The following is a 50,841-nucleotide window of genomic DNA, read 5'->3' as shown; positions in this document are numbered from 1 at the left end:
GTTCGCGCGCGCGCTGGCGCACTGCGGGGGAGGCGAGCGGTGGGCGCACGTCACCGCTCGTGTCGAGCGCAGTCGAGACACGTGTCGCAGGCAGGTCGCTTGCGGCCGGTCCCTCGACTTCGCTCGGGACGAACGGAGCGGGTGTCGTGGCCTCCTCGACCCCCGGATTCTCCGCCTCGAGTTGCGCTTGCGGCAGGTCCGCCGCGGCTTCCGGCGTCGGCGCGGAGGGCTGCTCGCCCTCGACGGCGTCGGTCTCGATCACCACCAGCGTCGAGCCGATCGGAATCTGGTCGCCGACCTCACCTGCAAGCTCGACCACGATACCGGCGACGGGCGACTCCATCTCCACGGTCGCCTTGTCGGTCATCATGTCGGCGAGCCGGCCGTCCTCCTCGACGCGCTCGCCCACCGCCACGTGCCACGCGACGATCTCGGCCTCCGAGATGCCCTCGCCGATGTCGGGCAGGCGGAAACTGTAGCGGGCCATCGCGGTCAGTCCTTCATCACTTTGCGGATCGCCTCGCCGATGCGGACGGGTCCGGGGAAATAGGCCCATTCGAGGCTGTGCGGATAGGGCGTGTCGAAGCCGGTGACGCGCTCGATCGGCGCTTCGAGGTGGTAGAAGCACCGCTCCTGCACCAGCGCCGACAGCTCCGCGCCGAAGCCGCCGGTGCGCGTCGCCTCGTGGACGATCATGCAGCGGCCGGTCTTCCTGACCGACGCCTCGATCGTCTCGATATCGAGCGGCACCAGCGTGCGCAGGTCGACGATTTCCGCGTCCACGCCCATCTCCGCCACCGTCGCGACGACGACATGGACCATCGTGCCATAGCACAGGATCGTCACCGCCTCGCCCGCTCGCACCACGTTCGCGGTGCCGAGGTCGATCCGGTAATAGCCGGTCGGCACCTCGCCTGCCGAGTGCTTCGACCAGTTCTCCGACGGCCGGTCCCAATAGCCGTTGAACGGGCCGTTGTAGATGCGCTTGGGCTCGAAGAAGAGGACCGGGTCGTTGTCCTCGATCGCGGCGATCAGCAGGCCCTTGGCATCATAGGGCGTGGACGGGATCACCGTCTTGATGCCGCTGACATGGGTGAAGATGCCCTCGGGGCTTTGACTGTGCGTCTGGCCGCCGAAGATGCCGCCGCCAAACGGCGAGCGGACGGTGATCGGGGAGGTGAACTCGCCAGCGGAGCGATAACGCAGCCGCGACGCTTCCGACACGATCTGGTCGAGCGCCGGGTAGATATAGTCGGCGAACTGAATCTCGGGCACCGGGCGCAGGCCATAGGCGCCCATGCCGATCGCGACGCCGATGATGCCGATCTCGGTGATCGGAGTATCGAACACGCGGGTCTTGCCGTGCTTTGCCTGCAACCCCGCGGTGGCGCGGAAGACGCCGCCGAAATAGCCGACATCCTCGCCCATGACGATCACGTCCGGGTCGCGCGCCAGCATCACGTCCATGGCGGAGTTGATCGCCTGGATCATGTTCATGCGGGTGGTGGCGGGCGCGTCTGCTCCGCCGACGTTCCCGGCTTCCGACCTCACCGGGCTTGCGTTTTCTCTCATCGTCATTTCCGCGCCCATGGCCGTCCGCTCGCCTGCTCTTCCGCCAGCATCTGCGCGCGCTGCTCCTGCAGGTGCCACGGCATTTCCTCGAAGACGCCGTCGAACAGGGTGTCGAGCGGCTGGTGGAGGCCGTGGCCGAGGATGCCGTTTTTCTCCGCCTCCTTCTGATCGGCGCGGACCTGCTCGGCGAGCTCCTTGTCCTGCGCGGCATGGCGCTCCTCATCCCACTCGCCAAGCTGGATGAGATGGTCCTTGAGCCGGCGGATCGGATCGCCCAGCGGCCAGGCATTGGGCTCACCGGCGGAGCGGTATTGGCCCGGATCGTCGGAGGTCGAGTGACCCTCGGCGCGATAGGTGAAATGCTCGATCAGCGTCGGCCCCTGGTTGGTGCGCGCGCGCTCGGCCGCCCACTGCGTCGCCGCATACACCGCCAGCGCGTCGTTGCCGTCGACCCGCAGGCCGGCGATGCCATAGCCGACCGCGCGCGCGGCGAAGGTCGTCGCCTCCGCGCCCGCGAAGCCGGAGAAACTGGAGATCGCCCACTGGTTGTTGACGACGTTGAGGATCACCGGCGCGCGATAGACGCTGGCGAATGTGCAGGCGGAGTGGAAGTCGCCCTCTGCGGTCGAGCCCTCGCCGCACCAGACCGCCGCAATCCGCGTGTCGCCCTTCGCCGCCGATGCCATCGCCCAGCCGACCGCCTGCGGGAACTGCGTCGCCAGATTGCCGGAGATCGAGAAGAAGCCGTGATCCTTCGCCGAATACATGATCGGCAGCTGCTTGCCTTGCAGCTTGTCGCCCTTGTTCGAGTAGATCTGGTTCATCATCTCGACCAGCGGATAGCCGCGCGCGATCAGCAGTCCCTGCTGGCGGTACGACGGAAAGCACATGTCGTCGAAGTCGAGTGCGAAGGCCTGGGGCACCGCCACCGCCTCCTCGCCGGTCGCCTTCATGTAGAAGCTGGTCTTGCCCTGGCGCTGGGCGCGGAACATGCGCTCGTCGAAGGCGCGCAGCAGCGCCATCGCGCGCAGCATGCGGCGGAGCTGATCGGGCGACAGCTTCGGATCCCACGGCCCGACCGCGCGCGCATCCTCGTCGAGGACGCGCACCAGCGTGTAGGCGAGATCGGTGAACTCGCGCGCCGGCGCGGCGGTGTCGGGCCGCCGCGCGGCGCCGGCGGGGGGCACGTCGACCTCGGCGAAATCGACCTCGTCGCCCGGCCGGAACTTCGGTTCGGGCACGTGCAGCGACAAGGGGGGAAGGTTGGCGCGCAGGCGCTCGCCGGTCATGATCGTCCTCTCACCGGGCAGAAACGCCCGTTCCGCCCTGTCGGGCTCACGCAATAATATTTCAAGCCCGGTCGAGACTTGCCTCGAAGGCCTCGAGCGCGGCTCGCGCGATCGGCTCACCCCATTCCTGCACGAAATGACCACCGCCGACGACGATCATCGGCTCCGGGCAGCCCTTGATGACCCGGCGCAACGCCTGCATCGCGGGGGGCCCGAGCACCGGATCGGCATCGCCTATGGCCATGAAGCTGGGGCCGTTCCAATGGTTCGACCACCATTCGCGCGCCTGCCGGGAGATCGCCGCGCCGGGCATGTCCGGGGCGACGGGCACCAGCGCCGGGAAGACGCGCGCGCCGGCCTTGTACCGTGCATCCGGGTAGGGCGCGTCATACCCTGCCTTCTCCGCCGCGGTGAGGTGCGGCGTCCCGCCCGCGATGATGTCGCCCACCGGCAGGTCGTGGGTGGCGAGTGCGTAAGCCTTCCACGCTTCGAACCCCGGGCCGGGCGGGTCGCCGACCGCGAGCGCGGTGTTCATCACGATCAGCCGCTCCAGCCGACCCGCGAACTCTGGATCAACCGGCAACGTCAGGCCGAGCAGTCCGCCCCAGTCCTGCACCACCAGCGTGACGCGTCGTAGTTCCAGCCGCTCGACCAACGCAAGCAACCAGTCGCGGTGGAAGTCGAACGAATAGGCGCCCTCCTCGACCGGCTTGTCCGAGCGGCCGAAGCCGATCAGGTCGGGCGCGATCACCCGCGCGCCGGTTTCGAGGAAGACCGGGATCATCTTGCGATAGAGGAAGCTCCAGCTCGGCTCGCCGTGCAGGCAGAGGAAGGTGCGTTCCGCAGCGGCCGGCCCGGCGTCGATATAGGCGCCGCGCAAGCCTTCATACCCCGGCACGCCCTCCAGGTAGCGGACCGGGAAGTCGAAATCGGATAGGTGCGCGAACCGCTCCTCCGGGGTGCGCAGCGCCGCAATCATCCGACGGTCTGCTCGCCCACCACCTGCTCGATGGCGCCGAAGATCGAATGGTGACGGTCGTCCTCGGCCCAGATGCGGACCGTGTCGCCGCGCTTCAGGAACGGCGTCACCGGCTTGCCGCCGGCGATCGTCTCGACCGTGCGCACCTCGGCGAGGCAGGAATAGCCCACCCCGCCCGCGCTGATCGGCTTGCCGGGGCCGCCGCCTTCGTCGCGATTGGAGACGGTGCCCGAACCGACGATGGTGCCCGCGCCGAGCTTCCGCGTCTTCGCTGCGTGGGCGACCAGCGTGCCGAAGTCGAAGGTCATGTCCTGTCCCGCATCGGCGCGGCCGAAGGGGCGGCCGTTGAGGTCCACCATCAGCTTGCGGTGCAGCTTGCCGTCCCGCCACCAGTCGCTCAGTGCGTCGGGGGTGACGAACACGGGGCTGAAGGCGCTCGCGGGCTTGGACTGGAAAAAGCCGAAGCCCTTGCCGAGCTCGCCGGGGATGAGATTGCGCAGGCTGACGTCGTTGGTCAGCCCGACCAGCAGGATGCTCGCCAGCGCCTCCTCACGGCTGGCACCGAGCGGCACGTCGCCGGTGACGACGACCACTTCGGCCTCCAGGTCGCAGCCCCAGCTCTCGTCGGCGAGCGGGATCGGATCGCGCGGGCCGAGAAAGCCGTCGGAGCCGCCCTGATACATCAGCGGATCGTGCCAGAAGCTGTCGGGCATCTCCGCCGCCCGCGCCTGCCGCACCAGCGCGACATGATTCACATAGGCCGAGCCGTCCGCCCATTGATAGGCGCGCGGCAGCGGCGAGGCGGCATCGTGCTCGTGGAAACGTTCCAGCGGGATCGCCTGGTTGCGGACGTCGGTCGCGAGCACCTGCAAGTCGGGTGCGAGCCGGTTCCAGTCGTCCAGTGCCGCCTGCAGCGTCGGCGCGACATGAGCGGCGTCGGCATACCAGGCGAGATCGTCGGACACGATCACGAGCTTGCCGTCGCGCCCGCTCTTGAGGCTGGCCAGTTTCATGCGCTCTCCTGTCCACATCGTCGCCCCGGCCTTGAGCCGGGGTCCCGCTTCTTCTTGACGGGGTAGAGGCAGCGGGACCCCGGCTCAAGGCCGGGGCGACGGATTGCCCCGTAACTTTCGTTATGCCACCTTAAGCGGCAAAGGAGTCCCCATGTCCCTCGACACCATCCCCGGCCGCCTCGCCTACACCGCGGACCACGAGGCGTTTCGCCAGACGGTCCGCTCGTTCCTGCAAAAAGAGGGCGTCCCGCACGTCAACGATTGGGAGAAGAACCGGCTCGTCCCCAAGGATTTCTGGCGCAAGGCGGGCGAGATCGGGATGCTGTGTCCGACGGTCCCGGAGGCTTATGGAGGCCTCGGCCTCGATTTCGGCTACAACTGCATCGTCGATGAGGAGATGAGCTATAATGGCGTCCCCGCCGGCTTCTCGCTCCAGTCCGATATCGTGGTCGGCTATCTCGAACATTACGGGTCCGAGGAACAGAAGCGCGAATGGCTGCCCAAGCTCGTCTCGGGCGAGGTGGTGACCGCGATCGCCATGACCGAGCCGGGCACCGGCAGCGACCTGCAGTCGATCCGCACCACCGCCAAGAAGGACGGCAACCATTACGTCATCAACGGATCGAAGACCTATATCACCAACGGCCAGAACACCGATCTGACGCTGGTCGTCGCCAAGACCGACCCCGACGCCAAGCCTGCCTGGAAGGGCATGTCGATCATCCTGGTCGAGAGCGACCGCGAGGGGTTCTCCAAGGGCCGCAAGCTCGACAAGATCGGCCAGGACGCGGCCGACACCAGCGAGCTGTTCTTCGAAGACGTGCGCGTACCGATGACCAACTGCCTGGGCGAGGAGGGACAGGGCTTCATCTATCTGATGAGCCAGTTGCCGCAGGAGCGCCTCTCGATCGCGGTCGGCACCCATGCCTCGGCACAGCGCGCGTTCGACGACACCGTCGCCTTTACCAAGGAGCGCAAGGCGTTCGCAGGGATGGTGTTCGACTTCCAGAACACGCGTTTCGTGCTCGCCGACCTGAAGAGCAAGCTGCAGGTCGGCTGGGCGCATCTCGACTGGGCGATCGCCCGTCACCTGAAAGGTGAACTCACCAACGAGGAGGGCGCGGCGGCGAAGCTGTGGCACACCGAGCTGCAATGGGAGGTGATGGACAAGTGCCTCCAGCTCCACGGCGGCGCCGGCTACATGAACGAATACCCGATCGCGCGGCAGTGGCGCGCGGCGCGGGTGTCGCGGATTTACGGCGGGACCAACGAGATCATGAAGGAGGTGATCGGGCGGAAGCTGTAGGGCCGTTCGCCCCGAATTTCCCCGCCTCCCCGGCGGCAGCCGGGGCCCAGATTGCCGGGATCGGACGAGCTTCGTGTTCTATCCCGGCGCGGCCGACTGGGCTCCGGCGTCCACCGGCGAGGCGCTAGGCCGCGGAGCGCGCTCCCTCCCAGGCCGCCGCCTCATCGGCGAACCGCCGGTCCACCTGCACATCCGATACCGCGCCCGTGGCCGGATCGATGTCGACGCTGCCCTCCCACTCCCAGGTCGCGTTGCCCGACAGCGTCACCTCGCCGCCGATCTCCGCGTCGGCGCGGACCAGACCACCCTTGTTCCACACCGTGATTTCGGTGTCGAAGGCGATGCGCCCGGTCAGGCAGGCGGCGTAGGTAGAGGCGGCCATCGCGCTGCCGCAACTGTCGGTCAGCCCGACGCCGCGCTCATAGGTGCGGACGAACAGGCCGCCCTCGCGCAGCTCGACGAACGACACATTGGCACGATTGGGCATCCAGGCGGGCTGGTCCTGCGCCGCCTCGCCGACCGCGACCAGCTCGTCCTCGTCGATCTCTTCCACGAAGGCGACGAGATGCGGGTTGGGCATCGCCACGGCCGTAAACGCCCGGGCAGAACCGAGGCGCGACAGGGGCGCATCGACATGCTCCACCTCACCGATGTTCATCGGCCAGCCGGTGACATCGAGGCTCGCCGGGCCGGCGACCTCGCGGACCGTGTAGACGCCGGGCGCAAGGTCGGGGGCGCGCGCGGCCTGCACGGTCGAGGCCTTGCAGCGGATCGCCGCTTCCTCGAGCCCCTCGCGGTCGAAGCCGAGGCGGGCGACGCAGCGAAGGCCGTTGAGGCACAGCTCCGCCTCCGACCCGTCGCTGTTGAACATCCGCATCCCGAACGCGTGGTTGCGATCCCCCGCGATCAGCAGCAGCAGTCCGTCGCCGCCGACCGGCCCGGCACGATCGGCGAGGGCTTCCGCAACCGCCGCCCAGACCTCGTCATCGAGACGGACGGCGCGCGCGTCGAGCAGGGGAAAGTCGTTACCGGAACCGTGGCACTTGATGAGACCGAGCCGCATGAGTCGTTCCGCGAAGTTGTCGAAGTTGCCGGCATCGACACCTATTCGATCGTGGGGTTCGCGTCACGGCAGCTTGTAGTGGCTGGCGAGCCGATCAAGTGCCAGGCCGAGCACGACGCGGCCCGCGCGCGTCGGCCAGCCGAACGCCCGCTCCGCCGCCGGCAGCCCCTCGCCGGCGCAGACGACGCGCCACAGCAGCTCCGCCAGCCCCGGCCCGGCGGCGGTGATCGCGCCATCAAACCGCTGCTTGGCGGCGAGTTGCGCGGTGGTCGGGTCCGGCTCAGCGGCGCCGCCATCCACCCGCGCCGCCCAGCGCATCGTCACGCTGGGCGCCAGCTGTGCGCGTTCGTAGTCGGCGCGGAGCCGCTCGCCCGCCTCGATCTGCCGTGCCGACAGTAGACCGCGTGACGCCAGCCAGCTCAGCGGCGATTCGCGCAGGTTGACCGTGACGCTGCGCCGGGTCGCGCCTTTGGCGCGGATCACGCCATGTTCGTCCAACCCACGTTCCACCAGTTCCCGCATGCGCCACTCCCGCCGATTCGCAGGCTCGCTTGCCATGCCGGGAAGTTTGTAGGACAGAGAAGAAACCAGATCGGTTGGAGAGACCCGATGATCACCGCCATAAGGGAAGTGCGCCGCGCCAAGGGCATGACGCTGGACGACGTCGCGCGCGCCTGCGTGCCGCCGACCACCGCCCAGACCATCGGCCGGCTGGAAACGGGAACGCGCACCGTTTCGGTCGGCTGGCTCAACCGCATCGCGGCCGCCTTGGGGGTGACCGCCGGCGATCTCGTCAAGCTGCCCGATCGCGCCGAGCTGCCGGTCGCGGCACAGCTGGACGCGACGGGCGCCACCGCGCCCAGGCGACCCGCCACGGTGATGCCGCCGACGCCCGCGCCCGAGCTGGTCGCGGTGACGGTGACCGGCGGCGTCGGCGACTATCGCGCCGGCGACGAGATCTGGTGCGAGCGGCTGGCGCCCGACGACTTTGCCAGGGCCCTCAACCGGGACGTGCTGGTGCCGCGACCCGGTGGGCGCTTCCTGTTCGGGCGGCTGTTGAACCGCGAGGGCGGCAAGCTGCACCTGCTGCCGCTGGGGCCGGGCGCGCGGCAGCAGGTGGTGGCAGATGCGCCCTGGGTGGCGCGCGCGGTGCGGCTGGTGCGGGAGTTGTAGACGCGGCCGCTCAGGCCAGGTCGGCGACACGCGTTTGCTGGAGCCAGTCCAGCGTCGAGCGGCGGATCCCGCGCCGCGCGGCCCTCGCCGGAAAGGAGTCGGCGCCGGCGGTGCCGCACAGCGCCTGCAGGTGGTGCAGCTCGACCGCGACGCGCTCGACATGGCTGACGTCGGCCTGCGCTGCGCCGGCTGCACGGAGCTGATCGAGGGTGGAGAACGCGCCCTTGATCGCCCCCTGCGGCAGGCCGGCAGTGCCGCTATAGACCTCGTCGACGAGGTGCAGCAGGCGACTTCGCCACGGCAGTTCGTCGGTCGGATAATTGGGCTGGTTCGACATAGCCCGGCCGGTGTGACCGCGAATGGCTAACGGCCCGTTAACGATAGGGCGCCCCTCAATCGGCCCCCTTCGAGCCACGTGGCGTCAGTTGGCCCGGCGAAATGAAGCCCAGCGGCTGGATGGCGTTGGCGTCCTGTTTCAGCCGCGACGCCATCTGCTCATATTCGCGCTCGACCTCGGGCGTGACGCTGGCGCGCGAGTCGGCGAGCGCGGCTTCGAAGTCGGCCATGGTGACCTCCGCCGATTGCAGCGAGCGGCGCAATGCCACGAGCCCCGCGCGCCGGACGACGTCCTCCAGGTCGGCCCCGGTGAAGCGATCGGTGCGCGCCGCGACCTCATCCAGGTCGACATCCGCGCCGAGCGGCATCTTGCCGGTCTGGATGCCCAGGATGCGGCGACGCCCCGGCTTGTCGGGCAAGCCGACATAAATCAGCTCGTCGAACCGCCCCGGACGCAGCAGCGCGGGGTCGACCAGATTGGGCCGATTGGTGGCGCCGATCACGACCACCGCTTGCAGCTCCTCCAATCCGTCCATCTCGGCGAGGATGGTGTTGACCACGCGTTCGGTTACCTGCGGCTCGCCGCCCCCGCTGCCGCGCGCGGGAACGAGGCTGTCGAGCTCGTCGATGAAGATCACGCACGGCGCCACCTGGCGCGCGCGCTGGAACAACCGCGCGATCTGCTGCTCGCTCTCGCCGTACCATTTGCTCAGCAGGTCCGACGATTTGGTGGCGATGAAGTTCGCCTCCGCCTCGCGCGCCACCGCCTTGGCGAGCAGGGTCTTGCCGGTACCCGGCGGGCCATAGAGCAGGAAGCCCTTGGCCGGGCGGATGCCGAGGCGGCGGAAGGCGTCGGGATCCTTGAGCGGCAGTTCGACGCCTTCCTTGAGCCGCATCTGCGCGTCGTCGAGGCCGCCGACATCCTCCCAGCGGACCCGCGGCGCCTCCACCATCACCTCGCGCATCGCCGACGGCTGGACGCGCTTCAACGCACCCAGAAAATCGTCGCGGGTGACCGACAGCCGGTCGAGCACCTCGGGCGGGATCGTGCGTTCCTCGAGGTTGAGCTCGGGCATGATGCGGCGCACCGCCTCGATCGCGGCCTCGCGCGCCAGGGCGGCAAGGTCGGCGCCGACGAAGCCATAGGTGGTGCGCGCCAGCTCGCCGAGATCGACGCCGTCCGCCAGCGGCATGCCGCGGGTATGGATGCCGAGGATCTCGCGCCGCCCGCGCTCGTCGGGGACGCCGACCACGATCTCGCGGTCGAAGCGGCCCGGCCGGCGCAACGCCTCGTCGATCGCCTCCGGCCGGTTGGTGGCGGCGATCACCACCAGATTGGCGCGCGCCTCCAGCCCGTCCATCAGCGTCAGCAGCTGTGCCACGAGGCGCTTTTCGGCCTCGCCGGACACCTGCCCGCGCTTGGGCGCGATCGAGTCGATCTCGTCGATGAAGACGATCGAGGGCGAGTTCTTGCTCGCCTCCTCGAACACCGACCGCAGCCGCCCTTCGGACTCGCCATAGGCGGAGCCCATGATCTCCGGGCCGTTGATGAGGAAAAACTGCGCGTCCGATTCGTTGGCGACGGCGCGCGCGAGCCGGGTCTTGCCGGTACCGGGCGGGCCATAGAGCAGCAGCCCCTTGGGCGGATCGACGCCCAGCCGCTGGAACAGCTCCGGATAACGCAGCGGCAGCTCGACCATCTCGCGCAGCTGGTCGATCGTCGCGCCCATGCCGCCGAGATCGTCATAGGTGACATCGGCGCGGCGCGCGGCGTCCGGCTCCGCATATTCGGGGCGCAGCTCGATTTCGGTGTTCTCGTCGATATGGACGATGCCCTTGGGCGCGGCCGAGACGACGAGCAGGCGGATTTCCTGCAGCGCATAGGCGGGCGCGTTCATGAACTGCTGGACGCCCGGCGGCATGTTGGCGACGCGCTGGTGCCCGGCGGTCGCGACGACGTTGCCCGCGCATAACGGCCGGCCGTAGAAAGTGCGACGTAGCGCGTTGGTCGAGCCTTGCAGCCGCAGGTTCTGCTGGGCGGGGGCGAAGACGACGCGCGTCGCGGGCTTCGAGTCCGCCTTGCGCACCTCGACGAAATCGCCCGAGCCGACGCCGGCATTGGCGCGCTGAAGCCCGTCGATGCGGAGCAGGTCGAGGCCCTCGTCCTCGGTATAGGGCTGCACCGCGCGCGCCGGCGTGGAGTTCTTGCCGACGATCTCGATCACGTCGCCCTCGGCGATGCCCAGCGCCGCCATCAGCGCGCGCGGCACGTGCGCGAGGCCGCGGCCGGAGTCCTCCGGCCGGCTGTTGGCCACCTGGATCTTGCGGGTCGTCGGGTCGGCGTCGGCCATCGGGTACTCCTCACGCAGGCAAGCGCGGGAGGTGGGCCGGGGGTTCCGTGATAAAAAGGTCAGGAGCCACGTCGTCGTCGGACCGGTTCGCTGCGCAACCTGCCGGCCGTGCTTGCGCGTCTTGGGCGCTGCGCAAAAAAAACGCCGGCTGCCCGTTGGGGCGGCCGGCGTATGAAAGTTTATAGGAGAGGATGCCTGAAAGGCCTCATCTAAATGCGCCGCAGCATTTTATGTTGCAAGTGCGAACGGATTTTCTACGGTTGCAAAGAACGCAATCGCAACCGAGGATTGGCGAGAGAGGGGAACGGGATGCGTCGGTTGCCACCGTTGGGCGCGATCGAGGCGTTCGTGCAAGTCGCGAGGCTCGGTTCGGTCAAGGCCGCGGCGGAGGAGCTGTCGCTGTCCGCACCCGCGCTCAGCCGCCGGGTGCAGGCGCTGGAGCGATTCATGGGCAAGCCGGTGTTCGACCGGCGGCATCAGGCGGTGGTGCTCAACGCCGATGGCGAGCGGCTGTTGAGCCACCTCGCACCCGTCCTCGACCAGCTGTCGGACGCGGTCGAGGCGCTGACCAGCGGCACCGAGCTGTTGCGGCTGCGGCTGGGGGTGCTGCCGTTGTATGCCTCCCAGCGGCTGTTCCCGCGGCTGGGCGAGCTACGCCGGGACCATCCCGAGCTGCACCTCGACATCGACACCGCCGGGCATGGCGTGACCCGGCTGGGCGATGGCCTCGACGCCGCGATCGTGCTCGCGCGCGACGTCGATCCGGCGCTGCATGCCGACCGGCTCGACCGCAACAGCGTCTACCCGATCGGCGCGCGCGCGCTGCTCGACGGATCCGAGCCGGTCACCGACCCCCGGCAGCTGGCGCAGCTGACGGTGCTGGTGCATCGCGACATGCCCGACACCTTCGAAGCCTGGCGAGGTGCTGCCGGGGTCGGCGATGTCGAGCCGCTGGCGATCGACTATTTCGATTCGGGCCAGCTGATGCTTGAGGCTGCCGCGCAAGGGTTGGGCATCGCCTTCATGCATGAAAGCCACTTCGTCGACGCCGCCGATCCGCGACTGGCGCGGTTGTTCGGGATCCGGGTCGAGAGCCCCTATTCCTACTGGTTCGTGTGCCGCCCCAAGGCCCTGCAAACCAAGCCGGTCAGGATGTTCCGGGACTGGCTGATCTGGATGCTCGGCAGCGAGGATCAGCCGGCTCCCCCACCGCGTTGACGGCGGGGGAGCACAGAATCACTCCGCGCGTGCCTTGACGATCTTGCCGGGATTGCGCGGCGGCTCGCCGGTCGGCAGCGCGTCGACCAGCTCCATGCCGGACGTGACCTGGCCCCAGACGGTGTACTGCTTGTCGAGGAAGCGCGCGTCGTCGAAGCAGATGAAGAACTGTGCGTTGGCGGTGTCGGGCTGATTGGTGCGCGCCATCGAGCAGGTGCCGCGCACATGCGGCTCGGCGTTGAACTCCGCCTTCAGATTGGGCTTGGCGGAGCCGCCGGTGCCGTCGCCGTTACCGCCGTCGCCGCCCTGCGCCATGAAGCCGGGGATGACGCGGTGAAAGGGAACGCCGTCGTAGAAGCCCTCGTTCGCCAGCTCCGCGATGCGGGCGACGTGCCCGGGTGCCAGGTCGGGACGTAGCTTGATCGTGACGTCGCCCCCCTGTCCATTAGCGTCGAGGGTCAGCGTAAGCGTCTGAAAATCGGCCATCGGTATTTCCTCCGTTGCGGGTTGCGCAGGCCCGTAGGCCGCGCGCGCGCCGCTGGCAAATCACGCTGCAGCGCGGTAGGAGGCCCGCCTCAAGCCGGCATGGGAGGCGACGATGAGCGAGGTCGAGCTTCCTGAAACCGTCGCCGGCGATCAGCTCGACCGCGACGACCGGCTGCGCCCCGGGTTCGTCGATGCGGTGCTCGACGCGGTCCGCGCCGGCGACGCCGAGGACGCGCGCGCGCTGGTCGCGCCGCTGCACCCCGCCGACATCGCCGACCTGTTCGAGCTTGCCCCGGCCGACGACCGCGACGCGCTCGCCGCCGCGCTTGCCGACCTGCTCGATGCCGACGTGTTCGCGGAGATGAACGACTGGGTCCGCGAGGACCTGATGGACGAGCTGTCCGCGCGCCAGGTCGCCGACATCGCCGCCGAGCTCGACACCGACGACGCGGTCGCGATCATCGAGGATCTCGACGCCGACGAGCAGCGCGAGGTGCTGCGCGCGATGGAGCCGGACGATCGTGCCGCGATCGAGGAGGCGCTGAGCTTCCCGGAAGAATCCGCCGGCCGATTGATGCAGCGCGAGCTGATCGCGGTGCCGGAACATTGGACGGTCGGCGACACGATCGACTATCTGCGCGGCCATGACGACCTGACCACCGACTTCTGGGAAGTGTTCGTGGTCGATCGCGGCCACCATCCGGTCGGCACCTGCGCGCTGTCCTGGATCCTGCGTACGCCCCGCGCCGTGCCGATGGCCGACGTGATGAAGCGCGAGCAGACGCTGATCCCGGTCGACATGGACCAGGAGGAGGTGGCACTCCGTTTCCAGAAATACGCGCTGATCTCGGCCGCGGTTATCGACGATGCCGGCCGGCTGGTCGGCATGATCACCGTCGACGACATCGTCCACATCATCCAGCAGGAAGCCGGCGAGGACGCGCTGCTGCTGTCGGGTGCCGGCGAAGGCGACATCAACGAGCCGGTGTTCGACAGCTATGTCGCACGCGTCCGCTGGCTGATCTCCAACCTGTTCACCGCCGCGATCGCGTCGTCGATCATCGCGGCGTTCGGCGGCGCGATCGAGCAGATGGTGGCACTCGCCATCCTGATGCCGATTGTCGCGTCGATCGGTGGCAATGCGGGAACGCAGACGATGGCGGTGGCCGTGCGCGCGCTCGCCACCAACCAGCTCACCCAGTCGAACACGATCCGCACCATCCGCCGCGAGCTGATGGTAGCATTGATGAACGGCGTGACGGTGGCGCTGCTGCTCGGGCTGGGCGCGGGGGCGTGGTTCGGCAACGTCCAGCTCGGCATGGTGATCGCCGGCGCGATCGTCATCAATGTCGCCGTCGCGGGGTTGGCGGGGGTGATCGTGCCGGTGACGCTGGAGCGGCTGAACCAGGACCCGGCGGTCGCCTCGTCGGTGTTCGTGACGATGGTGACCGATTCGATGGGGTTCTTCGCCTTTCTCGGGCTGGCGGTCGCGACCGGCCTCGTCTCAATGGGTTGACCGGGCGGCGGGCCAGCCCACATCGACCACTATGCTCCACCTCACCAAAGTGGCTTTCGGCGCGAGCAGCACTGAGCACCTCGCCGAACGTCTGCGCTCGCGTGCCGAGGCGGGGCCGCTGTTCCTGACGACGCGCTACCTGCCCAAACGGCACGAGGAGGTCGCGGGGGCGGGGTCGCTGTTCTGGATCATCAAGCATCAGCTGGTCGCGCGTTCGGCCATCCTCCACTTTGGCGAGGCGGACGGCGGGCGGGTGGCGATCCACCTCGCCGCCGAACTGGTGCTGGTGCGGGCGCGACCCAAGCGCGCGCATCAGGGCTGGCGCTATCTGGAGCAGGCCGATGCCCCGGGTGACCTGCACGGCGACGAGACCGGGCTGGCGGAGCTGCCGCCGGGTCTGATGGGAAAGCTGGCGGAGCTGGCGTTGATCTGAGCGGCTGTTTCTGTGCGGCCTCTTCCCCGGCGGAGGCCGGGGCCCAGTTGCTACGGTTTCAGTCGGAGAGGTCGGCCCTGTCCAACTCGGCAGCCCGAAACTGGACCCCTACCTTCGCTGGGAGGAGCTTGGGGCGGGCAGGAACTCGCCGGGGAAGACGCGCAGCTACCTGGGTGTGAGCCCGCACGTCACCGGCCCGCCGGCGTCGCTTCTGACCATGCATTTCGGCGTTCCCGCGACCGCGATGCGGCCGAGCCCGGTGTTGGTCACGTTGGCGGTGTAGCGCGCCCGGGCGGTCGCCTCGCCGGCACCGTCGACGCGCACCGTCACATCGCCCGCGACCAGCTTGTCGGCGTCGAGCTTGCCCGCCCCGTTGAGCATCAGCCGTGCCCGTGCCGCGCGGCCGGCGAGGGCGATCTGGCCGTTGCCGATCACCGTCGCGTTGGCCTGCTCCACCTCCGCCCCGGTCACCGCGATGCTGCCCGCGCCAGCGACCGACAGGTCGAGCCGTTGCGTCTTCGCGCCGGTCACGGTCAGCGCGCCGCCGCCCAGCACATGCGCGCCGACCAGCACCGGTGTGGCGAGCGTGACCGTTAACGGTGTCTGCGATCGGCGCTGCGCCGTCCACTTCTCGGTTCGGTTGCGCACCACCAGCGTCGTGCCGTCCACCCGGACTTCGACCTGCTCGAGCGCGCCGGCGTCACCCGACACCATTGCCGAGGGCGAACGGCCGGTGACGATGGCGACCTGGAAGGCGCCTTCGACCCGCACCCGCTCGAAGCTGTTGATCGACAGCCTGCGCTCGGCGGCGGACGCGACGCCGGCGAGCGTCAGAAGGAGGAGCGGGAGGAAGCGCAACATGGCCGTCAGCGTCGCACCGGCGCTCCCCCAAGGCAAGCTACCGCCGTAGGCTCAGCCGCCGCAGCGGATCGTGCCCGAACCCATCTTGCTGGTCTGGCACCGCGCCTTGCCGCCGAGATCGACGTCGCCCGAGCCCATGACGTTGACCTTTGCAGGCCCCTCGACCTCGGCGCGGACGCTGCCGGACCCGGCGATCGAGACCTCGGCCTGGCTCGCCCTGAGCCCGCCCGCGTCGACATCGCCGGAGCCGGCGATGCTGACCTGCAACTGCTTGGCGGTGCCGGCGAGCTTGACGTCGCCGGATCCCGCCAGCGAGATGTCGGCGCGTTCGACCTGCAGAGCCGCGACCTCGATGCTACCGGAGCCTGCGGCCGCGCCCTTGAAGCTAGCGCCAGTGACGCGGTCGACGGTCATGTCGCCGGAGCCCGCGACGGACGCCACGCCCAGTTGCGGCAAGGTAACCGAGATCCTGGCCTCCGTGCCGCTCCAGTTCCAACCGTCCTTGCGGAGGCGCGCGATGCGCAGCGTGTTGCCGTCCTTGCTGATCTTGAGATGATCGAGCAGCTCCGCGTCGCCATCGGCGCGGACCGAGAAGCCCGGACCGACCCGGACATCGACATCGTCGGCGCCGCGCAGATCGACGGCGGTGAAGTCCGAAACGGCGAAGGTGCGGGTGTTGCCGGAGCCCTGCGCGGCGATGCCGGGGGTGCCGTCATCGGCATCGCCGGTACCGGCGCTGACGCTGCAGGCGGCGAGCGGCAGGATCGCGGCGATGAAGAGGACGGTGCGCATGGTCGAGACTCCCGTGGGTGTGTCGGGAGAGTAACACACAGCCGCGGCCGCGCAAACGAAAAAGGGCGGACCGCAAGACCGCCCTTTCACCCGTCATGCTGAATTCGTTTCAGCATCCATGCGCTACGGCCCGCCCCAATGAGCAACGGCCCGTTTGGCATGGCCATCGCGCATGGACCCTGAAACAAGTTCAGGGTGACGGAAGCCTCAAGCCGGCACCTTGTCCTTGTTGTAGATCGCGGCGGCTGCGCGGAGGATGTCGAGGATCTTTACCTGCGCGGCGGGTTCGTCGATCTGCTCCATCGCGGCGAGTTCGCGCGCCAGGCGGCTGCACGCGGCCTCGAAGATCTGGCGCTCGGAGTAAGACTGTTCGGGCTGATCCTCGGCCCGGAACAGGTCGCGCGTCACCTCGGCGATCGAGACGAGATCGCCCGAGTTGATCTTCGCCTCGTACTCCTGCGCGCGACGCGACCACATGGTGCGCTTGACCTTGGGCTTGCCCTTCAGCGTGTCCATCGCCTCCTGCATCGTCTTGTCCGACGACAGCTTGCGCATGCCCACGGACTCGGCCTTGTTGGTCGGTACGCGGAGCGTCATCCGCTCCTTTTCAAAACGGAGCACATACAGTTCGAGGCTGAGCCCCGCGATTTCCTGTTTCTGCAGCTCGATGACGCGACCGACGCCATGCTTGGGGTACACCACATAATCACCGACATCGAAGATCAGCGCCTTGGCAGCCATGAGGGTTCTTTCCCTGGGCCCAATCGTCACGCGGCAAGGGGCGCGAACACCCGTCGAGGCCGCGAGAGTGGGCGTTAAGTGACACAAGCGGGCGGAATCGCCCGTCGCGTGGAACTATAACACCGTTGAAAGAAAATTACCAGCTTTCCGTCAGCATAGCTGGCACAGTCGGGCCAGGATCAGTCCCCGGCCCCCGCCTCGGGCGTGAAGTATTTGTCGTACTTGCCCTCCTCGCCCTTGTGCTCGTCGGCGTCGGCGGGGGTCTGGTCGCCCTTGCGGGTCACGTTGGGCCAATTGGCGGAGAAGGTGGCGTTGAGCTCCAGCCACTGTTCCAGCCCGCTCTCGGTGTCGGGCAGGATCGCTTCGGCCGGGCATTCGGGCTCACACACACCGCAGTCGATGCATTCGGACGGGTTGATGACCAGCATCGTCTCGCCCTCGTAGAAGCAATCGACCGGGCACACCTCGACGCAGTCCATATACTTGCAGCGGATGCAGGCGTCGGTGACGACGTAGGTCATGGGAGGCTCCTTCGAACGCCGTGCTGCTAGGCCGCGTCGGGCGGTTGCGTCAATCGGCGGACGGTTGTTGCGAGACGTTTGCAGCGAGATCGGCATAACAGGCCTGTGCCTCCGGCGCCGGACCGCGCCGCGTCGGCAGCGCCTCCACGCGGAGCACGCGCACCTGCGACCCGGCGGCATAGGTGAGGACGTTGCCGACGCGCACCGCGACATGGGCCCGGCCGACGGCCCGGCCATCGATGCGCAAACGGCCATCGGCAGCGATCGCCTGCGCGGCGGATCGCGTCTTGGCGAGGCGCGCCCACCACAGGAAGCGGTCGAGCCGCATCGTGTCAGGCAAGCCGCGCCCACTCCGCCAGTGCGGCGAACGCGCCATCGGGGCGCGCCACGGGTGCGGCTGTGGCGACCGGCGGGCGGCCGCGCCACACCCAGCGGCTCTCCGTGACCGGAGCCTCCGGCGCGACATGGCGGAAGCCCAGCTCCGCCATCAGCCGCGCAAGCGTGGCGGCCTCCAGCCCCATCGACGTGGCGAGCGCGGGGTCGGGCGCGAAGGGCTTGCGGCCCGCCCGCGCGTCGAAGGCGCCACGCGCGATCCGCTCGACCAGATCAACGCGCACCGCCTGGCTGCCGAGCGGACGAAAGCCCGAGGCGAGCACCGCCCCAGGCGCGCCGCGCGGCAGCACGGTCGCGCCGATCGCCGGCAACGGCGGCGGTGCGCCCTTGAGGCCCAGCAGCAGCCGTCGCCAGCGCGCCGCCTCCGGCTTGAGCAGCGCGGGCACGAACAGATCGAGCGCGCCGATGGTGACGCCCGCCTGGCGCAGGGCCTTGCGCTCGGCCGCCGGCAACGCGTCGAGCGAAACGCCGAGCGGGCGGCGCGGCGCGATCCCGCCTGCGGTTTCCAGCGCGCCGGCGATCACCCGCAATCCCGGGCTCACCGTCCGATCGCGCGCGAGATCGGCGAGTTGGCCGAGTGCGGGGACGCGCCGCGCGAGCTGATCGGCGAGCCACCGCTCCAGCCGCGCCTTCACCCCCGTGCGCGCCGGCGGTTCCAGCGCGTCGAGAGCGCGGTCGAGCTTGACGAGGGGGCGGGCGGGCGAGGGGCCGGGAACGAGGGTGGCGACGGGGTGGCTTTGCCAGATGATGACCGGATCACGCCCCAAGTTTCTTCCCCGGCGAAGGCCGGGGCCCAGTATCGAGCTGTCTGGTGGCTGAGGCCCGTCCTTCACCTCCGAGTGCGTGGCCACCGGGCCCCGGCCTTCCCCGGGGAGGTGCTCTGGGACGGGTTCGCCGCTTTCATCAAACCCCAGCGCGAACGCCTCGTCCCCCCCTCCGACCAACTCCCCCGCCCGCTTCGCGCGCTCGCCCCCGAGCCGCTTCTCCGCCGCCGCCAGCAGCAGGCGCTTGTCGCCCGCGCGCGCATCGCTGGCGACGGTGAAACGGAAGCCGTCGAGCCGCCCGATCGGATGGTCCTCGACCAGCACCTCGCCCTCGGCGCCGATCACCACCGGCATTGCGCTGGCGCCGGCGCCCAGCTGGCGCATCAGCGCGGTGGTACGCTTGTCGACGAAGCGCTGCGTCAGGCTGGCGTGGAGCGCGTCCGACAGTCGCTCCTCGATCGCACGGGTCCGCTCCGCCCAATGCGCGGGGTCGGCGAGCCAGTTCGGCCGGTGGGCGATGTAGGCATAGGTGCGCACCGCCGCGACACGCCCCGCCAGCGTCTCGACATCGCCCGCCACCGTGTCGAGCCGCGCGATCTCATCGGCGAACCACTGGTGCGGGATGTGGCCCTCCGCCAGCCAGCCGAAGATCCGCGACACATAGCGCGTGTGCGGATCGAGCCCGACCTTGCGGAAGTCGGGAATGCCGCACGCCGCCCATAGTCGCGCCACCGCGGACGGCGAGCGCACCCGGTCGCGCAGGCCCGGTTCGTCGGCCAGGCGCTTCAGCACGCCGAGGTCGAGCGCCTGCGGTGCCGGGCGCAGCACCAGGCTGTCGGGCTTGCGTTCCAGGCTCGCGATCAGTGCGTCGATGCTCGACAGGTCGGGCTCGCCGTCGCGCCAGTAGAGGTGGTCGAGACGCGGGAAGCGGTGCTCCTCGATCGCCAGTACCTCCTCCGGCCCGAACGCGCCGGGCCCTTCCTCGGTCACCGCGCCGAAGGTGCCGTCGCGCTGGTGTCGCCCCGCCCGCCCCGCGATCTGCGCCATCTCCGCGACAGTCAGGCGGCGCTGCCGGCGCCCGTCGAACTTGTGCAGCGACGCAAAGGCGACATGCGCCACGTCCATGTTCAGCCCCATGCCGATGGCATCGGTGGCGACGAGGTAATCGACCTCACCCGCCTGGAACATCGCCACCTGGGCGTTGCGGGTGCGTGGGGACAGTGCCCCCATCACCACCGCAGCGCCCCCGCGCAGGCGGCGCAGCATCTCCGCGACGGCATAGACCTCCTCGGCGCTGAACGCGACGACGACCGACCGCTTGGGCAGCCGGCTGATCTTCTTGGCGCCGGCATAGGTCAGCGTCGAGAAACGCGGTCGGGCGACGATTTCCGCGTCGGGAATCAGCGCGCGGATCATCGGCCGCAGCGCCTCCGATCCCAGGATCATCGTCTCCTCGCGGCCGCGATAGCGCAGCAGCCGGTCGGTGAAGACATGGCCCCGCTCCGGGTCGGCGCCGAGCTGCGCCTCGTCCAGCGCCAGGAACGCGGTCTCGTGCTGCGGCATCGACTCGGCGGTACACAGGAACCAGCGCGCGTCCTTGGGGACGATCTTCTCCTCGCCGGTCACCAGCGCGACCTGGTTCGCACCCTTGATCGCCACCACCCGGTCATAGACCTCGCGCGCCAGCAGCCGCAGCGGGAAGCCGATGATCCCGGACGAATGCGCGCACATCCGCTCGATCGCGAGGTGCGTCTTGCCGGTATTGGTCGGCCCGAGCACGGCGGTGACGGATCCGGGACGCACGGTCATGGGTGCAACATCGTGGCTTTGCCGTGCGGGCGCAATGACTTGGTATCACATCCTCTCGCCGCGCACCGCTCACGCCTCGTCGCGCCGACGCTGCCAGTTGGTTTGACATTAACCTTTCTGCCCCACACCCGCTCGACCCGCGCCGGGGGGAACGGCGAATGGAGCCGGCGCGAGCGTGTTTCTGCGGAACGATCATGGGCTGGAGTTCGCCGGCGCGGGCGTCGCCCGCTCGTTCGGCCGCGCGCCCGCCGCTCCCACTGCCCCGCTTACCGGATGGGAGCGGCTGCGAGAACAAGTCGCCGCCGTCGACTGGGTGCCCGATCTGGGCGCCGCGATCGGCGGCCGCGCCTGGTGGCGCGGGCTCGCGACCTGCACGGCGCTGTGCGCGGGTACCTGGTATTTCCTCAGCCCCGACCTGGGGCCGCTGACCGGCACCGTCCCCGCGCCGCTCGCTGGCGAGCAGTGGGAAGAAGCGCGCGCGCAGGGCATCGCCCCGCTCGCCTGGGGCGGCTCCACCGGGCGGCGCATGGCCGCCAACGATCTCGTCACCACGCTGGCTGAGGCGCCCGAACGGCCGCTGATCGAGCTCGCCGCCACGCTCGGCGAGGGCGATGCCTTTGACCGGGTGCTGGAGCGCGCCGGTGTGGGGCGCAATGACGCCAGCCGCGCAGCGTCGCTGGTGCGCGAAACGGTGGCATTGGGCGACATCGCGCCGGGCACGCGCATCGCGCTGACGCTCGGCCGCCGCTCCAGCAAGATGGTCGCCCGGCCGCTCGAGAAGCTGGAGATGCGGGCGCGGTTCGACCTCGCCGTGTCGCTGACGCGCGCCGGGGATGGCCTCGCGCTCAACCGTCATCCGATCGCGATCGACAACACGCCGCTGCGCATCCAGGGGACGGTCGGCGGCTCGCTGTATCGCTCTGCCCGCGCCGCCGGCGCGCCGGCAAAGCTGGTCGAGACCTATATCCGCGCGCTCGCTGGCAAGCTGTCGATCGGCCGCGACATCGGCGCGGACGCGCGCTTCGACATGGTCATCGACCGCGAGCGCGCCGCCACCGGCGAGACACGACTGGGCAAGCTGCAGCTCGCGGCGATCGAGCGTGCCAATGTCGGGGGGGGCAAGCCGCTGCAGCTGGTCCGCTGGGCCGGCGACAACGGCGAGGAATGGTGGGACGCCAATGGCCAGAACGAGCGCCGTGGCTTCATGGGCATGCCCACCCACGGCCGCATCACCTCGAACTTCGGCTATCGCACCCACCCGGTGCTGTTCTTCCGGCGACTCCACAAGGGCATGGACATCGGCGCTCCGCACGGCGCGCCGATCTATGCCGTGCTCGACGGCGTCGTGCAGGCCGCGGGCCGGGCCGGCGGCTACGGCAATTTCGTCAAGCTCCAGCATGGCGGCGGACTGGGCAGCGGCTATGGCCATATGAGCCGGTTCGCGGTCCGCGCCGGCCAGCGCGTCCGCCAGGGCGAGGTGATCGGCTATGTCGGCTCGACCGGCATGTCGACCGGCCCGCATCTGCACTGGGAGGTGTGGAAGAACGGCCGCGCGATCAACCCGCGTTCGATCTCGTTCACGAGCGTGGCGAGCCTGTCGGGCGGCGAGCTGCGCAGGTTCAAGGCGCGGGTGCGGGAGCTGTTGGGGGTCGGCGTTGGCGATTAGCGTCACCTAAGCGACAGAAGATCGCCGACCCCGGCCGGCGGCGCTCCGCGCCGACCGACGACGCGGCTTTGCCGCGGCGGTTCTGATGTAAGTCAGGACGCCGGCAAAGCCGTCGTCGAACGGGTCAGGCCGAGCCTGCCCGCCGGCCGGGGGAGTCGCTGCGCGTGCCGCGCACGACGCCGTGCGGCTACGCCGCCACGCGCCTGCTACTTCCCCTGCGCGCGCCATTTGCGGATGGTGCGCGAGATGATCTGGTCCTCGCCGCCGGTGTCGCGCCACAGTTGCGAGAACAGCGGGTCGCCGGAGGCGGGGCGCTTGGCCTCGTCGAGACCGTCGAAGCAGACGCGGATCGGGATGGTGACGCCCTCGCCGCAGATGATGCATTCGCGGTTACGCAAGGCCGGGATCGAGTCGAGAAAGCCGCGCGCACCCTCCGGCATCGCCGCGCGGACGAAGGCCTGGTCGCGATCGTTGTTGAGGCGCATCGCGATGATCGTGCCGCACTGCGACAGCACGCCTTCGGCGAGGTCGGACGGGCGCTGCGTGATCAGCCCCAGCGAGACGCCGTATTTACGGCCCTCCTTGGCGATCCGGCCCAGGATGCGCCCGACCGAGCTGTTGCTTTCGTTGCCGGCCGGAATGTAGCGGTGCGCCTCCTCGCAGACGAGCAGGATCGGGCGCTGTGGCTCGTTGCGGCTCCAGATCGCGAAGTCGAACGTCATCCGCGCCAGCACCGCCACCACGACGGCGGTGATGTCGGAAGGGACGCCGGACACGTCGATGATCGAGATCGGCTTGCCGTCGCCGGGCAGGCGGAAGATGCGGGCGAGGAAGTTCGCCATCGTGTCCGCGACCAGCATGCCCGAGAACATGAAGCCATAGCGCGGATCGGCCTTGATCTCGTCGATCTTGGTCTTGAGCCGCAGATAGGGCGCGGTGTCCCCGGCGCGGTCCATCTTGCCCATTTCCAGGCTGATCAGGTTGGTCAGGTCGGACAAGAGATAGGGGATCGGGGCGTCGACCGTCAGCTTGGTGATCTCCTGCCCCAGCCGGCTCTTGGCGCGCGCCATCAACAGGCATTTCGCCAGAATGTCGGCATCGATCTGCCGCTCGGACCCTTGGGTGGTGAGGAACACCTCGCAATGTTCCTCGAAGTTCATCAGCCAGTAGGGCAGCTGCAGGTTGTTGACGTCGTACAGCGCGCCGTTGGTCTTGAACGCGGCGGAATATTCGCCGTGCGGGTCGATCATGACGATATGGCCCTGCGGCGCCAGCTCGCAGATGCGGTGCAGGATCAGCGCCGCCGAGGTCGACTTGCCGGTGCCGGTCGAGCCGACCAGCGCGAAATGCTTGCCGAGCATCGCGTCGACATACAGCGCCGCGCGGATATCGCGGGTCGGATAAACGGTGCCGATGCTGATATAGGCGCGGTCGTCGGCGGCATAGACCTGCTTCAGGTCGGCGGTGCTGAGTGGGAACACCTCCGCGCCGGGTGTCGGATAGCGGGTGACACCGCGGCGGAAATTGTAGAGCTTGCCGGTCAGCCGCTCCTCGTCGCCTTCGCCCAGGAAGTCGATGTCGGCGATGATGGTGGTGCCGGCCGCGGCATCGAGGCGCAGCGCGCGGACATTGGCGACGATCCAGGCCGCGCCGACGCGCATCTTGATCTGCCCGCCGACCTGACCGGCGGAGGCGACCACCGGATCGGGATCGTCGCCGATCGCCGCCAGCGCGGCGCGGTCGATCACCATGCAGCTTGCCGAGCCGGCGATCGACACGACCAGGCCGATCGGCCGTGACGCCAGTGGCGGGGCGGGCGCTGGGTCGAAGGCGTTGGCGCGCGGCATTTCGGTCATGAATTCAAAGCCTGAGCAGGGAAGACGAAGCTCTTCACTACCCCCCGCGCGTTAAGAAGCGGTGTGGCTTACCAGCGCCGGGCCGCCCACCCCGCCGCCCAGCCCAGCGCCACCGACAGCGCAACGGCGGTCAGGCCATACAGCACTGACGACCGGTCGGCCGCGCGTGCCACGAACCGCTCGAACCCCGCCTTCTGGATATCGATCGGCCGCACCGCCGCCGCCAGCACGCGCCCGTCCCGGATCAAAAAGGTCTCAGCGGTAAACCGCCCCACCGGCACCCGCGCCGGGATGGTGATGCGGGCGCGATAAAGGACGTCGGCGGTGATCTCGACCGCCTGCGGATCGGCATAATAAAGGCCGCCGCGCGTCTTCAGCTCGACCAGCCCGCGCTGGAAGCGACCCTGTCGATCCGCCGCCGCCGAGGATGCGGGCGACAGCTGCAGGGAGTCGAGCCCTAGTTCATAGATCGCGCGGGTGCGCGAATCGACGAGCTGTTCGATCGGCCGCGACGACGCGATCGCGTAGAAGGACGGTGCCGAGCGGTAGCGCATGCTCTCCGCATTGACCCAGATCCCCGCGACGCGTTCCTTCTCGCGCACCAGCACCGACTCGGTCGGCCCCTTAACCACCACGACGATGTCGACGGGGTGCTTGCGTCCGGGAGGCTTGCCGCCGGGGTAGACGATGGCGCCGAACAACAGCAGCTCGGCGCCGGTGAAGCTGTACAGGATCTTGACCGAGCGCTGCGATACGTCGGGGATCAGCACCGGCTTTGCCTGCCCCCGGGCTTGAGCACTCAGGAGCAGCAGCGGCAGCAGGGCGAGCGCGCGCCTCACCCCAGTTCCACCGAGAAGATCTCCGCGGGCCGCCAGACGAGGCCGAGCAGGATGCGTGTGGCCACGATCAGCACCATCGCGGCGAGCAGCAGCCGCAGCCATTCGGGCTTCATCCGCCCCGCCAGCTTGATCCCGACCTGAGCCCCGACCACCGATCCGACCAGCAGCAGGCCGGCCAGCACGATATCGACCGCCTTGGTGGTGGTGGCGTGGATCATCGTCGCCGACGCGGTCACGAACAGGATCTGGAACAGGCTGGTGCCCACCACCGCGCTTGTCGCCATGCCGAGCAGATAGATCATCGCCGGCACCAGGATGAAGCCGCCGCCGATCCCCAGCATCACAGTGAGGATGCCGGTCGCGAAGCCGAGCAGCAGCGGCGCCAGCGGCGAGATGTATAGGCCAGACGCATAGAAGCGGGTGCGCCACGGCAGGTTGGCGACGAGCGGATGGTGGCGGCGCTTCGCGGCTCGCGGCGTCTCGCCGCGGCGCGCCAGCAGGAGCGCGCGCACCGACTCGCGCGCCATCGACCCCCCGATCGAAACGAGCAGCAGGACATAGATGACCGCGATCACCGTATCGAGCTGACCGGTGGCCTGCAGCAGCCGGAAGAACCACGCGCCGACCAGCGAGCCGACGACGCCGCCGGCGACCAGCACCAGCCCCATCTTCACGTCCACCCCGCCGCGCCGGAAGTGGCTGAACACCCCCGACACGCTCGATCCCGTCACCTGGCTTGCCGCCGAGGCCGCCGCGACGGTCGGTGGGATACCGTAGACGATCAGCAACGGCGTCGTCAGGAATCCGCCGCCGACGCCGAACATCCCCGACAACAGCCCGACCCCGCCGCCCAGCAGCACGATGACCAGCGCGTTGACCGACAGGTTGGCGATGGGGAGGTAGAGGTCCACGGTCGATAGCGTTACTCCGGCGCGGGCAGGCGGGCTAGGCGGATAGAGTGCCTTGCGGGGTTGCACGCCGGGGCCTGCTCGCCCACCATGGCGCAAACGTCGCTAAGGGTGGGAGCAGACGTGGGGGCGCTGGAACTCTGGGACGCGCTCGCGCGCGAATTGATGCTGTTCGCTGCGGTGGGGCTGCTGATCGGCGGCATCGACGATCTGGCGATGGACCTGCTCTATTGGAGCGACCGGCTGTTGCGACCTCGCCGTCGGCTGACGATCGCCACCCTGCCGCCTGTCGCACCGATGCGCTTTGCCGTCTTCGTGCCGGCCTGGGACGAGGCGGCGGTGATCGGCCCGATGCTGCGTACCGCCTTGGACCGGTTCGCCGCGGCCGATTGCCGGATCTATGTCGGGGTCTATCCGAACGACTGGGAAACTCAGGTCGCTGTCGCTGCGGTCGACGACGACCGGATCCGCATCGTCCTTAGCGCCCGCGCAGGCCCGACGACCAAGGCGGACAATCTCAACAGCCTTTGGCATGGGCTGGAGCAGGACGGCTGGACGGCAGACGCCATCGTCATTCACGACGCGGAGGATGTCGTCCACCGGGACGAGCTGACGGTGTTCGGGGCCTTGCTCGGCGACCATGACGTCGTGCAGCTGCCGGTGCTGCCGATCGTGGCGCGCGGCTCGCGTTTGTTGTCCGGTCATTACGCGGACGAGTTCGCGGAAAGCCATGCGAAATCCATGGTCGTGCGGACCGCGCTCGGTGCCGGCATGCCGCTGGCGGGCACCGGGTGCGCCATCCGCACTCATGTGCTGGGCGAGGTGGCGCAGCAGCGAGGCGGGGTGCCGTTCGATGCCGACAGTCTGGTCGAGGACTATGAGCTTGGGCTGAAGCTGGCCGGACAAGGCGGGCGTGGTTGCTTCGCGCGCGTTCGGGAGCATGAGGGCGGGGCAGTGGTGGCGGTGCGGGCGCTGTTCCCGGGCGAGCTGAAGGCGGCGGTTTGGCAAAAGGCGCGCTGGATGACCGGGATCGCGCTGGCGGGCTGGGACCGCACCGGCTGGGCGCGTCCGGCCCATCTCAGCGACCACTGGATGCGGCTGCGCGATCGTCGCGCGCCGCTGGCGATGCTGGTGCTCGCCGTCGCCTATCTCGCGATGTTGGCCTGGGGATCGGGCGCGGTGGCGCATTGGACCTTTGCGGTGCCGGCACCGGCGCTGTCTTCCACCATGGCCGGGCTGCTGGCGGTCAACGGCGCCGTGCTGTTCTGGCGGCTGGGGATGCGGATGCTGTTCACCGGCCGGGCTTATGGCTGGCGCGAGGCGCTGTGGTCGCTGCCGCGCTTCGTGGTCGGCAACGCCGTCGCGCTGCTCGCCGCGCCGCGCGCGTTGCTGCTCTATACCCGAATGCTGCGCGGCGGCCCGCCGACCTGGGACAAGACCGCGCACATCTTCCCCGATATGACCGCGACGCAGCGGTGAAGCGCGGGCGGCCGCTGCGCTTCCTGGCGCTGACGCTGGGTGCCTGGACGCTGACGCGGACGGTCATGCTGTGGCCGGTGGCGCCGTCCGTCGACGGAGCGCCGGGGGCGGTCGTGCTTGCGCCCACAGCGCTCGCTATAGTCCGGCCAACGGATGCGGCCGCTGCGCTGGTGCCATCCGAGCGCCCCGTCCTGCACTCGAACGCATCCGGCGAGGAGTCGCTCACTCGACATTCGCCAAGTCGAAGGGCGGCTGCGCTCTCAACGCAGGCATATGCCGGCCTAACGTACCTCACGGAGAAGCCATCGAATGATTCCGCCGGGATAGGCCAGCCGCAAACGGCAGTGTTGGAAACCGAAGTTCCTCCGCCGCGCCTGTCGCAGTGGGTATCGCCGCCTTCACAGCCGTCTCGTTCCCGCTTCCACGCCGATTCATGGCTGATCGCGCGGCGTAGCGGCGGGGACAGTCTCGCCTTTGGGCAGCTCGGCGCTTCGCAGGCGGGTGCGCGCCTGACCTATGCGCTCGGCGACGAACGGCGGATCGCACTTTCGGCACGCGCGTCGACGCCGTTGCGCGGCAAGGGCAGCGAAGCCGCGCTCGGCGTGGATTGGCAGCCGACCCGCTTGCCGATCCACCTGCTGGTCGAGGCGCGGATGCCGTTGGAGGGCGGTCCGGCGCGGCCGGCGGCGCAGCTGATCAGCGGCTGGGCCGGACGTCTGCCCCTACGGCTGAGCGGCGAAGTCTATGCGCAGGCGGGCGTCGTGGCCGGGCCAGGCGGGTTCGCGGACGGCGCTGCGCGGGTCACGCATCCGCTGCTCACCGTCGGCAATGCCCAGGTCGATGCGGGCGCAGGCGCGTGGGGTGCTGCGCAACGCGGCGTGGAGCGGCTCGATCTCGGACCGACCCTGGGCATGACCGTTCCCGTCAAGGGCGGCGCCGTGCGGCTGTCGGTCGATTACCGAGCCCGCGTCCTGGGCCGCGCGCAACCAGGCTCCGGGCCGGCGGTGACGTTGGGGAGCAGCTTCTGACCGTCGCAATCCCGCTGGATTGCCGCCTCACCCAGGCGTAGCTTGCGCTCGATCAAGGGGAGGCGGCGATGCGGGCGGCGTGGCGGTGGGCGGTGCTGGCCTTGGCAATCGCGCCGGTAGCGGCGTCGGGCGACAACAGCCCGCGCGTGGTGTTCGCGCAGCCGGGCGTCGGCAACGGCGCGATCGAACGGTTCACCGTCCGCTTCAGCCAGGCGATGGTGCCGCTGGGCGATCCGCGCGCGCAGGCGCCGCTAACCAGCGCCTGCGCCGGCCAGGGTCGGTGGGTGGATCAGCAGACCTGGGTCTACGATTTCGCGACCTCGCCCGCGGGCGGCACCCAGTGCAAGTTCGCCGCCAACGGCACGGTGCGCAGCGTCGCCGGGCTCGACCTGACGGGCACCAGCAGCTTCACCGTCGATGCGGGCGGCCCGGTCGCGCGCGCGGTGCTGCCCGGGCAAGATGGCGACCCGATCGAGGAGGACCAGACCTTCCTCGTCGCCGCCAACATGGCGCCGTCCCGTGCCTCGGTCGCGGCGCACGCCTATTGCGCGGTAGACGGGATCGGCGAGAAGATTCCGGTCGACCTGCTCGCGCCCGATCTGCCCGGCACGCTGCTCGCGGCGATGGCGACCGGCGGCTGGCAGGTCAGCAGCTTTCTGGAGAATGCGGGGCTCCCGTCCGACGTTCCCGAAGCCGCAGCCGAGCGCCAACGGATGCTGGGCAACGTCGTCGCGCTGAAATGCCGCCGGCCGCTGCCGCCCGGGCGCGACGTGTCGCTGGTGTGGGGCGCGGCGATCGCAGGCGCGGGCGGCAAGACCGCAGGCGCCGACCAGCGCTTCGACTATACGGTGCGCAAGCCGTTCACCGCGCGCTTCGAGTGCAGCCGCGTCAACGCCGCTGCGGGGTGTTCGCCGGTGGAGAGGGCGTGGGTCCGTTTTTCTTCGCCGATCGCGATGGCGCGCGCGCAGGCGATCCGGATCGAAACGGCCGACGGCACCGAGCTGAAGCCCGTCTTTTCCAAGGACGAGCAGAAGTCCGCGACGATCAGCGACGTGAGCTTCGCCCCGCCCCTGCCCTTCGGGACCGCGGCGACGGTCAAGCTGCCGGCCGGCGTCACCGACGAAAGTGGACGCCCGCTGACCAACGCCGCGCGGTTTCCGCTGGCGATCAAGCTCGACGCGGCCCCGCCGCTGGTCAAGTTCGCCGCCGGCTTCGGTATCCTGGAGGCGACGCAGGGCGGGGTGCTGCCCGTGACGGTGCGCAACGTCGAGCCGGCGCTACGGGGACGCAACCTGGCGGTGCCCGGCCGGACGCTGCGGGTCGACGGGTCGGACGGCAAGGTCGCGGAATGGCTGCGCGCGGTCACGAAGTCGGAGGAGACCAACTACGAAGACGTGACGAACAAGGCAGGCGAGGTCGTGCGCCAGATCAACCATACCGGCGATACCTCGATCCTGCCCGCCGGCGAGGGCGCGGGCATGCAGGTACCCTTGCCGGGCAAGGGTCGCGATTTCGAGGTCGTCGGCATTCCGCTGCAACGGCCCGGCTTCTATGTCGTCGAATTGGCAAGCCCGCGGCTGGGTCGCGCGCTGCTCGGCCGCGACGCGCCGCGCCATGTGGCCACCGCCGCGCTGGTCACTAACATGGCGGTGCATTTCAAATGGGGTCGCGAGCGCAGCCTCGCCTGGGTGACGGCGCTCGATACGGGCAAGCCGGTCGCAAACGCGCAGGTGCGGATCAGCGACAGCTGCACCGGCGTATCGCTGGCGCATGGAACCACCGATCGGTCGGGCGGCGTGTTCGTGCGCGACGGCATCCCGCAGCCCGCAACCTATGGCTCGTGCGAAGGCACCGAGCACCCGCTGATGATCTCCGCGCGCGTCGGCGACGACTTCTCGTTCGCGCTGACCAGCTGGGGCAACGGCATCCAGCCCTATGATTTCGACCTCCCCTATGGCTATGAGGCGCCGGGCGAGACGCTGCATACCGTATTCGACCGTGCGCTGGTGCGGCAGGGCGAAGCGATCAACATGAAGCACCTGCTGCGGCAGCAGGTCGGCAGCGGGTTTCGGGTGCCGGGCGGCGTCGCGGGCACGCTGAAGCTGACGCACCGCGGCTCCGACACCGCGTTCGAGCTGCCGCTGCGTATCACCAGCGGGGTGGGCGAATCGCGGTGGTCGGTGCCGGCGGGTGCGCCGATGGGCGATTACGACCTGCGGCTCGAGCTCCCGGACGGCCGCTCGCTGGGGTCCGGGCAGTCGTTCCGGGTCGACGAATACAAGCTGCCGACGATGCGCGCGACGGTGACCGGACCGAAGGCGGCGGCGGTGCGCCCGCGCCAACTGCCGCTCGACCTGTTCGTCGGCTATCTATCGGGTGGCGGCGCCGGCAACCTGCCGGTCGACGTGCGCGTCGGCTGGTTCGCGCACGACGCGGCGCCGGAAGGCTATGAAGGCTATAGCTTCGGTGGTCAGCCGGTGGTCGAGGGCGTCAGGAAGATGGACGGCGACGGCGCGGACGCCGCCACGCCGCTGCCGCCGACGCAAACGCTGCCGATGAGCTTGCGCGGCGACGGCACGGGGCAGCAGGTGGTGGAAGTGCCCGCGCTCGACCGGCTCGCCGACATGCAGGTCGAGATGGATTACCAGGACGCGAACGGCGAGACGCTGACCGCGAGCCGGACGATCCCGATCTTCCCGGCCGCGGTGCAAGTGGGCGTCAAAACCGACGGCTGGCTGATGAAGCAGGACGACCTGCGGCTGCGCCTCGTCGTGCTCGATACGCAAGGCAAGCCGGTCAAGGGGCAGCGGGTCGAGGTGGCGCTTTACAGCCGCCAGATCCTGACCGCCCGGCGCCGGCTGATCGGCGGCTTCTATGCGTATGACAATCAGATGAAGACCGACAAGCTCGATGCGAGCTGCGCGGCGACGAGTGACGCGCAGGGCCTCGCCCAGTGCCAGGTCGATCCTGGCGTGTCGGGCGAGGTCTATGCCGTCGCGACCGTCACCGACGGCGACGGCAATGTGTCGCGCGCGGTGCGGTCGGTGTGGCTGGCGGGCGACGACGACTGGTGGTTCGGCGGCGACAATGGCGACCGAATGGACGTCGTCCCCGAGCAGACCGCCTACAAGGCGGGCGAGACCGCGCGGTTCCAGGTACGCATGCCGTTCCGGTCCGCGACCGCGCTGGTCACGGTCGAGCGCGAGGGTGTGCTGTCGAGCTTCGTGACCGAGCTGTCGGGCAGCGATCCGGTGGTCGAGGTCAAGATGCCCGGCTCGTACGCGCCCGACGTGTTCGTCTCCGTGCTGGCGGTGCGCGGGCGGATCGAGCGTGGGTGGTTCGACTGGGTACGCGCGATCGGCGAGACGCTGGGGCTGGTGCGCAAGGCGGAGCCCGCGCCGGCGCCGACCGCGCTGGTCGATCTCGCCAAACCCGCCTTTCGCTTGGGCGTGGCCAAGGTGAAGGTCGGCTGGGAGGCGCACACGCTGCAGGTCGCGGTCAGGGCGGACGCGGAACGCTATGGCCCGCGCGAGACCGCGAACGTGGCGCTGCAGGTGCGCGGCCCCGACGGCAAGCCCGCGCGCACCGCCGATGTCGCGTTCGCGGCGGTCGACCAGGCGCTGCTCCAATTGGCACCTAACCCGAGCTGGGACGTGCTGACCGCGATGATGGGCGAGCGACCGCTGTCGGTGCTCACCTCCACCGCGCAGATGCAGGTGGTCGGCAAGCGCCATTATGGGCGCAAGGCGGTGGAGGCGGGCGGCGGCGGCGGCGGCGACCAGGCGGCGCTCAACCGCGAGAACTTCCAGCCGGTGCTGCTGTGGCGCGGCCGCGTCGCGCTCGACGAACAGGGCCGCGCGCGCGTGCCGGTGCCGCTGTCGGACGCCTTGTCGTCGTTCAAGCTGGTGGCGATCGCGACCGATGGCGCCGACCGGTTCGGGACGGGCGAGGCGAGCATCCGCACCGCGCAGGACCTGCAGCTGTTCGCCGGCGTGCCGCCGCTGGTGCGCGAAGGCGACCGGTTCGCGGCCGGGTTCACGCTCCGCAACGGCTCGTCGCAGCCGATGACGGTGACCGCCACCGTCGATCTGCAGCCGCGCATCGCCTTAGGCCGGCCGCTGACCGTCACCGTTCCCGCCGGCGGCGCGGTGCCGGTGGCGTGGAACCTGACCGCGCCCGCCAACCTGGCGCAGCTGAAGTGGCAGGTCTCCGCGCGCTCGACCGACGGTAAGGCCGACCGGCTGACGGTGACGCAGGACGTGGTGCCCGCGGTGCCGGTGGAGACCTGGGCAGCGACGTTGACGCGGGTCGGGGACACGACGGTGCCGATCGCGCCGCCGGCCGGGTTCATCCCTGGGCGCGGCTCGGTCGATATCCAGCTGTCGGACACGCTGGCGCCGCCGCTGACCGGCGTGCGCGCGTTCATGGCCGCTTATCCGTGGAACTGCCTGGAGCAGCAGCTGTCGCGCGCGGTGGCACTCGGCGACGCGGCGGCGTGGAACGGCATCGCGGGCGCGCTGCCGACCTATCAGGCGCCGGACGGGCTGCTGCGGCACTGGCCGAGCGCGACGGTCACCCCGTCGGAGGCGCTGACCGCCTATGTGCTGACGATGACGGCCGAGGCCGGGCTGCCGATCCCGGAAGCCACCCGGACCCGGATGGTGGAGGGGTTGAAGGCGGTGATCGACGGCCGCGTCCGCCATGAGACCTATGGCGACGTCCGCGTCCGCCGGCTGGTCGCGTTCAACGCGCTCGCCCGCGCAGGTGCTGCCACGCCGGGGATGCTCGGGCAGATCGGGCTCACCACGCGCGAGATGCCGACCGCGTTCCTGGCGGATTACCTGATGGCGCTGGATCGTCTGACGCTCGCTAATGCGCAGGCGCTGAAGGCGGACGCGCAGGACCAGCTGCGCAGCCGGCTGGTGTTCGAGGGCGTGCGGCTCGACCTGTCGGACGCGCAGAACAGCTATTGGTGGATGATGTCGTCGCAGGACGAGGCGGCGGCGAAGGTGGTACTGGCGACGCTGGGGCGACCGGGATGGCAGGACGATGCCGGGCGGATGATGCTGGGGCTGGCGATGCGGCAGCAGAAGGGGCGCTGGGACCTGACCACCGCCAATGCCTGGGGGGCGCTGGCGGTCGGCAGGTTCGCACGGCTTTATCCGGCGACGGCGGTGACCGGGACGACCCGCCTGGCGCTGGGCGGCCGGACTGTGGCGCGTGGCTGGCCGCTGGCGGAGGCCCAGCGCGCGGTCTCCTTCCCGCTGCCTTCGACGCAGACACCGCTGGTGTTGCGCCAGGCGGGCGGCGACGGCCCGTGGGCGACGGTGGCGCTGAAGGCGGCGGTGCCGCTCACCAAGCCGCTGTTCGCGGGTTATCGGATGAGCCGGCAGGTGACGCCGGTGCAACAACGCCACCCGGGCCGCTGGACGCGCGGTGACGTCATGCGCGTGACGCTGACCGTCGACGCCACCGCCGAGCGCAACTGGGTGGTGGTGAACGACCCCGTCCCGGCGGGCGCCACCGTCGTCGGCGACCTCGGCGGCCAGTCGCGGCTGCTGCGTCAGGGCGAGGACCAGCCGGGCGAAAGCGCGAAGGTGACGATCGACGGCAAGCCCTACATCGTCCAATCCGGCGCGCAGCCCGCCTATGTCGAGCGCGCACGCGACAGCTGGCGCGGCTTCTTCTCCTGGGTGCCGCCGGGACGGTTCGTCGTCAGTTATACGCTGCGGATGAACAATCCGGGCCGCTACAGCCTGCCACCGAGCCGGGTGGAGGCGATGTATTCGCCGGCGATCCGCGCGCAGCTGCCCCATGGGGTGGTGGAGATCGGGGATCGGTGAGGGTCGATCTTAATCGGCTGCGTTCAGTCGCAGGCACCCTCCCGGCGAAAGCCGGGGCCCAGTCGGCCGCGCCGGTGACTGAGCACGGAGCTTGGTCGGATACTCAGAAACTGGGCCCCGGCTTTCGCCGGGGAGGGTGCATGAGACGAAGGGGATGGTAGTGGATTTCAATCGGCCCCTCGAGCCCTCCCCGGCGGACGCCGGGTCCAGTCGGCCACGCCGGTGACTAAGCGCCAAGCTTGGTCGGATCATCGGCATCTGGGCCCCGGCTTTCGCCGGGGAGGGTGAATATGGAACAGCCTGCTTACGTCCACATCATGGCGAGCCGGCGGAATGGGACGTTGTACACCGGCTCGACGCCCGACCTGCCGCGCCGGGCTTGGGAGCACCGTAACCTCGTCGTGGCGGGGTTCACCAAGCGATACCGGTGCATTCTGCTGGTCTGGTACGAGCAGCATCCTGAGCTTGCTTCCGCGCGCGGTCGCGAGCGGCAACTCAAGGAGTGGCGGCGTGAGTGGAAGCTGGAGCTGATCGAGTGGCTGAATCCGGAGTGGACGGATTTGTACGAGCGGATCGTGCATGATTGAGCATGGCGTTCACGCAAGTCCCTCCCCGGCGCACGCCGGGGTCCAGTCGGCCGCGCCGGTGATCAAGCGCCGCGCTTTGCCGGATAATCGGAGTTTGGGCCCCGGCTTTCGCCGGGGAGGGTGGTTGATTGGCGTTAGCGTTCTTCTGCTCGCCGCCGTGCTCATCCTCCTTACCACCCCCCCGGCCCTGCCCTCTTACACGCAGGCCCGCGCGGCCTGGGCACCGTCCGAGGCGTGGCTGTACGATCGTCACGGCGTGCTGCTCGACTCGGCGCGGGTCGATTTCAGCCAGCGGCGACTGGCTTGGACCCCGCTTGGCGAGATCGCGGCGGTCGTACCTGCGGCGGTGATCGCGGCGGAAGACAAGCGGTTCCGGGCGCATGGCGGCGTCGATTGGCTCGCCACCGCATCGGCCCTGCGCGAACGGTGGGCGGGGCGGCCCGGAGGTGGAGGGGGCCGCGGCGCAAGCACGATCTCGATGCAGGTGGCGGCCTATCTTGCGCCCGCGCTGGCGCGGCCCGGCGCGCGGGGGTGGCGCGACAAATTGCGGCAGATGCGCGCGGCGCGGGCGCTGGAGGCGGCGTGGAGCAAGGACGAGATCCTGGAGGCGTATCTCAACCTTGCGGGCTATCGCGGCGAGGCGCAGGGAATCGGGGCGGCGGCGCTGGGGCTGTTCGGCAAGACGCCCGCGAGCCTTGCCCGAGACGATGCGCTGCTGTTGGCGGCGCTGTTGCCGGAGCCGCAGGCGGATGCCCGTAAATTGGCAAGGCGCGCCTGCCGTCTGTCGGGCGAACGCGACTGCAGCCGCTTCCCTGCCCAAGCTGCCGCGATGTTCGGCCCGGCGCGGTCGTTGCAGCTCGATCCCGGGCTGGCGCCGCATCTCGCCGACCGGCTGCTGACCAAGCCCGCGTTGCGCATCCGCACCACGCTCGACGCGGGTGTGCAGCGGCTGGCGGCGGCGGCGCTGCGGCGGCAGCTGCAGGGGCTCGGCGCGACCCGCGCGCGCGACGGCGCGGTGGTGGTGGTCGATAATGCAAGCGGCGACGTGCTCGCCTATGTCGGCGGCATCGGCGGCGCGTCGACCGCGCCGGCGGTCGACAACGCCGCCAGCTATCGCCAGGCGGGATCAACGCTCAAGCCGTTCCTGTTCGGTCAGGCGATCGAGCGCGGTTACCTGACGCCGGCCTCGATCCTCGACGATTCGCCGGTGCAGCTCGACACCGCATCGGGGCTGTACGTGCCGCAGAATTACGACCGTGGCTTCAAGGGGTTGGTGTCGGCACGGACCGCGCTGGCGGGATCGCTCAACGTGCCGGCCGTGAGGACACTGCTGCTGGTCGGCGTCGAGCCGTTCCGCGACCGGCTGTGGGACCTCGGCTATCGCGGCATGGTCGAGGACGGGGCCTATTACGGCTTCAGCCTGGCGCTGGGATCGGCGGAGGTGACGCTGGCGGAACAGGTCGCCGCCTATCGCGCGCTGGCGAATGGCGGGCGCTGGTCGCCGCTCCGGCTGACCGTACGCGACCCGCGCCCGGCGGCGCGGGCGATCACCTCCCCGGCCACGGCGTGGTTGGTCGGCGACATGATCGCGGACCCCAACGCCCGCGCCGCCACCTTCGGGCTGGATTCGGCGCTGCGCCTGCCGTTCTGGGCGGCGGTGAAGACGGGGACATCGAAGGCGATGCGCGACAATTGGTGCATCGGCTACACCCGGCGCTTCACGGTCGGGGTGTGGGTCGGCAACGCGGAGGGCGACCCGATGCGCGCGGTGTCCGGGACGAGCGGGGCCGCGCCGGTGTGGCGCGACATCGTCATCGCCCTGGAGGCGGGCTCAGTGCCCTTGCCACCGGCGCCGCCGTCTGGTGTCGAGGGGCGGCAAATCTCCTTCACCGACGGGATCGAGCAGCCGCGCCGCGAATGGTTCCTGCGCGGCACGGGGCAGGCGTTGATCGCCTCTGCGCCGAACGAGGCGCGACGGCCCCGGTTCACCAACCCGGTCGCGGGCAGCGTCTATGCGCTCGATCCGGACATTCCGCGCTCGCGTCAGCGGCTGGCGGTGGCGGTCACCGGCGCGGCCGGTGCGCACCGGATCGTGCTGGATCGGCGCGATATCGGAGCAGCGGGTGAGGCGCCGCAGATCGTACCGATGCCCGGCGCGCATCGACTGGCGTTGGTGGATGTCGGCGGGCGGGTGGTGGATCGGGTGATGTTCACGGTGCGGTGAGGGACGTCACGCGAGTGAATCGCGTGACGTCGAAGCTCGGCTGAAGCCGAGCCCGGCCGGCCTGGCGCGTCTCGCTTCTAGCTATGCTAGGCGCGTGCGCGCTGGCGGCTTACGGCCCCCCCGGCCCGCTCCCCGCGCCACCGCCGCCCGGCGCGCCGACCGTTCCGATATTGCCGAACAGGTCCTCGAAGAAGCCGCGCTTCTTGCCGAGCGTCGGCGTCGTCTTGCCATAGGGATCGACCGAGGCGACCTGATCGAGGCCGCCGCGACGGATGGCCGTGACATTGCCCGCCGCGTCGAAGCTGATCTGCAGCGTCAGCTGCGCGGAAGGGCGCGGCGTGCGGAAGGCGAGCCCCGACGTGTCGCGCGCGACGTAGAACCAGTCGCTGTTGCCGAACTGGCCCACGAAGCTGGGCCGGCCGAGCGTCTGCGCGACCGAAGCGCGATTATCGACGCCCGGCTGGATCGCGTTCACCAGGTCGGCATCGACGACATAGCCCTGGTGCTGGCGAACCGGCGTACAGCCGGCGGCGAGGCCAAGCGCCGCCGCTGCGGCCAGGAGGCGAAGAGTGGGAGACATGTGGGCAACTCCAGAACGCTTGCGGCTACGGGGTCCGGGTGGCAACGCGGACCGATACACAGCCGCGATTACGCGAGTGGGACGGGACGGGCAAGAAGTTGGGCTGGCTGGGCAGGCTGTTTGGTGAACGCGGGCACGAGGCCGCGCCTTTGTACCAGGCGGTGGTCGCTCGTGCCCGCGCGCCGCACTGGTATGTCGAGGGCGCGGTGCCCGACACGGTCGACGGCCGGTTCGACATGGTTGCTGCGGTGCTCTCCACCGTACTGCTGCGGCTGGAACGCGAGCCCGCGGGGGCCGAGACCGCGGCGCGGCTCACCGAGCGGTTCGTCGAGGACATGGACAGCCAGCTGCGTCAGGCGGGCGTCGGCGACGTGGTGGTCGGCAAGCGGGTCGGCAACATGATGGCGATGCTGGGCGGGCGGCTGGGCGCCTATCGCGACGGCTGGGCGGCGGGCGATGTCGGCCCGGCGCTGGTGCGCAACCTGTATCGAACGCAGGCCCCAACGCCGACGGCGCTGGGGCATGTCGTGGCCGAGCTGGGGCGACTGCGCGAAGCCTTGGCGGCGGCGCCGCTGGCGGCGGTGATCGCGGGCGAGCTGTCGTGACCGCGCCTGAATTCAGTCGGGCGGAGCGGATCGACACGATCGGCGCGCGCGAACGCAGCGTCCGCATCGCCGCCGACGAACGCGAGCGCGCAGGCTTGGCGCGGCGGTTCGACCTGATCGGGGTGGAGCGGCTGGAGGCGGAGTTCACGTTGCGGGCGGAAGCAGGCGGGGTGATCGCCACCGGGCGGGTGACGGGCGCGGTGGTGCAGGCCTGCTCGGCGACCGGTGAGCCGCTGCCGGCGACGGTCGACGAGGCGGTGTCCTTGCGCTTCGTGCCCGAATTGCTGGCGGGTGACGAGGAGGTCGAGCTTTCCCCCGACGCGCTCGACACGCTGCCGATCGAGGACGGCATCATCGACCTGGGGGAGGCGGCGGCGGAGACGCTGGCGCTGGCGCTCGATCCTTTCCCGCGCAGCCCGGACGCGGCGGCGAAGCTGGCCGCGGCGGGGGTGATGGACGAAAGCGAGGTCGGCGGGCCGCTCGCCTCCGCGCTCGCGGACCTGAAGCGCAAGCTGGAGGAATGAACATGGCCCTCGCCCACACCCATGCCGCCAATCCGCACTGGCTGCCGCGGCTGCCCAAACGCTCGCTGCGGGCGCTGCCGGGCGAGGACGGGCTGCCGTTCATCGGCAACACGCTGAAGATGCTGCGCGATCCCAAGGCATTCGGCGACGCGATGGTGGCGAAGCACGGCCGCGTGTACCGCAACCACACCTTCGGCGAACATACGGTGATGCTGCTCGGCGCCGACGCCAACGAGCTGGTGCTGATGGACAAGGACAAGCTGTTCTCGTCCGAACAGGGCTGGGGGCCGCTGCTCAACCTGCTGTTCCCGCGCGGGCTGATGCTGATGGACTTCGACCATCATCGGGCCGAGCGCCGGGTGCTGAACGTCGCGTTCAAGCCGGAGCCGATGCGGCATTATGCGCACCGCCTGGACCAAGGCATCGCGCGGGCGGTGGCGCGTTGGGCGGAGGGCGGCACGTTCCGCTTCTACGACGCGATCAAGCAGCTCAGCCTCGATCTCGCCGCCGACTGCTTCCTGGGCATGGAGCTGGGCGCCGAGGCGAAGGCGGTCAACCAGGCATTCGTCGACGAGGTGCAGGCCTCGGTCACGCCGATCCGGCGGCCGTGGCCGGGCACCGCGATGAAGAAGGGCGTGGACGGGCGGCGCTACCTGATCGAGCTGTTCGAACGCGAGGTGCCCAAGCGGCGCGCAGGCGGCGGGCAGGACTTCTTTTCGCACTTCTGCCGCGCGACCGACGAGGCGGGCCAGCCGCTGTCGCCCGCGGCGATCGCGGACCACATGAACTTCCTGATGATGGCGGCGCACGACACCATCACCTCGTCCGCGACGTCGCTCGTCATGCTGCTGGGGCGCAACCCGGAGTGGCAGGAGCGGCTGGCGGCGGAGGTCGCAGGGCTGGACGGCGCCTATCCGGACCAGCTCGAACGGCTGGTCGAGACCGAGTGGGCGTTCAAGGAAGCGCTGCGGATCGTGCCGCCGGTGCCGTCGCTGCCGCGCCGCGCGTTGCGCGACTTCGAGTTTGGCGGGTTCCGGATCCCCGCCGGGTGCCAGGTGGGGATCAGCGTCGGCATGACCCACCACTTGCCCGATTACTGGGACGCGCCGGCGCGCTTCGATCCGCTGCGCTTCACGCCCGAGGCGTCACGCGGGCGGCATCGCTTCGCCTGGGTGCCGTTCGGCGGCGGCGCGCACATGTGCATCGGGTTGCACTTCGCGACGATGCAGATCCGGCTGCTGGTCGCGCACCTGTTGCGGGGGCATCGCATCGCGTTGGAGGGGGATGCGGGGAAGGCTTGGCAGTATTTCCCGATCCCGCGGCCGAAGGACGGGTTGCCGATGGAGTTGGTGCTCGCCTCGCAATAGCTGCCCTCCCCGGCGGAAGCCGGGGCCCAGTCGGCCGCGTCGGAAGCTAGCGCCGAGGTTTGTAGGATGACCGCATCTGGGCCCCGGCTTTCGCCGGAGACGGAGGGCTGCCTAGATCACAGCCGCCTCCAGCGCCGGGTAGTCCGTGTAACCCTCCGGCCCCGGCGTGTACCAGGTCCGCATATTGTCCTTGGCAATCGGCGCGCCCTGGCGGAAGCGCTCGGGCAGGTCGGGATTGGCGATGAAGGCGCGGCCCCAGGCGATCGCGTCGGCGCGGCCGCCCTCGACATCCGCCTGCCCTTCTTCGAAGCTGTAATCCTGATTGAGGATCAGGGGGCCGGAGAATGCCTCGCGGATTTGCGGGCTCAACTTGGGCACGTCCGTCTTGCCGAAGGTGCCCTCGGGCTTCTGTTCGCGCAGCTCCAGAAAGGCGATGCCGAGATCGTCGAGCGCGCGGGCCGCGGGGATGAAGACGGCGGCCGGATCGGAATCGTCCGCCCCTTGCGTCTCGCCATTGGGCGACAGGCGGATGCCGGTGCGCCCCGCGCCGATCGCGTCGACGACCCGCGCGACCGCCTCGCGCATGAAGCGGATGCGGTTTTCCGGCGAGCCGCCATAGTCGTCGTCGCGCAGATTGGTGCCGTCGCGCAGGAACTGGTCGATCAGATAGCCATTGGCGCCGTGCAGCTGCACCCCGTCGAATCCGGCGCGGATCGCGTTGCGGGCGCTGTCGGCGTATTCGTCCTGCGCCCGGGCGATATCGTCGCGCGTCGCCGCCTGCGCTTGCGCATAGGGGTTCTCCGGCTTGTGATAGGGCGCGCGCGTCGCGGAGGAGGAGAGCGGCGTCACCCCCGTAACGTCCGGTCGCGACAGGCGGCCCATGTGCCACAGCTGCGCGACGATCTTGCCGCCTGCCTGGTGGACCGCTTCGGTCACCGGCTTCCATGCCTCGACCTGAGGCTCGGTCCACAGTCCCGGCGCGGCGGGCCAGCCGAGCCCGCGGCGGCTGACGCCGGTGCCCTCGGAGATGATCAGGCCCGCGCCGGCGCGTTGGCGGTAATAGTCGATCATCAGTTCGGTAGGGACATGGTCCGCAGTCGAGCGGCCGCGCGTCAGCGGCGCCATGACGATGCGGTTGGCGGCGGCGATGTCGCCGAGCTGGATGGGATCGAACAAGGTGGGCATGGGCGCTCCGTGACAGGGTGTCAGGCGCGGAGATAGGGCGCTAGGGAGCGCCATGCACGAGGCCGCCGCCGAAAGATTAGCTGTCGCGGGCCCAAGCTCGACCGCCCTGCCCTTTGCGGCGCTGATCGTCGCCAATGTCGCGCTCGCCTTCGGGCCCTGGTTCGTGCGGCTGGCGGATACCGGCCCCGTGGCATCGGGTTTCTGGCGGCTGGCGCTGGGCGCGCCGTTCCTGGTGGCGCTGGCGCTGGGGAGCGGCGCGCGACCGGGGCGGCTCGACCGGGCATTGTGGTGGGCACTGGGCGGGGCGGGCATCGCCTTTGCCGCCGACCTGGCGAGCTGGCATCTCGGCATCCTGCGCACCACGCTCGCCAACGCGACGCTGTTCGGCAATTGCGCGATCCTGATGTTCCCGATCTGGGGGTTCCTGGTCGCGCGCGCCTGGCCGACGCGGGGGCAGGCGCTGGCGCTGGCGCTCGCCGCGGCGGGGGCGGCGCTGTTGATGGGGCAAAGCTACCGCCTCGACGCGCGCAACCTGGCAGGCGACCTGCTCTGCCTTGCAGCGGGCATCCTCTACACCGTCTATTTCATCCTGATGGCGCGGGCGCGGGAGCGCATGGCGCCGTTGTCGGCGCTGGCGCTGTCGACGCTGGCGAGCTGCCTGCCGATCCTGGTGTTCGCGGTGATGCTCGGCGAGCGGGTGCTGCCCGCCGACTGGACGCCGCTGATCGGGCTGGCGCTGGTCAGCCAGGTGCTGGGGCAGGGTTGCATGATCTATGCGCTGGGTCGGCTGTCGCCGCTCGTCGTCGGGCTGGCGCTGTTGATCCAGCCGGTGGTGGCGGCGTCGATCGGCTGGCTGGTTTATGCCGAGCGGCTGACCGCGACCGAGCTGGTCGGCGCGGTCCTGGTCGCGGTCGCGCTGGTGCTGGTGCGGCGCGGCGAGGTTGCGCCGACTGCGGCCGGCGACCATCTGAAGACGCAGGAGGCGCGATGACCACTATGCATTCCGGGGACTGGACGCTGGACGAGGTGCGCGAGGGACTCGCGCCGGAGATCGCCGCCAACGCCGCCTTCGACGGCTGGGGCGACGAGGCGCTGACCATGGCCGCCGAGGCGCACGGTGTCGATCCGGGCGTGGCGAAGCTCGCCTTTCCCGGCGGCGCGGTCGACATGATCGACGCCTGGTTCGGACACGTCGACCGGACGATGCTGGACGCGCTGCCGGCCGAGACGTTGGCGGTGATGAAGATGCGCGAGCGGATCGCCGGCCTGGTCGAGGCGCGACTGACCGCGATGGCACCCGACCGCGAGGCGCTGCGCCGCGCGCTCGCCGTGCTGGCGCTGCCGCAGAACGTCGTCCGCGCCGCGCGGCTGGGGTGGCGGACGGTCGACACGATCTGGCGCGCCGCCGGCGACACCGCGGTCGACTACAACCACTATACCAAGCGCACGATCCTGCTCGGGGTCTACGGCGCTACCGTCACCGTCTTCCTCGACGACGAGAGCGAGGACCATGCCGACACCCGCGCGTTCCTGGCGCGGCGGATCGACGGCATCATGCGCTTTGAAAAGGCCAAGGCGGGGTTCCTGAAGCGCGGCGAGCGGATGCCGAGCCTGTCGCGCTTCGTCGGTAGATTGCGCTATCCGGCGGTATAGGCGCGTTGGCGGCGGCGGCGCGAAGGTGTAGATGAGGTGCGAGCCTCCCGCTCGCGAGGAACCGGATATGGCCAAGGGTCAGCAGAAGAAGTCCAAGGAAGCGCGCAAGCCCAAGGCGGAGAAGCCGCCCAAGCAGAACGCCTCCAACCCCTCCACCAAGGGCCAGCCGGTCGGGATCACCACGCTGAAGAGCTGAGCGGGGAGCCTCGCGCGGGCGGGCGCGTTTGATCTGGGTTAGAGGAGTACGCGATGCCCAAGACCCTGTCCGAACTCGCCGAAATGATGCGCGACATCGACTTCTGTACGCTGTCGACCGTGACGGACAACGGCGCGATCAGCGGCCGGCCGATGAGCAACAACCGTGAGGTCGCGTTCGACGGCGACTGCTGGTTCTTCGCCGATGGCGACGCGCGACTGGTCAGCGACATCGCGGCACGGCCGGCGGTCGGCCTGGGCTTCCAGGCCAAGGCCGGGCTGCTCGGCGTGCGGCCGTTCTTCGTCACGGTCGAAGGGCGCGGCGAGATCAACCGCGACAAGGCTCAATTCGCGGCGCACTGGCACAAGGAGCTGGAGCGCTGGTGGCCACAGGGGATCGACACGCCGGGGCTGGTGCTGATGCGCGTTCATGCCGAGCGGCTGCACTATTGGGACGGCGAGGACGAGGGCGAGGTGGTCGTCTGACCGGCGAGCCTGATCCGGCGCGGCGGGCGCCCGGCTCGTTCCGTCGCCGCTTCCGTGCATTTCAGGCGATGCACGGCGATCCGCCCGACCCGGCGTTCGCGGCGGAGCTCGGCTGGCTGCAGAACCGCGACCTCGACCTGTCGGTGCGGCTGTCGGCGCTGCTCGCGTTCAACGCGCTGGTGGCGACGATCGGCACCTATCCCGTCTCGGTCTCGCCCGGCGCGCCGCTCAGCATCGACGCCGCGACGCAGCCGGTGCTGACGATCGCCAACCTGCTCGGCGTGGCGCCGATCGGCTGGTCGAGCGTGCTGTGCCTGCGCGCGTTGCTGATCGGCGAGGAATTCGACCGCGCGGGCAGCGACGCCGCCGACCTGACGCTGCGGCAGCGCCTGTTCGCCGCGTTTGTCCGCTCGCTCGACGGGCAGGAACGCTCGCTGCGCCATGGGGTGCGCTGGACGCTCGCGGGCGGCGCCGCGACGGCAGTGGTGTGGGCCGCGATCCTGGCGGGTAAGATTTTCTAGGGCCTGATCCAGCTTGGCCTGAGCACCTCCGCGACGGACGTCGGGGGCCAGTCCGCGGCGCGGCCGACTGGGCCCCGGCTTCCGCCGGGGAACCATGATCGAGCAGTTGCGCGTCAGGCTCTAGTCGAACAACTCCTCCAGGAACGACTTCTTGCGCTTGCCGTAATAGGGCTTGCCGTGGCCATAGGACTGGCCGTGCTGCTGCGGCGGATAGCCGGGCTGGTTGCCCCAGGGCTGTTGCTGCGGCGGCGGTGGCGCGTATTGCGGCTGTGGCGCGGGTTGCGGCTGGGGTTGCGACGCTTCCGAGCGCTCGATGATCTTGTCGAGCTCGCCGCGGTCGAGCCAGACGCCGCGGCAGGTGGGGCAATAGTCGATCTCGATCCCCTGCCGCTCGCTCATGGTCAGCGTCGCGCCGTCGACGGGGCAGGTCATGGGGCCGGGCATGGACATTCCTCTCTTGATCCGATCGATAGATGTGCGCGCACGGCCAGCGCGACAAGGTCAGCGCCTCCGCCCCTCGCCGGCTGGGAGACTCCCGAGCCGGCGAATGGGCCGTCGCGAAAGGTCACACTAAGTTCACGCTCCCTGCATCGTCGCGCGACCGGCGGCGGCGGCCGGCATTGCCGACCGGGTCGAGGTGGAAGCACATGTCGGCGAACTCCTCCTCGGTGAGCGTGTGCCCCTGCTCCTGCCTCGCCAAGGCGGCCGCGCCGCGGGCGGAACGTGCCGCGGCCGCGTCGGCGGCGACCTGCGCATCGGTCCGGAGCGGGCGCTGCTCGCGCAGGAAATGCGGCAGCTCGCCGTCGCATCGATCGGCGAGGTCCAGTTCGTGCGCGAGCTCCGCACACCCGAGCAGCTGTTCGGGTGGCGCCGGCAGCGCCGGTTCCATTGCGCGCAGGCTCTGCTCGAGCGCCAGGGCGGGCGGCGGCGCGGTCGTCGCGCCGGTCGCAATCGTGCCGTAGCGTTCGGGCTTGAGACGGGAGAGCAGGTATCTGAGTAGGCGGTTGTCGTGGACCAGCTTGGCCGCGACGACATTGCCGTTGCCGTCATAGACGTCCTGCTCGACGCCCTCGATCGCGCGTTCGAAGGCGATGTCCTCGATCAGCCCGCCGGCATGCTGGCGCGCGGCGTCCCAGGCGCGGGCAAAGGCGCCGGCATGGGGCGCGCGGCGCAGGCGATAGGCGCTCTCACGCGTCATCCCGACCGCCTTGGCGGCGTGGCCGACCAGGCCGGTGTCGGCGAGGATCTCGATGAAGCGGCGCTGCTTCTCCTCGGTCCAGCCGTCGACCCGCCGGCGGCGGCGAACGGGGACCCAGCGATAGTCGTCGGGGTTGTAGTCCGGGACGGTATCGGCCGTGTCGGTGGCGGCCAGCGCAGTGCCCGGCGCGGGTCGGGGATCGGATGAGTCGGTCATCCGGGAGTCTAGGCCATAGGTGGCGGGTTGTAGGACAGGGGATTTTCAGGTGACGGCGGTGGACCTTGAAGCGGCGGCCCGGCGGGCGGTGATGGCGCTGGTGAGCGGTCGTGCGGGGTCGGTGTGTCCGAGCGAGGTGGCGCGGGTGGTGGGCGGCGCGGAGTGGTGCGCGGCGATGCCGGCGGTGCATGCGGCGGTCGACGCGCTGGTGGCGGAGGGGCAGGTGCGGCTGAGCTGGAAGGGCGTCGATCTGGCGCGGCGCGAGGGGCCGTACCGGATCAGGCGGGCGGGTTAGGAGCGGGTGTGGGGCCGATCAGGTCCCAGAGGTTGGCATAGAGGTCGCGGAACACCGCGACGGTGCCATAGGCGTGCGTGGCGGGCGGGCGGACCCACTCGACGTGCGCCGCGGTGAATCGGGCGTGGTCACGGGCGAAATCGTCGGCGTGGAGGAAGAAGGCGACGCGGCCGCCGGTCTGGTCGCCGATGGCGGCGTGCTGTTCGGGCGTGGTGGCGCGGGCGAGGAGGATGGTGGTGGCGTGCGGCGGCGCGTTGGACGGGCGGATGGTGACCCAGCGTTTGCCCGGTTCGGCGGTGTCCTCGACGAGGTCGAAGCCGAGCTTGTCGATGTAGAAGGCGAGGGCTTCGTCATAGTCGCGGACGAGGAGGGTGAGGTGGGCGAGGTGCATGGCCCACCGTGAGCAGATTAAACGGCTCTATAAAGTGGCAGAGTCACTTTGTACGAAACGGGGTTTTCGTTGAAAGTGCGCGCCGGCCGCCGTACCTTGCTCGGATGGCGCAGGTGAACGTCTCCCTTCCCGACGATCTCAGCGATTGGGCGCGGTTGCAGGCGACGGAGGGGCGCTTCGTCGATGCATCGGACTATGTTCGTGATGTCGTCCGACGCGACCGGGAGCATGGCGAGCAGCGGGCACGATTGCAGGCGGCGATCGACGATGGCCGCGCCTCGCCGATCAGCGAGCGCACGATCGAGGACATCATCGCGGACGGCCGGCGGCGTCACGCGGGGCGTTGACGCGGGTCGAGGTGAGCGAGGCGGCGAGTGCCGACCTCGATGCGATCTATGACTATGGCGTCGAGCAGTTCGGCGCAGCGGCGGCGGAGGCGTATCTGCGCCGCTTCGAAAGCGCCTATGCTCTGCTGGCGGAGCATCCGCAGATCGGGCCGGTCCATGACTGGGTACGCCCGCCGATCCGCAGCTTTCCGTGCGGGCGGCACCGGCTCTACTATGATGTGACGGACGATGCGGTGATCATCAGGAGGGTGCTGCACCAGGCGATGGATGTGCAGCGGCATTTGTGAAGTACTGAGCAATGGCCTTGTCGCTGAATGCGAGGGGCGCAAGCCACAGCCGCTGGAGGGTAATCTCAAGGACTGGTGGCCACGTCGGATCACGTCCGAGCATCGGCTGATGTATCAGGTCACCGGCAAGGGCGAGGCGCAGGCGTTGGAAGTGGCGCAGTGCCGGTATCATTATTGAGTAGCCTGCTAGAAAGCTGGCACTACCGGCACTATAGGTCGCCCGTTTGGTAGAACTGCCGCACCCTCCGCATGAACTGGCTGTAATCCTTGTTCTCGTCGGCTAACCTGCTGCACATTGACCATTCTATCGTCAGCTTTTCTCGGGCGGGTATACGCACGACGCTTTCTGTCGGACTCGCCATGTCGATTTCGACCAGTCCAATCCCATGTACGGCGTAAAGCATCTGAATTTCCTTCAGTGTGTCCGCTCCTTCGATCTCGGCTGCGGCAAGGTAGCCGAAGCTGGCCCAGGATGAATTGGAGACTGCCTGAAAATATGCTTCTCGCACGTTAGAACGGTTCAGCAATCGCTTAACTTCAAAGGACCAGAGGCGGGCTCGTCGCTCACCGCTGTGGCGTACAGCTTCTATAACTTCCTTATTTAGGCCCCTTGTGAGCGCTTCCAACGCAACGATGTCAGGATAGAGCCATTTGTTGGCACCTGGACCTTTCTTGTTTGATGCGGTTGCCTCGTTGATGCGAAAAGCGCTCGCTCCAAACTCCGAACCGATGAACTCCATGAGAAGCGGGTAGAGGTCACGTTCGAGCACGTTTGCGCCGTGCACCGCATCAGTCGCCGCCTTTACGATTGCCGAGGGTTTCTCTGCCTCCTCGATCTCCGCCTCTTCACTTTTCTCTGTCCAGTAGTACCGCCTAGGTCGACCCTCGGTGGTTCTCAAGCTTGGGAAACGCTGTTGCCAAGCTGGCCGATTTGCGCCGATTTCAGAAACAATTTGGCTGAGAAGCGCGCCTTCTGTTTTAAGAAACGTGCTTCTTGCAATCTTGTCAGCTGTTTCAGCCGGATAGGTACGATGAATCCACTCAGCTATCTCTCGTGCTTTGAACCGCTCCTCCTCCCTGCTTTTCAGTAGCTCGAATACCCGCTCTCGTAGATTTAGCGCCATGAGTGCTCCCGTAGAGCTAAAAGGCTAAGCGGACTTAGCCGGCAGGTAAACCTCCCCGCCCTTCTCCCTAAACCGCTCGCTCATCCCCGCCATCCCGGCCTCGGCGTTCTCCACCGCCACGAACGTCTCCACTGGCGCGTTCTGCTTCGCGGCGAAATCCCTCACCTCTTGCGTGATCTTCATCGAGCAGAATTTCGGGCCGCACATCGAGCAGAAATGGGCGGTCTTGGCGCCCTCCGCCGGCAGGGTCTGGTCGTGATATTGCTCGGCGGTGTCGGGGTCGAGCGACAGGTTGAACTGGTCGCGCCAGCGGAAGTCGAACCTGGCGCGGCTGACCGCGTCGTCGCGCAGCTTCGCGGCGGGGTGGCCCTTCGCCAGGTCGGCGGCATGGGCGGCGAGCTTGTAGGTCACCACGCCGACCTTGACGTCGTCGCGATCGGGGAGGCCCAGATGCTCCTTGGGGGTGACGTAACAGAGCATCGCGGTGCCGTACCAGCCGATCATCGCGGCGCCGATGCCGCTGGTGATGTGGTCGTAGCCGGGCGCAATGTCGGTGGTGAGGGGCCCGAGCGTATAGAAGGGCGCCTCGCCGCACGCCTCGAGCTGCTTGTCCATATTCTCCTTGATCTTGTGCATCGGCACATGGCCGGGGCCCTCGATCATGACCTGGACGTCCTGCGCCCAGGCGCGCTTGGTCAGCTCGCCCAGCGTGTACAATTCGGCGAACTGCGCCTCGTCATTGGCGTCGGCGATGCTGCCCGGGCGCAGGCCGTCGCCGAGCGAATAGGCGATGTCATACGCCTTCATGATCTCGGTGATCTCGTCGAAGCGCTCGTAGAGGAACGATTCCTTGTGGTGGCTGAGGCACCATTTCGCCATGATCGAGCCGCCGCGGCTGACGATGCCGGTCACGCGCTTGGCGGTGAGCGGGACATAGGGCAGGCGGACGCCGGCGTGGATGGTGAAGTAATCGACGCCCTGCTCGGCCTGCTCGATCAGCGTGTCGCGGAAGATCTCCCAGGTCAGCTCCTCGGCGATACCGCCGACCTTTTCCAGCGCCTGATAGATGGGGACGGTGCCGATCGGCACGGGCGAGTTGCGGATGATCCATTCGCGCGTGTCGTGGATGTTGCGCCCCGTCGACAGGTCCATGACCGTGTCCGCGCCCCAGCGGATCGACCAGACGAGCTTGTCGACCTCCTTCGCCACATCGGACGCGACTGCCGAGTTGCCGATATTGGCGTTGATCTTGACCAGGAAGTTGCGGCCGATCGCCATCGGCTCGGTTTCGGGGTGGTTGATGTTGTTGGGAATGATGGCGCGGCCGCGCGCGACCTCGGACCGGACGAATTCGGGGGTGACGTGGTCGGGGATCGACGCCCCGAAATCCTGGCCGTCGCGGATGTGGCCGGCGATCGCCTCGCGGCCGATATTCTCGCGGACGGCGACATATTCCATCTCGGGCGTGATGATGCCCCGGCGGGCATAGTGCATCTGGCTGACGTTGGCGCCGGCCTTGGCGCGCAGGGGGCGGCGGACGACGTTGGGGAAGGGCTGGACGCCGCCGGAGCGGTCGGGGCCGAGTTGGCCGTTGTCCTCGGGCTTCGTCTCGCGGCGGTCGTAGCTCTCGACGTCGCCGCGCGCGACAATCCAGTCGCGGCGGCGCTGCGGCAGGCCGGCGCCGATGTCGATCCGTGCGTCCGGGTCGGTATAGGGGCCGGACGGGTCGTAGACGCGCAGGGGCGGCTCGCCACACGACGGCTCCAGCACGATCTCGCGCATCGCTACGCGGTGGGGGCCGACATGGACTTTGCGGCTGCCGCGGATCGGGCCGGTGGTGACCTGTGGGGCTTCGTAATCGGCCATGCGTCGTGCTCCAGATGCCGGAGCGAGACACGGACTGCTGGCGCGGACCGCTCCCTCCCTCCGCCGGTATCAACCGGATCAGGTTCAGCGGGTCGCAGGGCGCAACGCCTGCCTCTCAGCCCATGCAGGCTCCCCGGGGATGGTCGAGGATAGGCGGTTGGTTGCGGTCAGGCAAAGAAAAAGGGGCCGGGCGGAATGCCACCCAGCCCCACTACCGAAGGCCACTGCCGTGGCCGGGTCGTTTGCGCGATCCGACCGCAGCAATATCAGGCGCCGCCGTTCGACGACGTCCTGATCGCGCCGTTGACGCCCGCCGGAAAGAAGCCGCCGCCGGTGACCGGCTGGAGGCTCTGATATACGACATTCAGCACCTGCGGCGCCGTACGGCCGAGGGTCAGGCCGTTGGCATCGGTCGGCACGAGGTTGGCCGTGGTTGCGTCACCGATACCCTGGTCGAGATCGAGTGGACCGTCCAGCACATCACGCGAGTCCGAGATCTTCTGCACAACCTGGAACACCGTCTGATTGTTGATCAGTGGCGGTGTCACAGCGATGCCGCGCGCGTAGATCGACGCACGAATGACGCCATCGTGATATGCTTCAGTCGCGAGAATGCCGGCCGACGCCTCCAGAAATACCTTGTTGGCCTGAAGAAGCCTGGCTGAACCCCGATAGGCAGAAACGCCGACATCCGTGAGCAGGTAAGACCCGATCAGAAAATTGATGTCATTGGCGAATGGATCAAAGATTTCGTTCGGACCGACCACGCCGGCCGCGCGCGCAGCGGCGGTGAACGCCCCGACCGCAGCGATGCCGGGGGCGGTTACGGTCGCACTGCCCGAGAGATTGATCGTGGGCTGCGCCGCCGCAACCCCGCCGAGCGCGTTACGCAAGAACGTTATATGTGCAATCTCGTCCGCGGCGATCTCGCGCGCATATTGCGCAATTACCGGAT

General features: G+C 69.3%; 50 protein-coding genes and 1 riboswitch. Of the genes, 23 read left to right on the top strand and 27 right to left on the bottom strand.

Going from position 1 to position 50,841, the window contains the following annotated elements:
- The 5 genes from VFQ64_RS12495 to VFQ64_RS12475 form a co-directional block, all read right to left on the bottom strand.
- A partial coding sequence (locus tag VFQ64_RS12495) for a biotin/lipoyl-containing protein (RefSeq protein ID WP_325103662.1) occupies window positions 1–487 on the bottom strand: 487 nt, incomplete at its 3' end.
- A gap of 5 nt (window positions 488–492) precedes the next feature.
- Window positions 493–1,497 carry an alpha-ketoacid dehydrogenase subunit beta gene (locus VFQ64_RS12490; protein WP_325103665.1) on the bottom strand — a complete coding sequence of 335 codons (1,005 nt, stop codon included), beginning with the start codon at window positions 1,495–1,497 and terminating at the stop codon, window positions 493–495.
- A 77-nt stretch (window positions 1,498–1,574) separates the two neighbouring features.
- Window positions 1,575–2,861 (bottom strand): 3-methyl-2-oxobutanoate dehydrogenase (2-methylpropanoyl-transferring) subunit alpha, encoded by a 1,287-nt coding sequence (locus VFQ64_RS12485; RefSeq protein ID WP_325103661.1) that lies wholly within the window; start codon window positions 2,859–2,861, stop codon window positions 1,575–1,577.
- Between the two features lie 61 nt (window positions 2,862–2,922).
- Window positions 2,923–3,840: a haloalkane dehalogenase gene (locus VFQ64_RS12480; protein ID WP_325103660.1), complete on the bottom strand. Its 918-nt coding sequence runs from the start codon at window positions 3,838–3,840 to the stop codon at window positions 2,923–2,925.
- A complete protein-coding gene (locus VFQ64_RS12475; RefSeq protein ID WP_325103659.1) occupies window positions 3,837–4,853 on the bottom strand; it encodes a fumarylacetoacetate hydrolase family protein in 1,017 nt (338 codons plus the stop codon). The genes VFQ64_RS12480 and VFQ64_RS12475 overlap by 4 nt, the downstream gene beginning before the upstream one ends.
- Window positions 4,854–5,004: 151 nt before the next feature.
- Here VFQ64_RS12475 and VFQ64_RS12470 point away from each other — a divergent pair, with 151 nt between their 5' ends.
- Window positions 5,005–6,159, top strand: a complete 1,155-nt coding sequence (locus VFQ64_RS12470) for an acyl-CoA dehydrogenase family protein (RefSeq protein WP_325103658.1) — start codon at window positions 5,005–5,007, stop codon at window positions 6,157–6,159.
- A gap of 124 nt (window positions 6,160–6,283) precedes the next feature.
- Here VFQ64_RS12470 and dapF read toward each other — a convergent pair whose 3' ends face one another.
- Together dapF and VFQ64_RS12460 are read right to left on the bottom strand one after the other, a co-directional pair.
- The gene (gene dapF, locus VFQ64_RS12465; protein ID WP_325103657.1) at window positions 6,284–7,222 is read right to left on the bottom strand and encodes a diaminopimelate epimerase; all 939 of its coding nucleotides are present in this window, start codon (window positions 7,220–7,222) and stop codon (window positions 6,284–6,286) included.
- 63 nt (window positions 7,223–7,285) lie between these two features.
- Window positions 7,286–7,744, bottom strand: coding sequence for a DUF6456 domain-containing protein (locus VFQ64_RS12460; protein WP_325103656.1), 459 nt, complete (start codon window positions 7,742–7,744; stop codon window positions 7,286–7,288).
- Window positions 7,745–7,831: 87 nt separating this feature from the next.
- Between VFQ64_RS12460 and VFQ64_RS12455 the strand changes: the two genes are divergently transcribed.
- Window positions 7,832–8,395, top strand: a complete 564-nt coding sequence (locus VFQ64_RS12455) for a helix-turn-helix transcriptional regulator (protein ID WP_325103655.1) — start codon at window positions 7,832–7,834, stop codon at window positions 8,393–8,395.
- Between the two features lie 10 nt (window positions 8,396–8,405).
- On the opposite strand, the gene VFQ64_RS12450 is transcribed toward VFQ64_RS12455, so the two are convergent.
- Both VFQ64_RS12450 and VFQ64_RS12445 read right to left on the bottom strand, forming a co-directional pair.
- A complete protein-coding gene (locus VFQ64_RS12450) occupies window positions 8,406–8,732 on the bottom strand; it encodes a hypothetical protein (protein WP_325103654.1) in 327 nt (108 codons plus the stop codon).
- A gap of 55 nt (window positions 8,733–8,787) precedes the next feature.
- Window positions 8,788–11,082, bottom strand: coding sequence for a CDC48 family AAA ATPase (locus tag VFQ64_RS12445; protein WP_325103653.1), 2,295 nt, complete (start codon window positions 11,080–11,082; stop codon window positions 8,788–8,790).
- 309 nt (window positions 11,083–11,391) lie between these two features.
- Here VFQ64_RS12445 and VFQ64_RS12440 point away from each other — a divergent pair, with 309 nt between their 5' ends.
- Complete coding sequence (locus VFQ64_RS12440) at window positions 11,392–12,300, top strand: LysR substrate-binding domain-containing protein (RefSeq protein ID WP_325103652.1); 909 nt, start codon at window positions 11,392–11,394, stop codon at window positions 12,298–12,300.
- An 18-nt stretch (window positions 12,301–12,318) separates the two neighbouring features.
- Here VFQ64_RS12440 and VFQ64_RS12435 read toward each other — a convergent pair whose 3' ends face one another.
- Entirely contained in the window at window positions 12,319–12,786 is a 468-nt protein-coding gene (locus tag VFQ64_RS12435; RefSeq protein ID WP_325103651.1) for a peptidylprolyl isomerase, read from the bottom strand.
- 112 nt (window positions 12,787–12,898) lie between these two features.
- Between VFQ64_RS12435 and mgtE the strand changes: the two genes are divergently transcribed.
- Window positions 12,899–14,302, top strand: coding sequence for a magnesium transporter (mgtE, locus tag VFQ64_RS12430; RefSeq protein ID WP_325103650.1), 1,404 nt, complete (start codon window positions 12,899–12,901; stop codon window positions 14,300–14,302).
- A gap of 31 nt (window positions 14,303–14,333) precedes the next feature.
- Window positions 14,334–14,735, top strand: coding sequence for a DUF1489 domain-containing protein (locus VFQ64_RS12425; protein WP_325103649.1), 402 nt, complete (start codon window positions 14,334–14,336; stop codon window positions 14,733–14,735).
- Window positions 14,736–14,900: 165 nt separating this feature from the next.
- Here the strand turns inward: VFQ64_RS12425 and VFQ64_RS12420 are convergent, their stop codons facing one another.
- From VFQ64_RS12420 to VFQ64_RS12395, 6 genes are all read right to left on the bottom strand, one after another.
- Window positions 14,901–15,596: a GIN domain-containing protein gene (locus tag VFQ64_RS12420; protein ID WP_325103648.1), complete on the bottom strand. Its 696-nt coding sequence runs from the start codon at window positions 15,594–15,596 to the stop codon at window positions 14,901–14,903.
- Window positions 15,597–15,647: 51 nt separating this feature from the next.
- Window positions 15,648–16,388, bottom strand: coding sequence for a head GIN domain-containing protein (locus VFQ64_RS12415; protein ID WP_325103647.1), 741 nt, complete (start codon window positions 16,386–16,388; stop codon window positions 15,648–15,650).
- 207 nt (window positions 16,389–16,595) lie between these two features.
- Window positions 16,596–17,129: a CarD family transcriptional regulator gene (locus VFQ64_RS12410; protein WP_325103646.1), complete on the bottom strand. Its 534-nt coding sequence runs from the start codon at window positions 17,127–17,129 to the stop codon at window positions 16,596–16,598.
- A 179-nt stretch (window positions 17,130–17,308) separates the two neighbouring features.
- Window positions 17,309–17,650, bottom strand: coding sequence for a ferredoxin FdxA (fdxA, locus tag VFQ64_RS12405; RefSeq protein ID WP_325103645.1), 342 nt, complete (start codon window positions 17,648–17,650; stop codon window positions 17,309–17,311).
- 49 nt (window positions 17,651–17,699) lie between these two features.
- Window positions 17,700–17,978 carry an RNA-binding S4 domain-containing protein gene (locus VFQ64_RS12400; RefSeq protein WP_325103664.1) on the bottom strand — a complete coding sequence of 93 codons (279 nt, stop codon included), beginning with the start codon at window positions 17,976–17,978 and terminating at the stop codon, window positions 17,700–17,702.
- A 4-nt stretch (window positions 17,979–17,982) separates the two neighbouring features.
- Window positions 17,983–20,616 carry a helicase-related protein gene (locus tag VFQ64_RS12395; RefSeq protein WP_325103644.1) on the bottom strand — a complete coding sequence of 878 codons (2,634 nt, stop codon included), beginning with the start codon at window positions 20,614–20,616 and terminating at the stop codon, window positions 17,983–17,985.
- A 175-nt stretch (window positions 20,617–20,791) separates the two neighbouring features.
- Between VFQ64_RS12395 and VFQ64_RS12390 the strand changes: the two genes are divergently transcribed.
- Window positions 20,792–22,282: a M23 family metallopeptidase gene (locus tag VFQ64_RS12390; RefSeq protein WP_325103643.1), complete on the top strand. Its 1,491-nt coding sequence runs from the start codon at window positions 20,792–20,794 to the stop codon at window positions 22,280–22,282.
- Between the two features lie 206 nt (window positions 22,283–22,488).
- On the opposite strand, the gene VFQ64_RS12385 is transcribed toward VFQ64_RS12390, so the two are convergent.
- The 3 genes from VFQ64_RS12385 to VFQ64_RS12375 all read right to left on the bottom strand — a co-directional run bounded on the left by VFQ64_RS12385 (window position 22,489) and on the right by VFQ64_RS12375 (window position 25,888).
- Window positions 22,489–24,138, bottom strand: a complete 1,650-nt coding sequence (locus VFQ64_RS12385; RefSeq protein ID WP_325103642.1) for an ATP-binding protein — start codon at window positions 24,136–24,138, stop codon at window positions 22,489–22,491.
- Between the two features lie 68 nt (window positions 24,139–24,206).
- On the bottom strand, window positions 24,207–24,977 hold the full coding sequence (locus VFQ64_RS12380; protein WP_325103641.1) for a TIGR02186 family protein: 771 nt from the start codon (window positions 24,975–24,977) through the stop codon (window positions 24,207–24,209).
- Window positions 24,974–25,888: a sulfite exporter TauE/SafE family protein gene (locus tag VFQ64_RS12375; protein ID WP_325103640.1), complete on the bottom strand. Its 915-nt coding sequence runs from the start codon at window positions 25,886–25,888 to the stop codon at window positions 24,974–24,976. The genes VFQ64_RS12380 and VFQ64_RS12375 overlap by 4 nt, the downstream gene beginning before the upstream one ends.
- A gap of 120 nt (window positions 25,889–26,008) precedes the next feature.
- Between VFQ64_RS12375 and VFQ64_RS12370 the strand changes: the two genes are divergently transcribed.
- The 5 genes from VFQ64_RS12370 to pbpC all read left to right on the top strand — a co-directional run bounded on the left by VFQ64_RS12370 (window position 26,009) and on the right by pbpC (window position 37,046).
- The gene (locus VFQ64_RS12370; RefSeq protein ID WP_325103639.1) at window positions 26,009–27,364 is read left to right on the top strand and encodes a glycosyl transferase family protein; all 1,356 of its coding nucleotides are present in this window, start codon (window positions 26,009–26,011) and stop codon (window positions 27,362–27,364) included.
- A gap of 347 nt (window positions 27,365–27,711) precedes the next feature.
- On the top strand, window positions 27,712–28,392 hold the full coding sequence (locus tag VFQ64_RS12365; RefSeq protein WP_325103638.1) for a hypothetical protein: 681 nt from the start codon (window positions 27,712–27,714) through the stop codon (window positions 28,390–28,392).
- A 68-nt stretch (window positions 28,393–28,460) separates the two neighbouring features.
- On the top strand, window positions 28,461–34,235 hold the full coding sequence (locus tag VFQ64_RS12360) for an alpha-2-macroglobulin family protein (RefSeq protein ID WP_325103637.1): 5,775 nt from the start codon (window positions 28,461–28,463) through the stop codon (window positions 34,233–34,235).
- A 290-nt stretch (window positions 34,236–34,525) separates the two neighbouring features.
- Window positions 34,526–34,822, top strand: a complete 297-nt coding sequence (locus VFQ64_RS12355) for a GIY-YIG nuclease family protein (RefSeq protein WP_325103636.1) — start codon at window positions 34,526–34,528, stop codon at window positions 34,820–34,822.
- Window positions 34,823–34,949: 127 nt separating this feature from the next.
- A complete protein-coding gene (gene pbpC, locus VFQ64_RS12350) occupies window positions 34,950–37,046 on the top strand; it encodes a penicillin-binding protein 1C (RefSeq protein ID WP_414712902.1) in 2,097 nt (698 codons plus the stop codon).
- A 109-nt stretch (window positions 37,047–37,155) separates the two neighbouring features.
- On the opposite strand, the gene VFQ64_RS12345 is transcribed toward pbpC, so the two are convergent.
- The gene (locus VFQ64_RS12345; protein WP_325103634.1) at window positions 37,156–37,626 is read right to left on the bottom strand and encodes an outer membrane protein assembly factor BamE; all 471 of its coding nucleotides are present in this window, start codon (window positions 37,624–37,626) and stop codon (window positions 37,156–37,158) included.
- Window positions 37,627–37,724: 98 nt separating this feature from the next.
- On the opposite strand from VFQ64_RS12345, the gene VFQ64_RS12340 reads away from it, so the two are divergent.
- From VFQ64_RS12340 to VFQ64_RS12330, 3 genes are read left to right on the top strand one after another with little or no spacing between them, the layout of a single operon-like run.
- The gene (locus tag VFQ64_RS12340; protein WP_414712901.1) at window positions 37,725–38,231 is read left to right on the top strand and encodes a ubiquinol-cytochrome C chaperone family protein; all 507 of its coding nucleotides are present in this window, start codon (window positions 37,725–37,727) and stop codon (window positions 38,229–38,231) included.
- Window positions 38,228–38,755, top strand: coding sequence for a YceD family protein (locus VFQ64_RS12335; RefSeq protein ID WP_325103633.1), 528 nt, complete (start codon window positions 38,228–38,230; stop codon window positions 38,753–38,755). The genes VFQ64_RS12340 and VFQ64_RS12335 overlap by 4 nt, the downstream gene beginning before the upstream one ends.
- Window positions 38,756–38,757: 2 nt before the next feature.
- Entirely contained in the window at window positions 38,758–40,122 is a 1,365-nt protein-coding gene (locus VFQ64_RS12330; protein ID WP_325103632.1) for a cytochrome P450, read from the top strand.
- Between the two features lie 111 nt (window positions 40,123–40,233).
- Here VFQ64_RS12330 and VFQ64_RS12325 read toward each other — a convergent pair whose 3' ends face one another.
- Window positions 40,234–41,307 (bottom strand): alkene reductase, encoded by a 1,074-nt coding sequence (locus VFQ64_RS12325; protein WP_325103631.1) that lies wholly within the window; start codon window positions 41,305–41,307, stop codon window positions 40,234–40,236.
- Between the two features lie 52 nt (window positions 41,308–41,359).
- Here VFQ64_RS12325 and VFQ64_RS12320 point away from each other — a divergent pair, with 52 nt between their 5' ends.
- The 5 genes from VFQ64_RS12320 (at window position 41,360) to VFQ64_RS12300 (ending at window position 44,162) form a co-directional block, all read left to right on the top strand.
- Window positions 41,360–42,298, top strand: coding sequence for a DMT family transporter (locus tag VFQ64_RS12320; RefSeq protein WP_325103630.1), 939 nt, complete (start codon window positions 41,360–41,362; stop codon window positions 42,296–42,298).
- A 5-nt stretch (window positions 42,299–42,303) separates the two neighbouring features.
- Window positions 42,304–42,960 (top strand): COQ9 family protein, encoded by a 657-nt coding sequence (locus VFQ64_RS12315; protein ID WP_414712900.1) that lies wholly within the window; start codon window positions 42,304–42,306, stop codon window positions 42,958–42,960.
- A gap of 67 nt (window positions 42,961–43,027) precedes the next feature.
- Window positions 43,028–43,156 (top strand): hypothetical protein, encoded by a 129-nt coding sequence (locus tag VFQ64_RS12310; protein WP_325103628.1) that lies wholly within the window; start codon window positions 43,028–43,030, stop codon window positions 43,154–43,156.
- 53 nt (window positions 43,157–43,209) lie between these two features.
- Window positions 43,210–43,641, top strand: coding sequence for a pyridoxamine 5'-phosphate oxidase family protein (locus tag VFQ64_RS12305; protein ID WP_325103627.1), 432 nt, complete (start codon window positions 43,210–43,212; stop codon window positions 43,639–43,641).
- A gap of 68 nt (window positions 43,642–43,709) precedes the next feature.
- The gene (locus VFQ64_RS12300; protein WP_325103626.1) at window positions 43,710–44,162 is read left to right on the top strand and encodes a hypothetical protein; all 453 of its coding nucleotides are present in this window, start codon (window positions 43,710–43,712) and stop codon (window positions 44,160–44,162) included.
- Between the two features lie 120 nt (window positions 44,163–44,282).
- On the opposite strand, the gene VFQ64_RS12295 is transcribed toward VFQ64_RS12300, so the two are convergent.
- Together VFQ64_RS12295 and VFQ64_RS12290 are read right to left on the bottom strand one after the other, a co-directional pair.
- Window positions 44,283–44,612 carry a zf-TFIIB domain-containing protein gene (locus VFQ64_RS12295; RefSeq protein WP_414712899.1) on the bottom strand — a complete coding sequence of 110 codons (330 nt, stop codon included), beginning with the start codon at window positions 44,610–44,612 and terminating at the stop codon, window positions 44,283–44,285.
- 115 nt (window positions 44,613–44,727) lie between these two features.
- Complete coding sequence (locus tag VFQ64_RS12290; RefSeq protein WP_325103624.1) at window positions 44,728–45,576, bottom strand: hypothetical protein; 849 nt, start codon at window positions 45,574–45,576, stop codon at window positions 44,728–44,730.
- Between the two features lie 58 nt (window positions 45,577–45,634).
- On the opposite strand from VFQ64_RS12290, the gene VFQ64_RS12285 reads away from it, so the two are divergent.
- Window positions 45,635–45,871, top strand: a complete 237-nt coding sequence (locus VFQ64_RS12285; RefSeq protein ID WP_325103623.1) for a DUF3253 domain-containing protein — start codon at window positions 45,635–45,637, stop codon at window positions 45,869–45,871.
- Here VFQ64_RS12285 and VFQ64_RS12280 read toward each other — a convergent pair.
- Window positions 45,855–46,262, bottom strand: a complete 408-nt coding sequence (locus VFQ64_RS12280; protein ID WP_325103622.1) for a VOC family protein — start codon at window positions 46,260–46,262, stop codon at window positions 45,855–45,857. The two genes, VFQ64_RS12285 and VFQ64_RS12280, sit on opposite strands and share 17 nt — an antisense overlap.
- Before the next feature lie 104 nt (window positions 46,263–46,366).
- On the opposite strand from VFQ64_RS12280, the gene VFQ64_RS12275 reads away from it, so the two are divergent.
- From VFQ64_RS12275 to VFQ64_RS12265, 3 genes are read left to right on the top strand one after another with little or no spacing between them, the layout of a single operon-like run.
- Window positions 46,367–46,609 (top strand): type II toxin-antitoxin system ParD family antitoxin, encoded by a 243-nt coding sequence (locus VFQ64_RS12275; protein ID WP_325103621.1) that lies wholly within the window; start codon window positions 46,367–46,369, stop codon window positions 46,607–46,609.
- The gene (locus VFQ64_RS12270; RefSeq protein WP_325103620.1) at window positions 46,606–46,896 is read left to right on the top strand and encodes a type II toxin-antitoxin system RelE/ParE family toxin; all 291 of its coding nucleotides are present in this window, start codon (window positions 46,606–46,608) and stop codon (window positions 46,894–46,896) included. Before VFQ64_RS12275 ends, VFQ64_RS12270 begins: the two co-directional genes overlap by 4 nt.
- Window positions 46,877–47,074 (top strand): type II toxin-antitoxin system YoeB family toxin, encoded by a 198-nt coding sequence (locus VFQ64_RS12265; protein WP_325103619.1) that lies wholly within the window; start codon window positions 46,877–46,879, stop codon window positions 47,072–47,074. Before VFQ64_RS12270 ends, VFQ64_RS12265 begins: the two co-directional genes overlap by 20 nt.
- Window positions 47,075–47,105: 31 nt before the next feature.
- Here the strand turns inward: VFQ64_RS12265 and VFQ64_RS12260 are convergent, their stop codons facing one another.
- The 3 genes from VFQ64_RS12260 to VFQ64_RS12250 all read right to left on the bottom strand — a co-directional run.
- The gene (locus VFQ64_RS12260; protein ID WP_325103618.1) at window positions 47,106–48,020 is read right to left on the bottom strand and encodes an HrgA protein; all 915 of its coding nucleotides are present in this window, start codon (window positions 48,018–48,020) and stop codon (window positions 47,106–47,108) included.
- Window positions 48,021–48,044: 24 nt separating this feature from the next.
- Window positions 48,045–49,886, bottom strand: coding sequence for a phosphomethylpyrimidine synthase ThiC (gene thiC, locus VFQ64_RS12255; RefSeq protein WP_325103617.1), 1,842 nt, complete (start codon window positions 49,884–49,886; stop codon window positions 48,045–48,047).
- A gap of 38 nt (window positions 49,887–49,924) precedes the next feature.
- Window positions 49,925–50,032, bottom strand: a riboswitch (TPP riboswitch).
- 120 nt (window positions 50,033–50,152) lie between these two features.
- Window positions 50,153–50,841, bottom strand: a 689-nt coding sequence (locus tag VFQ64_RS12250; protein ID WP_325103616.1) for a ferritin-like domain-containing protein, incomplete at its 5' end; no start/stop codon positions are given.

The sequence above is a fragment of the Sphingomonas sp. genome, from assembly GCF_035714405.1.
Taxonomy (GTDB): domain Bacteria; phylum Pseudomonadota; class Alphaproteobacteria; order Sphingomonadales; family Sphingomonadaceae; genus Sphingomonas.
The sequence above is the reverse complement of the archived record's forward strand: the minus strand, read 5'-3'. Positions and strand labels throughout refer to the sequence as shown.

What these genes read in the sequence shown, in the direction of transcription:
- VFQ64_RS12410 (WP_325103646.1), bottom strand. Translation starts at nt 17,129, where the DNA reads ATGGCTGCCAAGGCGCTGATCTTCGATGTCGGTGATTATGTGGTGTAC.
- VFQ64_RS12490 (WP_325103665.1), bottom strand. Translation starts at nt 1,497, where the DNA reads ATGAACATGATCCAGGCGATCAACTCCGCCATGGACGTGATGCTGGCG.
- VFQ64_RS12280 (WP_325103622.1), bottom strand. Translation starts at nt 46,262, where the DNA reads ATGCACCTCGCCCACCTCACCCTCCTCGTCCGCGACTATGACGAAGCC.
- VFQ64_RS12470 (WP_325103658.1), top strand. Translation starts at nt 5,005, where the DNA reads ATGTCCCTCGACACCATCCCCGGCCGCCTCGCCTACACCGCGGACCAC.
- VFQ64_RS12290 (WP_325103624.1), bottom strand. Translation starts at nt 45,576, where the DNA reads ATGACCGACTCATCCGATCCCCGACCCGCGCCGGGCACTGCGCTGGCC.
- VFQ64_RS12345 (WP_325103634.1), bottom strand. Translation starts at nt 37,626, where the DNA reads ATGTCTCCCACTCTTCGCCTCCTGGCCGCAGCGGCGGCGCTTGGCCTC.
- VFQ64_RS12330 (WP_325103632.1), top strand. Translation starts at nt 38,758, where the DNA reads ATGGCCCTCGCCCACACCCATGCCGCCAATCCGCACTGGCTGCCGCGG.
- VFQ64_RS12445 (WP_325103653.1), bottom strand. Translation starts at nt 11,082, where the DNA reads ATGGCCGACGCCGACCCGACGACCCGCAAGATCCAGGTGGCCAACAGC.
- VFQ64_RS12420 (WP_325103648.1), bottom strand. Translation starts at nt 15,596, where the DNA reads ATGTTGCGCTTCCTCCCGCTCCTCCTTCTGACGCTCGCCGGCGTCGCG.
- fdxA (WP_325103645.1), bottom strand. Translation starts at nt 17,650, where the DNA reads ATGACCTACGTCGTCACCGACGCCTGCATCCGCTGCAAGTATATGGAC.
- VFQ64_RS12310 (WP_325103628.1), top strand. Translation starts at nt 43,028, where the DNA reads ATGGCCAAGGGTCAGCAGAAGAAGTCCAAGGAAGCGCGCAAGCCCAAG.
- VFQ64_RS12480 (WP_325103660.1), bottom strand. Translation starts at nt 3,840, where the DNA reads ATGATTGCGGCGCTGCGCACCCCGGAGGAGCGGTTCGCGCACCTATCC.
- VFQ64_RS12260 (WP_325103618.1), bottom strand. Translation starts at nt 48,020, where the DNA reads ATGGCGCTAAATCTACGAGAGCGGGTATTCGAGCTACTGAAAAGCAGG.
- thiC (WP_325103617.1), bottom strand. Translation starts at nt 49,886, where the DNA reads ATGGCCGATTACGAAGCCCCACAGGTCACCACCGGCCCGATCCGCGGC.
- VFQ64_RS12400 (WP_325103664.1), bottom strand. Translation starts at nt 17,978, where the DNA reads ATGCGGCTCGACCGCTTCCTGTGGTGGGCGCGCCTCGCCAAGACGCGA.
- VFQ64_RS12355 (WP_325103636.1), top strand. Translation starts at nt 34,526, where the DNA reads ATGGAACAGCCTGCTTACGTCCACATCATGGCGAGCCGGCGGAATGGG.
- VFQ64_RS12460 (WP_325103656.1), bottom strand. Translation starts at nt 7,744, where the DNA reads ATGCGGGAACTGGTGGAACGTGGGTTGGACGAACATGGCGTGATCCGC.
- VFQ64_RS12450 (WP_325103654.1), bottom strand. Translation starts at nt 8,732, where the DNA reads ATGTCGAACCAGCCCAATTATCCGACCGACGAACTGCCGTGGCGAAGT.
- dapF (WP_325103657.1), bottom strand. Translation starts at nt 7,222, where the DNA reads ATGCGGCTCGGTCTCATCAAGTGCCACGGTTCCGGTAACGACTTTCCC.
- VFQ64_RS12320 (WP_325103630.1), top strand. Translation starts at nt 41,360, where the DNA reads ATGCACGAGGCCGCCGCCGAAAGATTAGCTGTCGCGGGCCCAAGCTCG.
- VFQ64_RS12485 (WP_325103661.1), bottom strand. Translation starts at nt 2,861, where the DNA reads ATGACCGGCGAGCGCCTGCGCGCCAACCTTCCCCCCTTGTCGCTGCAC.
- VFQ64_RS12325 (WP_325103631.1), bottom strand. Translation starts at nt 41,307, where the DNA reads ATGCCCACCTTGTTCGATCCCATCCAGCTCGGCGACATCGCCGCCGCC.
- VFQ64_RS12440 (WP_325103652.1), top strand. Translation starts at nt 11,392, where the DNA reads ATGCGTCGGTTGCCACCGTTGGGCGCGATCGAGGCGTTCGTGCAAGTC.
- VFQ64_RS12300 (WP_325103626.1), top strand. Translation starts at nt 43,710, where the DNA reads ATGCACGGCGATCCGCCCGACCCGGCGTTCGCGGCGGAGCTCGGCTGG.
- VFQ64_RS12305 (WP_325103627.1), top strand. Translation starts at nt 43,210, where the DNA reads ATGCCCAAGACCCTGTCCGAACTCGCCGAAATGATGCGCGACATCGAC.
- VFQ64_RS12425 (WP_325103649.1), top strand. Translation starts at nt 14,334, where the DNA reads ATGCTCCACCTCACCAAAGTGGCTTTCGGCGCGAGCAGCACTGAGCAC.
- VFQ64_RS12455 (WP_325103655.1), top strand. Translation starts at nt 7,832, where the DNA reads ATGATCACCGCCATAAGGGAAGTGCGCCGCGCCAAGGGCATGACGCTG.
- VFQ64_RS12435 (WP_325103651.1), bottom strand. Translation starts at nt 12,786, where the DNA reads ATGGCCGATTTTCAGACGCTTACGCTGACCCTCGACGCTAATGGACAG.
- VFQ64_RS12315 (WP_414712900.1), top strand. Translation starts at nt 42,304, where the DNA reads ATGCATTCCGGGGACTGGACGCTGGACGAGGTGCGCGAGGGACTCGCG.
- mgtE (WP_325103650.1), top strand. Translation starts at nt 12,899, where the DNA reads ATGAGCGAGGTCGAGCTTCCTGAAACCGTCGCCGGCGATCAGCTCGAC.
- VFQ64_RS12275 (WP_325103621.1), top strand. Translation starts at nt 46,367, where the DNA reads ATGGCGCAGGTGAACGTCTCCCTTCCCGACGATCTCAGCGATTGGGCG.
- VFQ64_RS12385 (WP_325103642.1), bottom strand. Translation starts at nt 24,138, where the DNA reads ATGACCGAAATGCCGCGCGCCAACGCCTTCGACCCAGCGCCCGCCCCG.
- VFQ64_RS12415 (WP_325103647.1), bottom strand. Translation starts at nt 16,388, where the DNA reads ATGCGCACCGTCCTCTTCATCGCCGCGATCCTGCCGCTCGCCGCCTGC.
- VFQ64_RS12475 (WP_325103659.1), bottom strand. Translation starts at nt 4,853, where the DNA reads ATGAAACTGGCCAGCCTCAAGAGCGGGCGCGACGGCAAGCTCGTGATC.
- VFQ64_RS12360 (WP_325103637.1), top strand. Translation starts at nt 28,461, where the DNA reads ATGCGGGCGGCGTGGCGGTGGGCGGTGCTGGCCTTGGCAATCGCGCCG.
- VFQ64_RS12265 (WP_325103619.1), top strand. Translation starts at nt 46,877, where the DNA reads ATGTGCAGCGGCATTTGTGAAGTACTGAGCAATGGCCTTGTCGCTGAA.
- VFQ64_RS12295 (WP_414712899.1), bottom strand. Translation starts at nt 44,612, where the DNA reads ATGTCCATGCCCGGCCCCATGACCTGCCCCGTCGACGGCGCGACGCTG.
- VFQ64_RS12395 (WP_325103644.1), bottom strand. Translation starts at nt 20,616, where the DNA reads ATGACCGTGCGTCCCGGATCCGTCACCGCCGTGCTCGGGCCGACCAAT.